At 49.9% G+C, this 57,671-nt stretch carries 50 protein-coding genes, 2 tRNA genes, 1 pseudogene and 1 riboswitch (1 of these 54 running past the window's edge); of the genes and pseudogenes, 31 read left to right on the top strand and 22 right to left on the bottom strand.

Annotated elements, in window-relative coordinates:
* From argC to ACTHTK_RS04095, 4 genes are all read right to left on the bottom strand, one after another.
* On the bottom strand, positions 1-149 hold the 5' portion of the coding sequence (gene argC / locus ACTHTK_RS04110) for an N-acetyl-gamma-glutamyl-phosphate reductase (RefSeq protein WP_107723709.1). It extends 898 nt beyond the left edge of the window; 149 of the gene's 1,047 nt are visible here — the first part of the coding sequence; the start codon lies at positions 147-149; the stop codon falls past the left edge of the window.
* A gap of 383 nt (positions 150-532) precedes the next feature.
* Entirely contained in the window at positions 533-2,236 is a 1,704-nt protein-coding gene (locus ACTHTK_RS04105; RefSeq protein ID WP_107723708.1) for an ABC transporter ATP-binding protein/permease, read from the bottom strand.
* Positions 2,237-2,373: 137 nt separating this feature from the next.
* Positions 2,374-4,581 (bottom strand): TonB-dependent siderophore receptor, encoded by a 2,208-nt coding sequence (locus tag ACTHTK_RS04100; RefSeq protein ID WP_440378400.1) that lies wholly within the window; start codon positions 4,579-4,581, stop codon positions 2,374-2,376.
* A 430-nt stretch (positions 4,582-5,011) separates the two neighbouring features.
* The gene (locus tag ACTHTK_RS04095; RefSeq protein WP_440366664.1) at positions 5,012-7,216 is read right to left on the bottom strand and encodes a TonB-dependent siderophore receptor; all 2,205 of its coding nucleotides are present in this window, start codon (positions 7,214-7,216) and stop codon (positions 5,012-5,014) included.
* Between the two features lie 321 nt (positions 7,217-7,537).
* Between ACTHTK_RS04095 and serB the strand changes: the two genes are divergently transcribed.
* A complete protein-coding gene (serB, locus tag ACTHTK_RS04090; protein ID WP_440366665.1) occupies positions 7,538-8,368 on the top strand; it encodes a phosphoserine phosphatase SerB in 831 nt (276 codons plus the stop codon).
* Positions 8,369-8,439: 71 nt separating this feature from the next.
* On the opposite strand, the gene lpxH is transcribed toward serB, so the two are convergent.
* The 6 genes from lpxH to rpsT all read right to left on the bottom strand — a co-directional run bounded on the left by lpxH (position 8,440) and on the right by rpsT (position 15,230).
* The gene (lpxH, locus tag ACTHTK_RS04085; protein ID WP_440366692.1) at positions 8,440-9,150 is read right to left on the bottom strand and encodes a UDP-2,3-diacylglucosamine diphosphatase; all 711 of its coding nucleotides are present in this window, start codon (positions 9,148-9,150) and stop codon (positions 8,440-8,442) included.
* 153 nt (positions 9,151-9,303) lie between these two features.
* Positions 9,304-10,689: a PIG-L deacetylase family protein gene (locus ACTHTK_RS04080; protein ID WP_440378399.1), complete on the bottom strand. Its 1,386-nt coding sequence runs from the start codon at positions 10,687-10,689 to the stop codon at positions 9,304-9,306.
* A gap of 239 nt (positions 10,690-10,928) precedes the next feature.
* On the bottom strand, positions 10,929-12,737 hold the full coding sequence (gene aspS, locus ACTHTK_RS04075; RefSeq protein WP_440378398.1) for an aspartate--tRNA ligase: 1,809 nt from the start codon (positions 12,735-12,737) through the stop codon (positions 10,929-10,931).
* 65 nt (positions 12,738-12,802) lie between these two features.
* Entirely contained in the window at positions 12,803-13,504 is a 702-nt protein-coding gene (locus ACTHTK_RS04070; protein WP_254324456.1) for a DUF502 domain-containing protein, read from the bottom strand.
* Positions 13,505-13,656: 152 nt separating this feature from the next.
* Positions 13,657-14,796 carry a phospholipase A gene (locus ACTHTK_RS04065; protein WP_070825617.1) on the bottom strand — a complete coding sequence of 380 codons (1,140 nt, stop codon included), beginning with the start codon at positions 14,794-14,796 and terminating at the stop codon, positions 13,657-13,659.
* Between the two features lie 170 nt (positions 14,797-14,966).
* Entirely contained in the window at positions 14,967-15,230 is a 264-nt protein-coding gene (gene rpsT, locus ACTHTK_RS04060) for a 30S ribosomal protein S20 (protein WP_002212556.1), read from the bottom strand.
* A gap of 308 nt (positions 15,231-15,538) precedes the next feature.
* Between rpsT and ACTHTK_RS04055 the strand changes: the two genes are divergently transcribed.
* Entirely contained in the window at positions 15,539-16,681 is a 1,143-nt protein-coding gene (locus ACTHTK_RS04055; protein ID WP_036492029.1) for an extracellular solute-binding protein, read from the top strand.
* Positions 16,682-16,756: 75 nt separating this feature from the next.
* Here ACTHTK_RS04055 and ACTHTK_RS04050 read toward each other — a convergent pair whose 3' ends face one another.
* A complete protein-coding gene (locus ACTHTK_RS04050; RefSeq protein WP_003680126.1) occupies positions 16,757-17,188 on the bottom strand; it encodes an EamA family transporter in 432 nt (143 codons plus the stop codon).
* 178 nt (positions 17,189-17,366) lie between these two features.
* Here ACTHTK_RS04050 and ACTHTK_RS04045 point away from each other — a divergent pair, with 178 nt between their 5' ends.
* Positions 17,367-19,043 carry a formate--tetrahydrofolate ligase gene (locus ACTHTK_RS04045; protein ID WP_107723699.1) on the top strand — a complete coding sequence of 559 codons (1,677 nt, stop codon included), beginning with the start codon at positions 17,367-17,369 and terminating at the stop codon, positions 19,041-19,043.
* 65 nt (positions 19,044-19,108) lie between these two features.
* Here ACTHTK_RS04045 and ACTHTK_RS04040 read toward each other — a convergent pair whose 3' ends face one another.
* Both ACTHTK_RS04040 and fba read right to left on the bottom strand, forming a co-directional pair.
* Positions 19,109-20,038, bottom strand: coding sequence for a glycosyltransferase family 2 protein (locus ACTHTK_RS04040; RefSeq protein ID WP_107723698.1), 930 nt, complete (start codon positions 20,036-20,038; stop codon positions 19,109-19,111).
* Positions 20,039-20,166: 128 nt separating this feature from the next.
* Complete coding sequence (gene fba / locus ACTHTK_RS04035; protein WP_070608533.1) at positions 20,167-21,231, bottom strand: class II fructose-bisphosphate aldolase; 1,065 nt, start codon at positions 21,229-21,231, stop codon at positions 20,167-20,169.
* Positions 21,232-21,381: 150 nt separating this feature from the next.
* Here fba and ACTHTK_RS04030 point away from each other — a divergent pair, with 150 nt between their 5' ends.
* The 8 genes from ACTHTK_RS04030 to ACTHTK_RS03995 all read left to right on the top strand — a co-directional run bounded on the left by ACTHTK_RS04030 (position 21,382) and on the right by ACTHTK_RS03995 (position 28,091).
* Positions 21,382-21,810 carry an acyl-CoA thioesterase gene (locus ACTHTK_RS04030; RefSeq protein WP_063069340.1) on the top strand — a complete coding sequence of 143 codons (429 nt, stop codon included), beginning with the start codon at positions 21,382-21,384 and terminating at the stop codon, positions 21,808-21,810.
* A gap of 1 nt (position 21,811) precedes the next feature.
* A complete protein-coding gene (locus ACTHTK_RS04025) occupies positions 21,812-22,708 on the top strand; it encodes a tyrosine recombinase XerC (RefSeq protein WP_063069341.1) in 897 nt (298 codons plus the stop codon).
* 351 nt (positions 22,709-23,059) lie between these two features.
* Positions 23,060-23,989: an energy transducer TonB gene (locus ACTHTK_RS04020; protein WP_440378397.1), complete on the top strand. Its 930-nt coding sequence runs from the start codon at positions 23,060-23,062 to the stop codon at positions 23,987-23,989.
* 102 nt (positions 23,990-24,091) lie between these two features.
* On the top strand, positions 24,092-24,751 hold the full coding sequence (locus ACTHTK_RS04015; protein ID WP_003748408.1) for a MotA/TolQ/ExbB proton channel family protein: 660 nt from the start codon (positions 24,092-24,094) through the stop codon (positions 24,749-24,751).
* A gap of 3 nt (positions 24,752-24,754) precedes the next feature.
* On the top strand, positions 24,755-25,192 hold the full coding sequence (locus tag ACTHTK_RS04010) for an ExbD/TolR family protein (protein WP_003748410.1): 438 nt from the start codon (positions 24,755-24,757) through the stop codon (positions 25,190-25,192).
* A gap of 132 nt (positions 25,193-25,324) precedes the next feature.
* Positions 25,325-26,986, top strand: coding sequence for an electron transfer flavoprotein-ubiquinone oxidoreductase (locus tag ACTHTK_RS04005; RefSeq protein WP_440378396.1), 1,662 nt, complete (start codon positions 25,325-25,327; stop codon positions 26,984-26,986).
* Positions 26,987-27,070: 84 nt separating this feature from the next.
* Positions 27,071-27,922, top strand: a complete 852-nt coding sequence (gene folP, locus ACTHTK_RS04000; RefSeq protein WP_440378395.1) for a dihydropteroate synthase — start codon at positions 27,071-27,073, stop codon at positions 27,920-27,922.
* 93 nt (positions 27,923-28,015) lie between these two features.
* Positions 28,016-28,091 (top strand) — tRNA-Ile (locus ACTHTK_RS03995).
* A 615-nt stretch (positions 28,092-28,706) separates the two neighbouring features.
* On the opposite strand, the gene ACTHTK_RS03990 is transcribed toward ACTHTK_RS03995, so the two are convergent.
* Complete coding sequence (locus tag ACTHTK_RS03990; protein WP_003748415.1) at positions 28,707-29,165, bottom strand: RrF2 family transcriptional regulator; 459 nt, start codon at positions 29,163-29,165, stop codon at positions 28,707-28,709.
* A gap of 146 nt (positions 29,166-29,311) precedes the next feature.
* On the opposite strand from ACTHTK_RS03990, the gene ACTHTK_RS03985 reads away from it, so the two are divergent.
* Both ACTHTK_RS03985 and ACTHTK_RS03980 read left to right on the top strand, forming a co-directional pair.
* On the top strand, positions 29,312-29,692 hold the full coding sequence (locus tag ACTHTK_RS03985) for a hypothetical protein (RefSeq protein WP_003748417.1): 381 nt from the start codon (positions 29,312-29,314) through the stop codon (positions 29,690-29,692).
* Positions 29,693-29,778: 86 nt separating this feature from the next.
* On the top strand, positions 29,779-30,936 hold the full coding sequence (locus ACTHTK_RS03980; RefSeq protein WP_440378394.1) for an NnrS family protein: 1,158 nt from the start codon (positions 29,779-29,781) through the stop codon (positions 30,934-30,936).
* Between the two features lie 101 nt (positions 30,937-31,037).
* On the opposite strand, the gene ACTHTK_RS03975 is transcribed toward ACTHTK_RS03980, so the two are convergent.
* The 3 genes from ACTHTK_RS03975 to ispB form a co-directional block, all read right to left on the bottom strand.
* Positions 31,038-31,112: transfer RNA gene (locus ACTHTK_RS03975), tRNA-Arg, on the bottom strand.
* 18 nt (positions 31,113-31,130) lie between these two features.
* Positions 31,131-31,577: a DUF441 domain-containing protein gene (locus ACTHTK_RS03970; protein ID WP_003748421.1), complete on the bottom strand. Its 447-nt coding sequence runs from the start codon at positions 31,575-31,577 to the stop codon at positions 31,131-31,133.
* A 4-nt stretch (positions 31,578-31,581) separates the two neighbouring features.
* On the bottom strand, positions 31,582-32,556 hold the full coding sequence (ispB, locus tag ACTHTK_RS03965; RefSeq protein ID WP_128581928.1) for an octaprenyl diphosphate synthase: 975 nt from the start codon (positions 32,554-32,556) through the stop codon (positions 31,582-31,584).
* 263 nt (positions 32,557-32,819) lie between these two features.
* Here ispB and rplU point away from each other — a divergent pair, with 263 nt between their 5' ends.
* The 3 genes from rplU to ubiM all read left to right on the top strand — a co-directional run bounded on the left by rplU (position 32,820) and on the right by ubiM (position 34,886).
* Positions 32,820-33,128: a 50S ribosomal protein L21 gene (gene rplU, locus ACTHTK_RS03960; protein WP_002216394.1), complete on the top strand. Its 309-nt coding sequence runs from the start codon at positions 32,820-32,822 to the stop codon at positions 33,126-33,128.
* A 27-nt stretch (positions 33,129-33,155) separates the two neighbouring features.
* Complete coding sequence (gene rpmA, locus ACTHTK_RS03955) at positions 33,156-33,428, top strand: 50S ribosomal protein L27 (RefSeq protein ID WP_002212328.1); 273 nt, start codon at positions 33,156-33,158, stop codon at positions 33,426-33,428.
* 273 nt (positions 33,429-33,701) lie between these two features.
* Positions 33,702-34,886, top strand: a complete 1,185-nt coding sequence (ubiM, locus tag ACTHTK_RS03950) for a 5-demethoxyubiquinol-8 5-hydroxylase UbiM (protein ID WP_003680095.1) — start codon at positions 33,702-33,704, stop codon at positions 34,884-34,886.
* A 67-nt stretch (positions 34,887-34,953) separates the two neighbouring features.
* Here ubiM and ACTHTK_RS03945 read toward each other — a convergent pair whose 3' ends face one another.
* Both ACTHTK_RS03945 and queF read right to left on the bottom strand, forming a co-directional pair.
* Complete coding sequence (locus ACTHTK_RS03945; protein WP_107723694.1) at positions 34,954-35,631, bottom strand: 7-cyano-7-deazaguanine/7-aminomethyl-7-deazaguanine transporter; 678 nt, start codon at positions 35,629-35,631, stop codon at positions 34,954-34,956.
* A gap of 100 nt (positions 35,632-35,731) precedes the next feature.
* Complete coding sequence (gene queF / locus ACTHTK_RS03940; RefSeq protein WP_003748427.1) at positions 35,732-36,205, bottom strand: preQ(1) synthase; 474 nt, start codon at positions 36,203-36,205, stop codon at positions 35,732-35,734.
* Positions 36,206-36,208: 3 nt separating this feature from the next.
* Positions 36,209-36,253, bottom strand: a riboswitch (PreQ1 riboswitch).
* A gap of 147 nt (positions 36,254-36,400) precedes the next feature.
* Between queF and rfaQ the strand changes: the two genes are divergently transcribed.
* Complete coding sequence (rfaQ, locus tag ACTHTK_RS03935; RefSeq protein WP_440378393.1) at positions 36,401-37,483, top strand: putative lipopolysaccharide heptosyltransferase III; 1,083 nt, start codon at positions 36,401-36,403, stop codon at positions 37,481-37,483.
* Positions 37,484-37,489: 6 nt separating this feature from the next.
* Here the strand turns inward: rfaQ and ACTHTK_RS03930 are convergent, their stop codons facing one another.
* Positions 37,490-38,470: a hypothetical protein gene (locus ACTHTK_RS03930; RefSeq protein ID WP_440378392.1), complete on the bottom strand. Its 981-nt coding sequence runs from the start codon at positions 38,468-38,470 to the stop codon at positions 37,490-37,492.
* 362 nt (positions 38,471-38,832) lie between these two features.
* On the opposite strand from ACTHTK_RS03930, the gene ACTHTK_RS03925 reads away from it, so the two are divergent.
* The gene (locus tag ACTHTK_RS03925; protein ID WP_107723691.1) at positions 38,833-40,128 is read left to right on the top strand and encodes a M23 family metallopeptidase; all 1,296 of its coding nucleotides are present in this window, start codon (positions 38,833-38,835) and stop codon (positions 40,126-40,128) included.
* A gap of 92 nt (positions 40,129-40,220) precedes the next feature.
* Positions 40,221-41,441 carry a nicotinate phosphoribosyltransferase gene (gene pncB / locus ACTHTK_RS03920; protein ID WP_107723690.1) on the top strand — a complete coding sequence of 407 codons (1,221 nt, stop codon included), beginning with the start codon at positions 40,221-40,223 and terminating at the stop codon, positions 41,439-41,441.
* Positions 41,442-41,480: 39 nt separating this feature from the next.
* Here the strand turns inward: pncB and mtgA are convergent, their stop codons facing one another.
* Both mtgA and aroE read right to left on the bottom strand, forming a co-directional pair.
* Positions 41,481-42,182 (bottom strand): monofunctional biosynthetic peptidoglycan transglycosylase, encoded by a 702-nt coding sequence (gene mtgA / locus ACTHTK_RS03915; protein ID WP_003748438.1) that lies wholly within the window; start codon positions 42,180-42,182, stop codon positions 41,481-41,483.
* Between the two features lie 2 nt (positions 42,183-42,184).
* The gene (gene aroE, locus ACTHTK_RS03910) at positions 42,185-42,994 is read right to left on the bottom strand and encodes a shikimate dehydrogenase (protein WP_440378391.1); all 810 of its coding nucleotides are present in this window, start codon (positions 42,992-42,994) and stop codon (positions 42,185-42,187) included.
* A gap of 198 nt (positions 42,995-43,192) precedes the next feature.
* Between aroE and glnA the strand changes: the two genes are divergently transcribed.
* The 12 genes and pseudogenes from glnA to ACTHTK_RS03850 all read left to right on the top strand — a co-directional run.
* Complete coding sequence (gene glnA / locus ACTHTK_RS03905) at positions 43,193-44,611, top strand: type I glutamate--ammonia ligase (protein ID WP_440378390.1); 1,419 nt, start codon at positions 43,193-43,195, stop codon at positions 44,609-44,611.
* 375 nt (positions 44,612-44,986) lie between these two features.
* Positions 44,987-45,637, top strand: coding sequence for a site-2 protease family protein (locus tag ACTHTK_RS03900; RefSeq protein ID WP_371459705.1), 651 nt, complete (start codon positions 44,987-44,989; stop codon positions 45,635-45,637).
* A 131-nt stretch (positions 45,638-45,768) separates the two neighbouring features.
* Positions 45,769-46,773: a tRNA dihydrouridine synthase DusB gene (gene dusB / locus ACTHTK_RS03895; RefSeq protein WP_371459706.1), complete on the top strand. Its 1,005-nt coding sequence runs from the start codon at positions 45,769-45,771 to the stop codon at positions 46,771-46,773.
* Positions 46,774-46,827: 54 nt separating this feature from the next.
* Positions 46,828-47,067: a Fis family transcriptional regulator gene (locus tag ACTHTK_RS03890; RefSeq protein ID WP_003684241.1), complete on the top strand. Its 240-nt coding sequence runs from the start codon at positions 46,828-46,830 to the stop codon at positions 47,065-47,067.
* A 43-nt stretch (positions 47,068-47,110) separates the two neighbouring features.
* Positions 47,111-47,845: a glutamine amidotransferase-related protein gene (locus ACTHTK_RS03885; protein ID WP_107723685.1), complete on the top strand. Its 735-nt coding sequence runs from the start codon at positions 47,111-47,113 to the stop codon at positions 47,843-47,845.
* 76 nt (positions 47,846-47,921) lie between these two features.
* The gene (locus tag ACTHTK_RS03880; protein ID WP_107723684.1) at positions 47,922-48,797 is read left to right on the top strand and encodes a DMT family transporter; all 876 of its coding nucleotides are present in this window, start codon (positions 47,922-47,924) and stop codon (positions 48,795-48,797) included.
* A 66-nt stretch (positions 48,798-48,863) separates the two neighbouring features.
* Entirely contained in the window at positions 48,864-49,682 is an 819-nt protein-coding gene (locus ACTHTK_RS03875) for a hypothetical protein (protein ID WP_440378389.1), read from the top strand.
* A 108-nt stretch (positions 49,683-49,790) separates the two neighbouring features.
* Positions 49,791-50,960 (top strand): chloride channel protein, encoded by a 1,170-nt coding sequence (locus ACTHTK_RS03870; protein WP_440378490.1) that lies wholly within the window; start codon positions 49,791-49,793, stop codon positions 50,958-50,960.
* Positions 50,961-51,122: 162 nt separating this feature from the next.
* Positions 51,123-52,703: a bifunctional phosphoribosylaminoimidazolecarboxamide formyltransferase/IMP cyclohydrolase gene (gene purH / locus ACTHTK_RS03865; protein WP_440378388.1), complete on the top strand. Its 1,581-nt coding sequence runs from the start codon at positions 51,123-51,125 to the stop codon at positions 52,701-52,703.
* A gap of 201 nt (positions 52,704-52,904) precedes the next feature.
* The gene (locus tag ACTHTK_RS03860) at positions 52,905-53,033 is read left to right on the top strand and encodes a hypothetical protein (protein WP_440378387.1); all 129 of its coding nucleotides are present in this window, start codon (positions 52,905-52,907) and stop codon (positions 53,031-53,033) included.
* 763 nt (positions 53,034-53,796) lie between these two features.
* A pseudogene (locus ACTHTK_RS03855) lies at positions 53,797-54,372 on the top strand (ESPR-type extended signal peptide-containing protein); the annotation flags it as partial.
* A 15-nt stretch (positions 54,373-54,387) separates the two neighbouring features.
* Positions 54,388-57,671 (top strand): collagen-flanked surface repeat-containing protein (locus ACTHTK_RS03850; protein ID WP_440379746.1); only part of this gene is annotated, 3,284 nt, incomplete at its 3' end.

The following is a 57,671-nucleotide window of genomic DNA, read 5'->3' as shown; positions in this document are numbered from 1 at the left end:
GGGAAGTAGTCGGCAACCGCAATACCGGCTTCGCTTCGGCTGGTGACGGCAGTGACTTCTGCGTTGGGGTGGCTGCTGAGCAGGCGCAACAATTCGACGCCTGTATATCCGGTTGCACCGACAATACCAATTTTAATTTTTGTGGTCATGGTGTGGCTCCTTTGTAGGGGTAACAATGCGTTTGATTATATAGTAATTAATTGCAGTCGGTCAGCGGTGCTTGTGCCAAGCTTTGCAATAGACAGTTAAACAGGCCGTCTGAAATATGGGATTAACGACATCATGGAGAGGATTTCAGACGGCCTGAGCGTTTGGAAAACGCAGTTTGCGGTTCGATTTGTTTGTTGATTTGTGGTGGGTGTTTCGTCTTTATCCTATTCATACAAACATAAAATAAAAACGCAAAAAAATGCCCCCGGGTTGGAGAACCGGAGGCAAGTATCCAAGGAGTAGCTCTCATCAATAAGAACTAGTTACTTGGTACTATATCTCTTGTTAGGATTGAAAGCAAGAGTTTTGCACATTTTAACATTTAAATAATTTTTTCATTCAAATTCAGTGAGCTATCAAACAGGGCTTTAATCTTGGGTTGGTGGCTGATGCCGATGACCAAAGTATCGGGCAAATGTTGCTTGAGGGTCTGCATTAACATCAGGGCTGATTCATCATCGAGATGGTTGGTGGCTTCATCTAGGAACAGGATTTGCGGTTTGTGCAGCAGTGCGCGTGCAAGGCTGAGGCGTTGCTGTTCGCCGCCGGAAAGGATGCCGTGCCATTCGTATGAAGTGTCCAAATCGGTCATCAACGTGTGCAACCTACCCGTGGGGCTGCTTAAGCCGACTTGTTCCAAAACGGTTTGAATCAAATGGTCGTCTTGGCAGGCCGCATAGGGATAGCTGACAGTTTGACGCAATGTGTCCGCAGGCAGGTAAGGGCGTTGCGGGAAGAACAGGCGGTTGCCTTCGAGGGAAAAACTGCCGTGATAATACGGCCATAAACCGGCAAGCACGCGAAGCAGCGTGGATTTGCCGATGCCGCTTCGACCTTCAAGCAATACCCATTCCGGAGAACGGGCTTGGAGGTGAATATCAGTAAGCAGGGGGCTGCCGGTTTGGGTGTGGACGGTGAGGTTTTGCAGGACGACTTTGCCGCTATGATGCGGCAAATCTGTTTGGTGTGACTGAAGGGAGGGGCTTTTTTGTTCTGCTTGTTCCAAGGCCGTCTGAAAACCGGAAAGCCGTTCGATGACTGCTGCCCATTCAATCAGGCGGCGGTATGCATCGGTAAACCAGCCGAAACTGTCTTGAACGCGGGCAAACGATGTGCGCGTCTGCATCATGTCGCCGAAGGTCATGGTTTTGGCGAGGTACATGGGCAGGGTGGCGAGGATGGGGATGAAGATGCTGATGCGCACATAGGTCGCCCAGAAGGTTTCTTGGCGGAATTCGCAGTTGGTCAGCCGTCGCCAGTTGTCGCGGATGCGGAGGTAACGTTGTTTCAGACGGCCTGTTTCCGCTTCGCCGCCGTTGTAGAAGGCGATTTGTTCGGCATGGTCGCGTACACGTAAAAGGGCTGCGCGGTAGTCGGCTTCGCGGTGCTGGCGGTCGATGTTGAGGTTTTTCAGTTTGCGGCCGACAAGATGGGCGATGACGGTGCTGAAGATGGAATAAATCAGGGCAACCCAGACGAGGTAGCCGTGTATGGTGATGTTGTGTCCGCCGATGTTGAAGGTCTGCACGCCGGAGAGTGTCCACAATACGGCAACGAACGCACTGAATTTGGCAATATTATTGATGAAGGAGCGAAAGAGGCTGATGCTTTTGTCGGCAAGGAGGTAGATGTCTTCGGCGATACGTTGGTCGGGGTTGTCCGGTTCGCCTGTCAGGCGCAGGCGGTAGTGTTTGTGGCCTTCGAGCCAGTTTTTTTGAAATTGATCGGTCAGATGGGTGCGCCAACGGAAGATGAGGCGTTTTTGCAGCCAGTCGCCGCAGACGATGCAGCCGATAATCATCGCCATGTAGCCGAGGTATTCAACGATGAGCGTGGGCATGGATGCGCCGTCAAACGCGGCCAGCGCGTCGTAGAAGCGTTTGTCCCATGCGGCAATCCAAACGCTGATGGTGATGGAGAATAGGGTAAACCCTATCAAAACGGCGAGCATCAGCCATTGGAGGCGACCGTGTGCTCCTGACCAAAAAGGGCGGGCAAGGTAAAAGAATTTTTTGAGCGTATTCATAATGAATGCTTGTGAATGTGCGTGATAGGCCGTCTGAAAACAGAATTTGGTTTTCAGACGGCCTTGTTTATAAGCAATGATTGGTTTTTATATGCTTTTGAAGAGTAGAGGAAAATCTACTTTCGGTTTGCCGCTATTTACATCTTCCACTTCAGGCTGAACACGGCGTTGCGTGGTTCGCCGTAGAAGTTGCCACTGTTTAAGCCGCGGCTGTATTGGTTTTCGTAGTAGCGTTTGTCGGTCAGGTTGTTGACTGCCAGCCCCAGTTGCAGGTTTTTGCTCGGGCGGTATTGGACGTTGGTGTTCCAAATGGTGTAGCCGCCTTGCTTGAGTGAGCCGGAAGAATTAGCGGTTTTGCTGCTGCTCTTCAAGCCAAGACCGACTGTCCATTTGCCGTCATCCACCGGCAGGATATAGCTGGTGTAGAGGCGGAACATATGCTTCGGCGTATGGCTGCTGAAGTTGTAGCCTTTTCGGCGCGATTCAACATTGCCGGTAACGCTGCTGCGGTTGGTGCTGCGGTTGAAGGTGTAGCCTGCGTAAACTTGCCAACGGTCGCTCAGGCTGCCGGAGATTTCGGCGTCCAAGCCGCGGCTGCTTTGGTTGAGCGGTTCCCAGTAGGCGTGCGGTTTGGCATTGACGCGTTGATTGTTGTTGTCTTTGTCGGTTCGGTAGAGGGCGACCGAGGTGTTCAGACGGCCTTCGTTCCATTCGCCTTTCCAGCCGAGTTCGTAGTTGCGTCCCATAATCGGCGGCAGCAGGTTGTCGTTGTAGTCGCGGTTCATTGTTTGTTTAAAGATGGACGTATAGGCGGCGTAAATACTTTGTTTAGGCGTGATATCGTAAGTGATGCCGGCATAAGGAACGAAGCGGTTGCGTTTGAGCGAGTCTGATGAACCTGCTACCCCGTCTTTGAGGTCGCGATCCCAATAGTAGTCGCGTTTCCAGCTGGTATAGCGTCCGCCTGCGATGATGTGCAGTTTGTCGGTAGGATTGATGCGCGCGCCCAAACCAAAGGCATGGGTAGTATAACGGCCGTTGCCGCCACGGGCTTTGGCTGTGGCAGAATTCCAATCGGGTTTGGCTTTCTCGCTGCCGTTAAAGGCATCTGCGTCATAGGTGCTGCTGTCGTTGAGCCAGCGGTTGCTTGAGTTCACGTTCTCTTTGGAATAGCTGTGCATGAAGAAGAGGTCGTGATTTTGGCCAAAAGCGAAGATGCGGCCGGTCAGGTTGTTTTGGAAAGTGAACTGGCGGTTGCCTGCATCGTAACGGTCGAAGCTGTATGTGGTCCCCAGTCCGTCTGTACCGATGCCGTTACCTGTGCCGCCAAGCGTGTAATATTCTTTTGAACTGGTGTTCTTACGCCAGTCCAACTTGCTGCTCAGTTTCCAGTTGTCGTTGAAATAATGTTCAAACTCGGTAAAAAGATTGTATTTTTTCAGGCGGGCTTCATTCCAATCCGCACCTAGATAGCGGCTGCGTTTCCACTCTTTGCCGTTTGCACGCATAGGCAGGCCGTCAGGATCGGGTGTTTCGGTTTGGTTGAGATAGCTTACGCCCCAAGTAAGTTTGCTGTTGTCGCCGATGTCTTTGTCCATTACGCCATACAGAAGGATGTCGCGGCCGCCGGATTGGTCTTTGAAAGTTTTGTTGCTGCCTACTGAGCCGACAAAGCGTCCGCGCAGGCCGTGTTCTTGGCTTAAGGTACCGGATGCATCAAAGACGCTGTTTACTTTGCCCCATGAGTTTGCCATCAAATCGGCGGAAAGCTGGCGTTTTGCAGTCGGCTTTTTGCGGACGGCGTTTACTGTGCCGCCGGGTTCGTTGTTTGCCTGTGTCAAACCTGCCGCACCGCGTACCACTTCAATGTGGTCGTACATTGCCATATTGGTTGCGCTGGTCGGGTCGCCGGCCGGGCCGCCTAAGCCGAATCCGCCGGGTGAGCCAAGTTGCGTGGCAATGCCGTCTTCTTCAAACTGTTCGATAAAATAGCCGCGCGACATGAAATGCGTGCGTCCGCCGCTTTTGAAAACATTGATGCCCGTAGCGTTTTGCAACGCACCTTCTAAGTCGGTGATGCCTTGGTCTTCAATTTGTTTTTTAGTAATGACACTGACAGATTGAGGGATTTCCCGCGGAGAGAGCACTAATCCCGTAGTCGAACGCAGGGCGGATACTGTGTAGCTGTTTTGACTTTCAGTGCGCAGGCTTTTGTTTTTACCCACTACGGTAACTTGTTCCACTTCAGCCTGCCGTACCTCTTCGGCAGCTTGTGCGGCTTGGGGCAATGCGGCAAGGCAGAGGGCAAGAGTGCTCAGTTTGAATAGTTTCTCAGAATGATGCATTTGATGAGGTCCTTGATAAAGAAAGATCTGTTTGTTTTTAAATATTGGCGGCAATATCTGTTTAAATTGAGCAGTTATTTTTTATAATCCGTTTTGTTTTAAAAATTAAATTTAAATCTCCGAATCATTTTATTTGATTCAATTTCGATTTTGCCAAACCATCGGGTCAAAAAAAGGTTGCCGCCGGAAAGGGAGCCGTTGGCAACGAATGGAGGTGGTAATGCAATGAAAGCTAGATACAAAGGGTAGTATCAAACTAGCTATAAATAACTATATCGAAACGGTGAAAAAAATCAACAGGAATTTTTTTCGGTTGAGAAAATTTTTTAGACTGTTTGCTTTATATCAAGATTTAAAAAAAGGTTTGATTGGAAAAGGCCGTCTGAAAACGGAAAGAATCGGTTTCAGACGGCCTTTGAATCAAGTGGGATTAGAACTTGTAATCGACTTTGAACATGACGTTGCGCGGTTGGCCATAAATATTGTTAATGCCCATTGTGCGAATACGGTGGTTTTCATAGTAGCGGCGGTTGCCCAAATTGCTGCCGATCAAACTGAGGTTGAGATTTTTGGTCGGTGTGTAATGAACATCGGCATTCCAAAGCAGGTAGCCGCCTTGGCCTACATTCCACAAACTGTTGGTTTTGCTTTGTACGGTCATGCCGCCGCCGATGGTCCATTTACGGTCGGTAAAGGGGAGGCGGTAGCTGGTGTACAGGCGGAACATATGTTTGGGCGTATGTTTGCTGAAGTTTGTGCCGATGGGGTAACGCGCCCCTTCACTTTCTTTATATTTGCTCATATTGAAAGCGTAGTTTGCCGATATTTTCCAATCTTCGGTGAGGTCGCCGGAGAGTTCGGCTTCAAAGCCGCGGCTTTGAACTTTGCCAATGGCCTGATATGCCCATTCGCCCATAGCGTTGCGTTTATCTAAATCATACGGACGGTTTTTTTGAATGATTTGGTAGAGGGCAAACGAGCTGTTGAGCCTGCCGTTGCCGAACCAGTCGGATTTGAAGCCGATTTCGGTATTGGTACCGGTAATCGGGTTCAGGAGGTTGTTGTCCATATCGCGGTTGGTCTGCGGTTTTTTGATTTGGGTGTAGTTGGCATAGATGCTGTGGTTTTTGTCGACATCGAATGTAATGCCCAAGTAAGGGACAAGGCTGGATTTTCGGTATTCGGACAGTTTGCCTGTTTTGCGGTTGTCGAAGTCGTATGCCCAGTGTGTATAACGCAATGCGCCCAAAATGTGGAGTTTGTTCCAAGGGGTAAAGAGAACGCCTGTCGATACGGCATGGTTGGTGATAGTACGTTCGGTATCGGTATAGTTGGCGTTGCCGCTTGTCCAATCGGTGCGCGCCACGCTCTTCCAGTCGTAATCGAAAATATTGTATTCGTTAGAGGTACGGGCTTTCCATAGGTTGTAGGAGCTGTTGTTTTCCCGTGAATAAGTGTAGTTGGCAAATGCCTGCTGTTCGTTGCCTAAGGCTTGGAATTTGCCGGATACGCCGGTTTGGAAAGCAAATTGTTTGCCGGTATTGTCGTATTTTTGGATGTTGTCGGTTGCACCGGTAAAGATGCCGTTCTGTCCGATGCCGGCGAACCTGCCGCCTGTATTGGCTGCGGTGGCGAAGTTTTGGGCGGATGAAGAACGGTTGTAGTTGAGCTTGCTGCTCCATTTCCAATTGTCGTTGATTTGATGGTCGAATTCGGCAAAGACATTGCGTTTGTACCAGCGAATTTGATTCCATTCCGCGCCCAGATAGGTATCTCTCGGAAGGTTAAGGTCAAAGCCATTGCCCATCGGTACGCCGTAAAAATCGGGTGTTTCTTCGGTGCGTTGGTACAGGCCGCCAAGTGTGGCTTTGCTGTTCTCGCCTATATCGGCCTCTAAAATCCCGTACAGCATTTGACCTTTGGTTGGGTTTTTGTCTTGGAAAGTTTTATTGCGTGTCAGGCTGGAAACCAAACGGCCGCGGACGCTGTGACTGCTGTTTAAACTGCCCGATACGTCGCCGATCAGGCCTGCTGCGCCGAAACGGTCGGCCATAAAACTTAAGGTTGCCTGCGTATTGGCGGTCGGACGTTTGCGTACGGCATTGATTGTGCCGCCGGGTTCGCTGTTGGATTGGGTCAGGCCGGTCGGGCCGCGGACAACTTCGATATGGTCGTAGATGGCCAAATTGCTCATGCTTTGAGGGTCGTTGTACGGGTTGCCGGACGAACCTGCAACGGTAGTGGATAAGCCGTCTTCTTCAATTTGATCGATGTAAAAGCCGCGCGACTGATAACGCCAACGGCCGGAATCGGGAATCACGTTGATGCCGGTTGTGGTTTTTAAGGCTTGTTCCATATTGGTCATGCCTTGGTTATCCAGCTGCGTTTTGGTAATTACGCTTACCGACTGCGGCGTTTCTTTCGGAGACAAGGCAAGCCCGGTGGTGGTACGCATGGCTGAAGTTGTGTAGGAGTCGCGGTTTTCGGTGCGGGTGGAACGGTTTTTGCCGGTTACGTTGACGGTTTGCAGCTCGGCAGTTTGTTCGGGCCGGGGTGTTGCCGTGTTTTCTGCTAAGGCTGCATAAGGCAGAGTGGCAATAATGAGTGCTAATGTTTTAAGGGTTGGGGCGTTCATGAACGTCTTTCTATAATTGAAATTTAATTGAACTAAAATAAGAATAATTATATTTTACGATAATTTTGTTGTTTTGTAATTTAAGAACAAGATTTTGAGGGTTTTTAGCGGATTTATGTTGTTTTTATGGTTTTTGAAGGTGTTTTTGAAATTAAACTAGCTAAGGGAATCAAGCGACAGGCCGTCTGAAAATTTTCGGGGTTGTTCGGCTATAATGCTGTTTTGGTTTTTTAAGGCTTTTGCAAAAATACGGTTTCGGGGTTTTAGGCTGAATGTGTACCCGATATGTTTGCAAAGGTTTTGGGGCATGAGGAGAATGAGATGAAGAAAGTTTTGGTGTTGCAACATGGGGATTTGGGCGCTTGCGACTGGTCGGCATTTGGCGGTTTGGTGTCTGCACCATTAGGAAAGTCGGTATTGCGTCTGCCGGTTGATGATGATTTTGAATTGACGGACGAGATGCGGGCTGCGTTGATTGCGCAGCAGATAGATGGCGCGGTGTTACCGGATGTGGCTTTTGCTGATTTGGGACTGATTGTCAGCGATATGGATTCGACGCTGATTACGATTGAGTGCGTGGATGAGATTGCGGCCGGTGTTGGGCTGAAGGATGAGGTGGCTGCAATTACGGAGCAGTCGATGCGTGGCGAGCTGGACTTTGAGCAGTCTTTGCGTAAGCGTGTGGCTTTGCTGTCCGGTTTGGACGAACGCGTGTTGGAAGAGGTGTACGAGAATGTGTTGCAGCTCTCGCCGGGCGCGGAATTTTTGTTGGAAGAGTGCAAACGGAATGATGTGAAGTTTATGCTGGTGTCAGGCGGATTTACGTTCTTTACGGAACGTCTGCAACGGCGTTTGGGCTTGGATTTCCATTTTGCGAATGTGTTGGAAGTGGAAAACGGCAAGCTGACAGGCCGTCTGAAAGGGCGGATTATCGATGCGCAGGCTAAGGCGGATTTGTTGCGCGAATACCGTAAGCGTCTGGCTTTGGTTCCGTGGCAGGTGGTGGCGATGGGTGATGGTGCGAATGATATTCCAATGATACGGGAAGCTGGATTCGGCATTGCCTATCGGGCAAAACCGAAAACTGAAGCGAATGCGGATGCGTGTGTGCGCTTTGGTGGTTTGGAGCGGATACGCGGTTGGTTTGCGTAAACTGTTTGAGGATGTTTGTCAGTCAGGCCGTCTGAACAATCGGGAAACCGGTTTTCAGACGGCCTGATGTTTTATAAGGCGATAAAACGGTAGCCTTCGGCATCGACTTCGAGAATGGAGGCGTAATTGTCGCGCCAGTCTCCGAGTACGATGCGGGTGTAATCGGCATTGCGGTGGATATTTTCGCGGTGGGTATGGCCGTGGATGAGCAGGGGCGTGTGGAAGCGTTGGACGGTTTCGTGGGTAAAGGTTGGATTGACGTCCATGATGTCGGCGGTTTTGTGTTGTTTGTCCTGTTTGCTCTGCTTACGGATTTTGGTGGCGATGTTCAGTCGGAGTGTGAGTGGCAGGAGCAGGAACAGGCGTTGCAGCCATTTTTGATGGACGGTACGGCGGAATTTTTGATAAGAATGGTCGTCGGTGCAGAGAGTGTCGCCGTGACAGAGCAGGGTGGGTGTGCCGAACAGGTCGATAACGGCGTACTCGGGTAGTAAGGTCATGCCGGTGTCGCGGGCAAAGGTTTTGCCGATGAGGAAGTCGCGGTTGCCGTGGATAAAATAGCAGGCAATGCCGCGCTCGGTCAGGCTGCGGATGGTTTGTTTGATGGTTTGAACCAAAGGGCTGTTTTCGTCATCGCCGATCCAAAAATCGAAAAGGTCGCCAAGAATGTATACGGCTTGGGCATGAATGGCTTTTTCTTGCATAAATTTCTGGAAGAGTGCGGTCAGTTGAGGATGGGATTCGCTCAGGTGTAAATCGGCGATGAAGTAAATCGGCATGATGATGTGGGACGTGTGGGAAGGGTTTTATTATAACTTGGGTTGTCGCGTTTGGATTTGGGCTTGGTGTTTTTCGTTTGTAATGCGGTGATTTTATTGTTTTGATTTGGTGTGATAAAGGCCGTCTGAAATATTTTTTCAGACGGCCTTTGTGGTTTATTGGGTTTTGCCCTGATAGGTAATTTGTTTCAGCGTATCTTCTTGGTACAAGTCACTGATGGGGACGGTATAGAAGAATTCGTTGCTGCGGACAAAACGGTTGACCAAGTCTTTGTCGAGATGAAGGATGTGGTGCCGCAGTTTGTTTAGGCCTTTGAATATCATGGTACTCCAACGCATATAGCCGTCTGAATTAGGACGGATGTCGTTCATGGCATCAAGGGCGAGAAGTTTGCGGTTTTGCTCTTCTTTATCCAAAGGATGGGAATAGATGCTTTGGAAGTAAAACGGTTGCTCGGAGGATGGCGGCAGGCTGATGGAAGAACCTACTTTGCCGATAGGGAAGTCGTCGCTCAGATAATGTATGGTGTGCAAAAACAGATTGCCGCGACGGTAATCGATTTTACGCAGGGCTTCGATGGCGGCCAGCGCTGTATGTTGGTGGTCGGGATGCGCATCAATATTGGGGGACGGCGTCACGATAATATCCGGCTGGAACGTTTCTATCAGATAGCCAAGGTTGTCCACCAAACTGGTCCAAGTTGAGCCTGGCTTGAGGTGCTTCGCCAATGAGGAGGTGTTCGCACGGCGGAAAATATCGACATCGATCGTATCGATTTTGGTCGATTTAATCTCTTTTTCCGGATTTTGGCGCATGGCGGTCAAAGTGCTGTCGAAGTAGCCCAGTTGCAGGATGTTTTCAGACGGCACACCGGCCAAAAGGGGAACGGCTAGGCTGTTCCAAACGCGCATTCTGCCTTTTTGCAGATATTGTGCCTGAGTGTCGCAGTCGCACGTGCTATAAAGGTTGCCATAGTGGAAGCTGCCGCCTTCGCTGGCGGTTAAGGTGCAGATCATTGAATTGGCGGCGTGTTTTTCATACAAACCGTATGCGCTTAATTCGGCATCGTCAGCATGAGGCGCGAGAACAAGGATTTTTTTTCCGTCTAGGTTTTCACGCGGATAAACAGAGAGTTCGATTTCTTGATCGGACAAGGTTAGGTATTTGCCTTCCAAGCGGATGGTTTTGTCGCTGTCGGAGAAGGTGTCGCTCAGATTGATATAGCGCACGCCTTTTGCGCCATATTCGAAATATTGCTTCCATTTGCCCTTAGATGAAATGGTTTCAACAAAAGGCAATACCAGCAATCCTGCCCAAGTGGATTTGATACGGATTTTGGCAATAACGGTATCTTGCCCGCTGATAGTGGCAGGTAAAGTCAGGCTGCCACCCTTGAGGGTAGCATGCGCGGTAGAGGGGAGGGAGGGATAGTTATAGTCTTGGTGTGTGTTATAGGCAAACTGTTTTTTGTGAATAATTGAAGTAATAATAAACAACAAAATAAAAAAAGTCAGTATCAGCCCCGTCAGTATCAGAAACATTGTTTGGTTCCTTTATTGTTGTAACAGTCATGATAGTGCTTGTGGAGCTTATTTGTTTGTTTTTCTTACAAACGGTTGTTTTTTATACTCTAACGTCATTAAAGTGAACGTTTAAAATAAAACAGTTTATGAGTTGATTATATATAAACGACTAAAATACAGAAAGGCCGTCTGAAAAATTTGAAAGAAATTTCAAAAATTTCAGACGGCCTTGATATTTTAAAGGTTAAGCCGATAAATTACGCTTCTTTTGTTTCAACTGCTTTCTGACGCAGACGCAGGCTCAATTCGCGAAGTTGTTTGTCGTCGACCACATTAGGTGCATTGGTCAGCAGACATTGTGCACGTTGTGTTTTCGGGAAGGCAATCACGTCGCGGATAGATTCGGCACCGGTCATCAGGGTAATCAGACGGTCGAGGCCGAATGCAAGGCCGCCGTGAGGAGGCGCGCCGAATTTCAGGTTGTCCAAGAGGAAGCCGAATTTCTCTTGTTGCTCTTCAGGGCTGATTTTCAGCGCGGCAAACACTTTCTCTTGTACGTCTGCACGGTGGATACGGATAGAGCCGCCGCCGATTTCCCAGCCGTTCAATACCATGTCGTAGGCACGGGCCAGGCAGTTTGCAGGGTCGGAAACCATCAGGTCTTCATGACCTTCTTTAGGCGCGGTAAACGGATGGTGTACGGCAACGTAGCGGTCGGCTTCTTCATCGTATTCGAACATTGGGAAATCGACAATCCACAAAGGCTTCCATTCGTCTACGAAGTAGCCGTTGTCTTTGCCGTGTTCCAAGCCGACTTTAATGCGCAATGCGCCGATGGCTTCGTTCACGACTTTGGTTTTGTCTGCACCGAAGAAAATGATGTCGCCGTTTTGTGCGCCGGTACGTTCGATGATTTCTTTCAGGGCGTTTTCGGACAGGAATTTCACGATTGGAGATTGCAGGCCGCTGTCTTCGCCATTGGAAAGGTTGCTGACATCGTTTACTTTGATGTATGCCAGACCTTTCGCGCCGTAGATGCCGACAAATTTGGTGTATTCGTCAATTTCTTTGCGGCTGAATTTCGCGCCGTTAGGCACGCGCAGAGCGACTACGCGGCCGCCTTTCATGTCGGCGGCGCCACGGAAGACTTTGAATTCCTCCGTTTTCATCAAGTCGGTCAACTCGGTAAATTTCAAGTTGATGCGCATATCCGGTTTGTCAGAGCCGTAGTAGAACATGGCTTCAGAGTAAGGCATGCGTGGGAAGTCGCCCAAATCTACGTTCAAAGCATCTTTGAAGACTTGTTTGGCCATGCCTTCAGTGATGTCCATGATTTCATCCTCGTTCAAAAACGAGGTTTCCAAGTCGATTTGAGTGAATTCAGGTTGACGGTCGGCACGCAAATCTTCGTCACGGAAACATTTGGTGATTTGGTAGTAACGGTCGAAACCGGCAACCATCAACAGTTGTTTAAACAATTGTGGAGATTGCGGCAGAGCGAAGAATTCGCCTGGATGAACGCGGCTTGGTACGAGGTAGTCGCGCGCGCCTTCGGGAGTGGAGCGGGTCAGCATTGGGGTTTCGATGTCGATGAAGCCTTGTGCGTCCAAGTAGCGGCGAACGCCCATGGCCACTTGGTAACGCAGACGCAGGTTGCGTTGCATGGCAGGACGGCGCAAGTCGATAACGCGGTTGGTCAGGCGAACGTTTTCGCTGATGTTTTCATCGTCAATTTGGAACGGAGGCGTAGCGGCAGCGTTCAAGACTTCGATTTCTTTGGCAAGGATTTCGATTTTGCCGGAAATCATTTTGTCGTTGGTCGTACCTTCTGGACGGTTGCGTACGCGGCCGGTAATGCTCAAAACGTATTCGTTGCGGGAAGAGTCGGCAGCGGCAAATGCTTCCGGAGTATCAGGGTCGATAACGACTTGAACGATGCCTTCGCGGTCGCGCAGGTCGATAAAAATCACACCGCCGTGGTCGCGTCGGCGGTGTACCCAGCCTTTGACGGTAACGGTTTGGTCTAAGTATTGCTCGCTGATAAGGCCGCAATAGTTGGTACGCATAAAATCACCTTTTTATATTGTTCAATTTGAAAAGAAGGAAAGGCCGTCTGAAAAAAAAGAAGACCTTAATTGTTGTGTTCGGTATCACCGTCTTCAGACGGCTTTTGGGCAGGTAGGGCTTTAACCGGTAAGTCGTCCGGCATCACCATGCCCAGTGAAATTACATATTTCAATGCCTGATCCACACTCATGTCCAGCTCGCGAACGTCGCTTTTTTTAACCATGATGTAATAGCCGCCAGTCGGGTTGGGCGTGGTTGGGACGTAAACGGAAATATAGTCGTCATCTTGCGGCAGGCTGCCTTTGAGTTTGTCGGGGATATGGCCGGAAACAAAGGCTATCGTCCAAATGCCCGGTTGTGGAAAGGGAACCAGTACGGGGGTTTTGAACGAGCGGCTGCTGTCGGAGAGCAGGGATTCGGAAACTTTTTTAACGCTGGAGTAGATAGATTTGACGACGGGAATGCGTCCCAAAAGGCTGTCCCACGCGCCGAGAATCCGTCTGCCCAATACGTTGGCGGCGAATACGCCGGTAACGAACAAGACGACTGTGGCGGCGACGATGCCCAAGCCGGGAATGTTGAACCCCCAGAAATGCTGGGGCTGCCAGCTTTCCGGTAATAGGTTGATCAGTCTGTCGGCGGCGGAGATGATGTAGCTCATCGCCCAGATGGTTACGGCAATCGGCAACCAAACCAGCACGCCTGTAATTAGGTATTTCTTTAAAGCCTTGGCGATTTTTCCGCTTTCGGCTGCGGCTTCTGTCATCTTTGTTTCATTCCGGCAAGTTTTGCCCAAACTTTGCATTATACGCGTTTGGACGCTAGGAAACGAGTATTTTAAACGAATGGCTTGTTTTGTTTCATTGTTTCAGACGGCTGCCTTGATTGCAAAGGCCGTCTGAAACAATATGAGGAGAATCAGATACCGTCCCAGTCGTTGAACATCAGGCCGAAGCCGATGCCGTTTTGTTTGTGGTTGTAATCAATCAGGCTTTCGCCGTAGCCGTGGAAGCCGCGGACAACGCCTTTGAGTTTGCCTTTGATGGGGAAAGTATAGGCCGCTTCAACGGCACCGCGTCCGCTTTTCGGGTTGTAACGCAGGACGGAATAAACATTTTGTTTGTCATTGAGGCGGTATTGGACTTTCAAGTCGCCGTAGCCCATGTATTTATTGATGTCCGGATTGTCATCGTCATCCCCTTTTTGGTCGAAGGCACGCATCCAAACTCTAGGGATGACGGTCAGCTTGCCCCATTCCATGCCGGCCATGGCGTAAACCCGATTCCATGAGCGTGATTCGGGGCGGCTTTGACCATTGGATTGGTGAACAAAACCTGCGCCAACCATACGCAGTTTGCCGCCAAAAGGCAGGTCTGCTTTAACGGGTTGGGTAATGAAGATTTCGGGCTCGTAGTCGGTGTTGCGGAACGGAGCGGATTTGCGGCCTTGGTTGAAGATTTGCCAGTCGGATTTTTGGGTGTAGCCAAACCATACGTCGGCACGGGTTTTGAATAAATCTTCGGCAATCTTGCTTTTGAAGGAAACCTGCATTTTGGTTTCGAGGCGTTTTTGCTCGCTGAATTTTTCCTGTGTGGTTACGCCGCGGCTGGGGGATTCCGGGTAATAGTTGGGGCTGCTGTTGTACCAAACGGGCATGAGGTACATAGGGTTGTGTTCGCGTACGCTCAACAGGCCGCGTGTGTCGTTTTTATCCAAATCGTACATCAGGCTTAAAGGCGTGTAGCTGTCAGCAGTTTCGCTTAATACGTCGTCTGAAATATTCGGATGGGTAGGGTTGTCGAATACGATGGCCGCTTCTTTTTTCTCAATGCTCTTGCGCACGCTTTTTTCGAGGTCAACTGGTGTTTTGGCGGTTTCGGTTTGCGCTTGCGGCAGTGGGGATTGAGGGGGAAGTTGCGCCGAGTAGATGTTGTCGTAACACGCCAAACGGGTGGCATTGTCTTGAATGGTGGTGCAGTGTAGGGCGGTGTCGGCGGCGGCCAGTGGGGCGGCGGCAATGAATCCGATACTTAGGGAATGTTTCAACATCTTGTTCATGAGAGTTTCCGTTGTTTTTCAGACGGCCTGATGAGAGGGTAAATGGTTTTATTTAGTCGGTTTGGGCTGTGAATATGGCAATGCCCCTGAAAGGCAGGACCTCAGGGGCATCGTATCAGCTCGATTCATCCTGTTTTGATTGTCAGGATTTTCGGCATCTTGCGTCAGTATTAAGCCAAAGCTTTTACTTTAGCAGACAGACGGCTTTTATGACGGGCTGCTTTGTTTTTGTGGAATACGCCTTTGTCAGCGATGCGGTCGATGACTTTAACGGATTCTTGGTAAACTGCTTGAGCAGCAGCTTTGTCGCCGGCTTCAACTGCTTTCAACACTTTTTTCACAGCGGTACGGAATGCAGTACGCAGGCTGGCGTTGTGGGCGCGTTGTTTAACCGACTGGCGGGCACGTTTGCGGGCTTGTGCGCTGTTTGCCATATTGAATATCTCCTGAAAAATAAATTCTGTAAACGCGCAATTTTAAAGACAGATTTCCTTGTATGCAAGCTTTTTCTCTATAAACGCGCGCAAATCAGCCGTATTTTGCCCAAAAACGACAGCCGGTGCAACGCTTTTGGTAAAAAGATGGTGTTGCTTTGCCTTATTTCAATAAAAATCAGATGGATATTGCTTTGCGTTTGCTTACGTTTCTATTACAATAGCCTAACTCTGCGCCGGGGTGTTTATGGGGTGCAGGGTTTCTTATTTATTGACATTAACCACTCTTTCATCAGGAATCTGCCCGTATGAAAAAATCCGTATTAGCCGTATTGGCCGCATTGTCTTTGGCCGCGTGCGGCGGTGGCGAGAAAAAAGCCGAGCAACCTCAAGCAGGCAGCGCGCCTGCTGCCAATGCCGAAGCAGCCGCTACCGATACTTTGAATATCTACAACTGGTCAAACTACGTTGACGAAAGTACAGTCGAAGACTTCAAAAAAGCCAACAATTTGAAGCTGACTTACGATTTGTATGAAAACAACGAAACGCTGGAAGCCAAAATGCTGACCGGTAAATCCGGCTACGACTTGGTTGTGCCCGGTATTGCCTTCCTGCCGCGTCAAATTGAGGCGGGTGCATACCAAAAAATCAATAAGGATCTGATTCCGAACTACAAAAACATCGACCCTGAATTGCTGAAGATGTTGGAAACCGCCGATCCGGGCAATCAATACGCCGTTCCATACTTCTCAGGTGTGAATACGATTGCGATTACGGCGAAGGGCAAGGAGCTTTTGGGTGGCAAGCTGCCTGAAAACGGCTGGGATTTGTTGTTCAAACCTGAATACACCAATAAGCTGAAATCTTGCGGCATCGCTTTGTGGGATACCCCGAGCGAAATGTTCCCAATTTTGTTGAACTACTTGGGTAAAGATCCTAAAGGCTCGAATCCTGAAGATTTGAAAGCGGCGGCGGAAGTGTTGAAGTCTATCCGTCCTGACGTGAAACGTTTCAGCCCTTCCATCATTGACGAATTGGCGCGCGGCGATATCTGCTTGGCGGCAGGTAACGGCGGCGATTTGAACTTGGCCAAAGCGCGTTCCGAAGAAGTGAAAAACAACGTCGGCATTGAAGTGTTGACGCCGAAAGGCATGGGCTTCTGGATTGAATCTTGGTTGATTCCGGCCGATGCGAAAAACATCGCCAATGCCCACAAATACATCAACTACACGCTTGATCCCGAAGTGGCTGCGAAAAACGGTATTGCTGTAACCTTCGCACCGGCCAGCAAACCTGCACGCGAAAAAATGCCTGCCGAGCTGGTGAACACACGTTCTATTTTCCCGAACGAGCAAGATATGAAAGACGGTTTCGTCATGCCTCAAATGAGCGCAGATGCGAAAAAACTGTCTGTCAACTTGTGGCAAAAAATCAAAGTCGGTTCAAATTAATTTTGAGCTGATTGTTTGAAGCAAAGCAAAGGCCGTCTGAAATTTTTCAGACGGCCTTTTTTGATGTCCCAATCTTTATCGTTTCAAAGCCAAAGTCAACACACCTGCGGTTACCAAGCCTAAGCCTATCCATTCCTGCGTGCTCGGGCGTTCGTCTAAGAAAACAACGGCCATTAGGGCGACTAGGACCAGGCTGAATTTGTCGACGGGCGCGACTTGTGAGGCGTTGCCCAGTTGCAGGGCTTTGAAGTAGGCAAGCCAAGATGCGCCGGTAGCGAGGCCGGATAGGATGAGGAATGTCCAGTTGCGGCCGGTAAAGCCGTTCACGCCCTGCCATTTGCCGGTGTAGGTTAAAAACAATACCAAAGCGGCGAGGATGACCAAGGTGCGGATAAAGGTGGCGAAATCTGAATCTATGCCCTGTAAACCCATTTTGGCGAAAATGGCGGTCAATGAGGCGAAGCCTGCCGATGCCAATGCCCAAAACAGCCATGCGTTGCTGCTCATGTTTTATTCCTTTGTTTTAAATTGTTGACAATATGAATCCGCTTGTTGATGAAATATCGAAATTTTCACTGCGGTTTGTCTTTGGAAAACGCTATAATAGAACGAATATTCTTTTTCTTCCAGCCGTCTTTATTATATTGTTTCAGACGGCCTTTCCCTCTCTCAATAAAGGAAAATCATGAGCTTCAAAACCGATGCTGAAATTGCCCAGTCTTCCACCATGCGCCCGATTGGTGAAATTGCCGCCAAGCTGGGTTTGAACGTTGACAACATCGAGCCCTATGGTCATTACAAAGCCAAAATCAATCCTGCCGAGGCATTCAAGCTGCCGCAAAAACAAGGCCGTCTGATTTTGGTGACCGCCATTAATCCGACTCCTGCGGGTGAGGGTAAAACCACTGTAACCATTGGTTTGGCGGACGCATTACGCCACATCGGCAAAGACTCGGTTATCGCCCTGCGCGAGCCTTCTTTGGGACCGGTGTTCGGTGTTAAAGGCGGCGCGGCAGGCGGCGGCTATGCCCAAGTGTTGCCGATGGAAGACATCAACCTGCACTTCACCGGCGACTTTCACGCCATCGGCGCGGCGAATAACTTGCTCGCTGCCATGCTTGATAACCATATCTACCAAGGCAACGAGTTGAACATCGATCCGAAACGCGTCCTGTGGCGTCGCGTGGTCGATATGAACGACCGTCAGTTGCGCAACATCATCGACGGCATGGGCAAACCTGTTGACGGCGTGATGCGTCCTGACGGTTTCGACATTACCGTTGCTTCCGAAGTGATGGCGGTATTCTGTCTTGCCAAAGACATCAGCGATTTGAAAGAGCGTTTGGGTAACATCCTTGTCGCTTACGCTAAAGACGGCAGCCCTGTTTACGCCAAAGATTTGAAAGCAAATGGCGCGATGGCGGCATTGCTCAAAGATGCGATTAAGCCTAACTTGGTACAAACCATCGAAGGCACGCCGGCCTTTGTACACGGCGGCCCATTCGCCAACATCGCCCACGGCTGTAACTCCGTTACCGCCACCCGACTGGCGAAACACCTTGCCGATTACGCAGTAACCGAAGCAGGCTTCGGTGCGGATTTGGGCGCGGAAAAATTCTGCGACATCAAATGCCGTCTAGCTGATTTGAGACCTGATGCGGCTGTTGTCGTCGCCACCGTCCGTGCTTTGAAATACAACGGCGGCGTAGAACGTGCCAACCTCGGCGAAGAAAACCTCGACGCTTTGGCAAAAGGTCTGCCTAATCTCTTGAAACATATTTCCAACCTGAAAAACGTATTCGGCCTGCCCGTCGTCGTCGCCATCAACCGCTTCGTGTCCGACTCCGATGCCGAGTTGGCCATGATTGAAAAAGCCTGCGCGGAACACGGCGTTGAAGTTTCCCTGACCGAAGTATGGGGCAAAGGCGGCGCGGGTGGTGCAGACTTGGCGCACAAAGTCGTCAACGCCATCGAAAACCAACCGAATAACTTCAAGTTTGCCTACGATGTTGAGTTGAGCATTAAAGACAAAATCCGTGCGATTGCCCAAAAAGTGTACGGCGCGGAAGATGTTGATTTCAGCGCGGAAGCGTCTGCCGAAATCGCTTCACTGGAAAAACTGGGTTTGGACAAAATGCCGATCTGCATGGCGAAAACCCAATATTCTTTGAGCGACAACGCCAAACTTTTGGGCTGCCCCGAAGGCTTCCGCATTACCGTGCGCGGTATCACTGTTTCCGCAGGCGCAGGTTTCATCGTTGCGTTGTGCGGCAATATGATGAAGATGCCGGGCCTGCCGAAAGTTCCGGCTGCCGAGAAAATTGATGTGGACGCAGAAGGCGTGATTCATGGCTTGTTCTGATTTAGATTGCTCTTGAAATAGACAAAGGCCGTCTGAAACTTAGGTTTCAGACGGCCTTTTATGATTTAAGTGAATTTCAACTGGCTTTTTAAGAAATTGAAGAACTTGTCTATCATGTCGAACATGGTATTGCGGTCTTCGCCAAACAATGAAATGCTGCGGTCTTTGCTGATTCTGTCATAGGCGGCAAAAATGGTTTTCAGCTCTTCAGTGGTCAAGCGCAGTTGCTTTTCGTACAAGATGCGGCTTAAGAGCGTTACTTCCGTCGCATTCAAATCAGGGAAGAGATGACTGATCCACAACTCCATGGTGTATTGGACGGATCTGTTGATTTTGTCTCTTTTTTTGCTTTCTTGAGTTGTGTGTATCCTGTATGACAACAAAGGCTCGGGCAGGTTGGCAAAGGTTTTGCCATGTAGGGCGCATTGCACCCACATATGGAAATCGGGTGCGGTTTCCGTCGCGGTGTAGTTTATTCCGAGGTTTTTAATGCTGTCGTGCCGCCACATGGTGGTGGGGTTGAACATGTTTTGGGCGGCAAAGGAGAGAAAGGCTTTAATGTCTTTGTCGAGCAGGGGGAGGTCGCTTAAAACGGGTTCTCTTCCGGTTTGGTCATCAAAAAAGATGGTGGCTTGGCTGCCGACAATATCGATTTCGGGATGGCTGTCTAAGAATTGAATCTGTTTTTCAAAACGATCCAAGGCGCAAATATCGTCCGCGTCCATTCGTGCCACATATTCGACTTCTACGTCTTTGAGCATATCCATGGCAAATTGGCAGGCAAACGGCTCGCCCCTGTTTTCCGGAAGGTGGAAAACCTGCAAACGTGAATCTTTGGCTGCGTAAGCCTCGAGGATTTCGCCGGTTTTGTCTGTTGAAGCATCGTTGATGGCGATGACGAAAAAGTCGCGGAATGTTTGATTCAATACCGAGTCCAAGCATTCGGGCAAATAAGCTTCGGCGCAATAGGCCGGCAAAATAACGGCGAGTTTCATGTTTGCTTTCGATGTGTTTTGATGTGTAGTCGGTGGAAGATTTTACTATAAATTTCCCAAAAGCTAAGGCCGTCTGAAACCTTATTGCCAAGTTTTCAGACGGCCTTAGTGTTAATCCGATCTACGGATTATTTAACGATTTGGTTCAATTCGCCTTTGGCGTATTTGGTTGCCATTTTTTCCAAAGAAATCGGTTTGATTTTGTCGGCTTGGCCTTCGCAACCGAATGCGAGGTAGCGGTCAAGACAGATTTGTTTCATGGCTTCGACGGTTTTGCTCAAGTATTTGCGCGGGTCGAATTCGGCTGGGTTTTCTGCCATGAAGCGGCGGATGGCGCCGGTAGAGGCGAGGCGCAAGTCGGTGTCGATGTTGACTTTGCGCACGCCGTGTTTGATGCCTTCGACGATTTCTTCAACCGGTACGCCGTAGGTTTCACCGATTTTGCCGCCGTGTTCGTTGATGACTTTCAGCCATTCTTGCGGAACGGAGCTGGAGCCGTGCATTACGATGTGGGTGTTGGGCAGGGCTTGGTGGATTTCTTTGATGCGGTCGATACGCAATACGTCGCCTGTGGGCGGACGGGTGAATTTGTATGCGCCGTGGCTGGTACCAACGGCAATAGCCAATGCGTCAACGCCGGTATCTTTAACGAAACGTACGGCATCTTCAACGCTGGTCAGCATTTGGTCGTGGGAAAGTTTGCCCACTGCGCCGACGCCGTCTTCTTCGCCGGCTTCGCCAGTTTCGAGGTTGCCCAATACGCCGATTTCGCCTTCAACGGACACGCCGCAAGCGTGGGAGAAGTTGACCACGGTACGGGTGGCGTTGACGTTGTATTCGTAAGAAGAAGGGGTTTTGCCATCTTCCATCAGCGAGCCGTCCATCATCACGGAGGAGAAGCCCAGTTGAATGGAGCGTTGGCATACATCAGGAGATGCGCCGTGGTCTTGGTGCATCACGACAGGGATATGCGGGAATTCTTCGACTGCGGCCAAAATCAGATGGCGCAGGAATGGGGCACCTGCGTATTTGCGTGCGCCTGCGGATGCTTGAACGATAACGGGGGCGTTGACTTGGTCGGCCGCCTCCATGATGGCGCGCATCTGTTCGAGGTTGTTAACGTTGAATGCGGGCAGACCGTAGCTGTTTTCGGCAGCATGGTCCAACAGTTGGCGCATGGATACGAGTGCCATGAGAAGCTCCTGAAGTAGTGAAGGGTAAATTTATCCGATAAATTATAATGTTTTTTGCTATGAAAAACTACAAGCTGCTACATTGTTTTTATATATTAACGAACAGGGTCTCGGTTTATAATGGCAGAGTATTGAAAACGGGTGTGTAAAATGGATAGGATTTCGGTGGCCGAGTGTGATAAGCCTTTGTTTCAGACGGACTTGATGGTGCAGGTGGGCGATGTGAACTATGGCGGCCATCTGGCGAACGATGCGGTGTTGCGTTTGTGCCATGAAGTGAGGATGCGTTGGCTGGCGAAGCTGGGTTGGAGTGAAATGGATGCCGGAGGGGCTGGCCTGATTATGGCGGATGCGGCGGTGCAGTATTTGGCGCAAGGTCATCATGGCGATGAGCTGTCGGTGGAAATGGGGGCGGCGGGTGTGGCCGGAGTGGGCTTTTCTTTGTTGTACCGTATCCGCAGGATTTCAGATGGCCTTGTGCTGGCGAAAGTGCAGACAGGTATGGTGTGTTTCGATTATGGCAAGCAGCGTGTCTGCCGTTTGCCTTCGGCATTGAAAACAGCATTGGAGGCCGTCTGAAATGGCGGAATCAAACAATTTTGCGCCCCATTTTGAACGCTATCTGAAAACCTTGCTGCAACAAGGCAAGTCGGAGCATACCGTTTCCGCTTATCGGCGCGATTTGAGTGAGTTGATGCGCCTGTTGCCCGATAATCTGGAAAACGGCCTGCCAACGCGCCGTGATTTTGTGGCGGTATTGAAAAAGCTGTCGCAAAAGGGCTTGAGCGAAAGTAGCTTGGCGCGGAAATTGTCGGTGTGGCGGCAGTATTGCAGTTGGCTGGTGCAGATAGAAGTCATGGAAAGCGACCCGACATTTAATATGAAAGCGCCGCACCTGCCCGAACGCCTGCCCAAAGCGCTGCCGCAAGAGCCTTTAAACCATATCCTTGACCATGCGCCGGTTGATGATGAGTTGGATGTACGCGATAAGGCCATGTTTGAATTGATGTATGGCAGCGGCTTGCGCCTGAGCGAGATACAAGGTTTGAATCTGGACGGTATCGTTTTGGACGAAGGTTGGGTCAGTGTGAATGGTAAAGGCGGCAAGCAACGGCAAGTGCCGTTGGTAGCTAAAAGCATTGCAGCATTGCATGATTATTTGGCAGTGCGTATTGCCAAAGAGGGCGAGCAGGCCTTGTTCACCAATAAGAACGGCGGCAGGCTGGGGCAACGTCAAATCCAAAAACGCCTGCAGGCGTGGGCAGTGCGCGTGGGCAGTGCCAGCCATATCTCACCGCACATGATGCGCCACAGCTATGCAACCCATCTTTTGCAGGCATCGGGCGATATCCGTGCTGTGCAGGAATTGTTGGGACACAGCAACCTTTCCGCTACGCAAGTTTATACAAAGCTGGATTTTGATCACTTAGCGCGCGTTTATGATGAGGCGCACCCAAGGGCGAAACGGAAAAAATGATTTTGTTTGAATCAGGCCGTCTGAAAGAATGTTTTCAGACGGCCTGATGTTTTATGGATAAAAAATACAGATTATTTGAAACCATTTGAATTTTTATCGGTCTGATGAGGTTTCGATATTGATTTAATGTGCGGATAGCATAAACGCCGGAAGAATAGGCTGTTTTGTCTTACCGCTTATCTTTTAAAACGACCTTTTGTTTGATAATATTAGTAATGAGAGCTAATATCATATTATGATATGCAGCCTTTAAAACAGCAGGTCTATAAACTTTCTCTATAAGCATTAATGCTTATTTTGACTGTAAAACGACTTGCAAACGGGAATTGTTGCTATTAACATAACGGAATTATGGATAAAAAACGAATTTTAACTCCAGCCGTCGTGACTTCCGTTGCGTTGATTCACGTCGGCTTGGTTGCACTTTTATGGCACGCGCACAAACCGCCTCCTGTCGAAATGGCGAATATTGAATTTGTCGATTTGGGCGATTTCGGCGGAGGCGACGGCAGCCCTGAGGGCGAAGGCGCACCTGCCGCACCCGAGCCAACCCCCGAACAACCGAAACCCAAGCCGAAACCCAAACCTAAGCCTGTCGAGCCGCCCAAACCTGTTATCAAACCTGTGGTAACGAAAAAAGAAAAAGCGGATATCGTACAGCAAAAGGAAAAACCGAAACCTATCGAGAAACCTAAGCCCGAGCCTAAGCCGGAACCTAAACCTGAGCCGAAGCCCGAGCCAAAACCTGAACCAAAACCAGAGCCGAAGGCAGAACCTAAACCGTCTCCAAAAGCATCGGAATACTCAGGCAGCAAAACCGGGCCGAATACTGCTGAAAACGGTAAAGGCAGCGGCGAAGGCAAAGCCTTGAACGGAGAAGGTAAAGGCAACGGCGGCGGTACGAAAGGTACTGGCAGCGGACGCGGCGAAGGCAGCGGCTCCGGCAGCGGCGGTGCAAAAGGCGAACATGGCTCCGGCACCGGCGGTAGCGGAGGTGGCAGCGGTACAGGTGCCGGCAGCAGTAAAGGCAATCCTGCAAAAGGAACGTGCCATATTCCGAGACCCCCATATCCGACAATGTCAACTGAAAATGGCGAAGAGGGCTTGGTCGTGCTGAAAGTCTTGGTTGGTCCCGGCGGTAAAGTGGATTCAATTAGTGTGAATAAATCAAGTGGTTATAGTCGTCTGGATAATGCAGCGCGTAAAGCCGTTAAAGATGGTAGCTGTCATGCAAGTGTTTGGACTGAATTTAAAGTACCTGTCAAATTCACGCTCGAATAAGTATCTAGGCCTAAGCTGATTGATTAGAAAATATATGCTGTTGGGAAATGGTTTTAAATGACCCGATAGAAATTTTAATTTTATTTTTAACTTGGAAAAATTATGGATTTAAGTTTAGTTTTCAAATCAGGTGATGTGGTACTGATTGGTGTATTTGTCCTGATGTTGTTGATGAGCGTGGTAACGTGGAGCGTTATCGTGATCCGTTGCATCAAATACTGCAAAGCGAAAAAAGGCAATACACAGGTAAAAGAGCTGATGTTGAATGCGTTTACGCTGGCCGATGCCGTACAGAAAGCCAAAGCGGTAGAAGCACCGATGAGCCGAGTCGCCGATGAATCTCTGCGCGCATACCAAAACTACCGTCAAACAACAAGCAAATCGCTGATTGACGAATTGCCTTTAAACGAATACTTGGTTGTTCACATCCGTAACAGCATGTCCCAAACCATGCGTCAGTTCGACTACGGCATGACCGCGTTGGCCTCTATCGGCGCAACTGCTCCTTTTATCGGCCTGCTGGGTACTGTTTGGGGTATTTACCATGCCCTGATCGGCATCAGCGAAAGCGGTCAAATGAGCATTGCCGCGGTGGCCGGTCCGATTGGCGAGGCTTTGGTATCGACTGCTGTCGGCTTGTTTGTAGCGATTCCAGCTGTATTGGCGTACAACTTCCTCAATCGCGGTACAAAAACCATCGCGCAAGATATGGACGCATTTGCACATGACCTGCATGTTCGCCTGCTGAACCAAAAGGATTAAACCATGGCTTTCGGATCAATGAATTCCGGCGATGATGCGCCGATGTCGGATATCAACGTTACACCTTTGGTGGACGTGATGCTGGTGTTGCTGATTGTATTTATGATTACCATGCCGGTGCTGACCCACTCGATTCCTTTGGAGTTGCCGACTGCTTCGGAAAAAGCGGCGAAAGAGGATAAGCAGCAGCCTAAAGATCCTTTGCGTTTGAGCATTGATGCCAGTGGTGCTTATGTTGTTGGCGGCGATTCTGATGCCAAAGTGGATTTGGCAACGGTAACTGCCAAGCTGAAAGAAGCCAAAGCGAAAAACGAAGATGTGATTGTGGCGATTGCGGCGGATAAGGCGGTTGAATACGATTACGTCAACCAAGCTCTGCAAGCGGCGCGCGAAGCCGGTATCAGCAAAATCGGTTTTGTAACGGAAACCAAAGCGCAATAATCTTTTGAACACAGTCAAGGCCGTCTGAAATTTGAGTAAAGTTTCAGACGGCCTTTTGTTGTATTTGGTAACTATATGTCCAGGCTGTATAATTAGCGGATTAAATTGAATAATGACAATACAGGAACCACTATGACAGAAACCATCGAGCGCGACAGTATGCAATACGATGTCGTGATTGTCGGCGCAGGCCCGTCGGGTTTGTCTGCCGCCATCAAACTCAAGCAGCTTGCCGAAAAGAATGGACGCGAAATCAGCGTTTGCGTGGTGGAGAAGGGTTCGGAGACCGGCGCGCACTCGCTGGCCGGTGCCATCATCGATCCGATTTCTTTGAATGAGCTGATTCCTGATTGGAAAGAAAAAGGCGCACCGCTGACGCGTACAGTGACGAAGGACAGGGTTTTGTTCCTGACCGAGAAAAAAGCCTTCAACTTGCCGGTTACCCCGAATTTCGACAACCATGCGAACTATATTGCCAGCTTGGGCGAAGTCGTGCGCTGGCTGGCGGAGCAGGCGGAAAATTTGGGTGTGGAAATCTATCCGGGCTTTGCCGCTGCCGAAGTGCTGTATCACGAAGACGGTTCGGTCAAAGGCATTGCGACCGGCAATATGGGTGTGGGCAAAGACGGCGAACCGACCGATTCATTCCAGCCCGGCATGGAGCTTTGGGCGCAGCAAACCCTGTTTGCTGAAGGCTGCCGCGGTTCGCTTTCCAAGCAAATCATCGAACGCTTCCAGCTCGACCAAAACAGCGAGCCGCAAACTTACGGCTTGGGCATCAAAGAAATTTGGGAAGTGCCGTCTGAAAAACATCAGCCCGGTTTGGTCATGCACAGCGCAGGCTGGCCGTTGGACAGCAAAACCTACGGCGGCTCGTTTATTTATCATTTTGACGAAAACAAAGTCGCTGTCGGCTTTGTGGTCGGTTTGGATTATCAAAACCCTTATCTGTCGCCGTTTGAAGAGTTCCAACGTTTCAAAACTCATCCCGAAATCCGCAAAACCTTCGAAGGCGGCCGCCGTATCGCGTATGGTGCACGTTCGCTGATTGAAGGCGGTTTGCAAAGCCTGCCGAAACTCTCGTTTAAAGGCGGCGTTTTGGTCGGCGATGCGGCGGGTTTCCTCAATATGCCGCGCATCAAAGGCATTCATACCGCGATGAAATCCGCCATGCTCGCCGCAGAAGCCGTGTTTCCTATGTTGGAAAATCTCGAAGAAGTGGAAAGCTTTGACAGCGGCAAAGAGGCGGCGGATTATCAGCAACGCTTTGAACAAAGCTGGTTGTATCAAGAGCTTTACGCCGCGCGCAATGTCCGTCCGTCATTCAAATGGGGCGTTTACCTCGGCTCAATCTATACCGGTATCGACCAAATGATTTTCAGAGGCAAAGCCCCGTGGACTTTGAAACATCACGGCAAAGACAACGAGCAGCTCAAAAAAGCAGCCGAATGCAAGCCGATTGATTATCCGAAGCCCGACGGCGTGTTGACCTTCGACCGCTTAAGCAGCGTTTTCCTCGCCAACCTTGCGCACGAAGAAAACCAGCCCGACCATTTGGTGCTGAAAAATCCGCAGGTCATGATAGACGTAAACTACAAAGAATACGCCTCGCCCGAAACCCGCTATTGTCCGGCCGGCGTATATGAAATCGTCGAAGAAAACGGCAGTCCGCGCCTGCAAATCAACGCTGCCAACTGCGTCCACTGCAAAACGTGCGACATCAAAGACCCGACGCAAAACATCACTTGGATTTGCCCCGAAGGCGCAAGCGGGCCGAATTACGGCGGAATGTAATTGACTGTTTTAAAGTCAAAACCTAAAGGCCGTCTGAAAAGTTTCAGACGGCCTCTATCCTATTATTTCATCAATGGAAGCATTATGAACACGCACATTTGGCAGGCAGGCCGATTTGAAATCGCCTTAGACAAACCGAAAATCATGGGCATCGTCAATCTGACCCCCGATTCATTTTCCGATGGCGGCACCTATTCGCAAAATGTCCAAATAGCATTGGCACATGCCGAGCAGCTGCTGAAAGACGGTGCGGATATTCTCGATATCGGCGGTGAATCTACCCGTCCGGGTTCGGATGATGTTTCTCTCGAAGAAGAATGGGCCAGGGTGCAGCCGGTTTTGGCGGAAGTGACCAAGTGGAATGTTCCCGTCAGCTTGGATACGCGCCGCACGGCAATTATGGAAAAAGCCTTGGCACAAGGCGGCGTCGATATTATCAACGATGTTGCCGCATTGAGAGATGAAGGCGCAGTCGCCTTGCTGGCGCAACAGCCGACGACAGGCGTGTGTCTTATGCACATGCAGGGTTTGCCCAAAACCATGCAGCTTAATCCGCAATATCAAGATGTTGTCGAAGAAGTCGCGCGTTATTTAAAAGCACGCGCGGCAGAATGCGTTCAAGCAGGCATTGCCCCCGAGCGCATCACGCTCGACCCCGGCTTCGGTTTCGGCAAAAACCTGCAACACAACATTACCCTGATACAACATTTGCCTGAATTGATGGAAGCAACCGGATTCCCACTCCTGATCGGCATATCGCGCAAACGTATGATTGGCGAGCTGACAGGCGAACAAGATGCCGCCAAACGCGTACACGGCAGCGTTGCAGCCGCTTTGGCCACTGTCGCCCGAGGCGCGCAAATCATCCGTGTTCACGATGTCAAAGCAACATCGGACGCTTTGAAAGTTTGGGAAGCATTGGGCATATCGGCATAATGCCCGGATAGAAAACCGACAGGCCGTCTGAAACATTTGCCCGGCATCTTGAACAAGCAACAAGTTATGCTATAATCCGCTTCTACTCTTGACGGGTCTGTAGCTCAGGGGTTAGAGCAGGGGACTCATAATCCCTTGGTCGTGGGTTCGAAACCCACCGGACCCACCAAATATTAAAAATGCCCGAGGCTTTTGGCTTCGGGCATTTTTGTATTTCATTTTTGTATTTATTGGTTTGCGAAAGATTGGAATATAATGTCGGCAATAGCAATTGGTTATGTCGTCCAATATGTTTTTTAGGGAAAATTCTTTTTAAAAAAGAAGGAGTAGTTTGGTGGAGTTATTGCCTTATTTTCTGTTTTTTTTTTTTAGTATTTGTGTATTTTATTGCAATTATCATTAATCTAGTAATGCTATATAAAATATTAAAATCAGAAGGGATGGATATAGGGTTTTTTGAATATCTATTTACTCATAGAAGTATGGAATTAAAATTTTACAAGATACTGTTTGGAATACAAAAAATATCCAATAAATTTTATCTGAAAATATTAAGAATAAATTTTACGGTTGCTATGATTATTCTTATTTTATGTTTTTCTGTTGTCTTATATTCGACATATTTAGTATAAAAATTAACCTATCGAATGAAAGTCAGCTATTTAAGCTGTAGAGTGTTTTATAAAAAAATGCCGTCTGAAAATCTCCATTTCAGACGGCATTTTTTATTATTTCAGTAATACCATTTCAGTATGGCTGGATTGTTTTCAGACGACCTGAAGATTTAGTCGGCCGTTCCGCGTATTTCGTTGATCGGGATGCGCGGTGTATAAAGTATGTCGTAAGTCGGCTTGTCCAGCAGATCTTGCAGTGAGTATTGATCTAAATGATTGAAGAAGGCTTTGATGGCGCCGGTGATGATACCGGTCAGTCGGCATGAAGGGGTGATGAGGCATTCGTTGTTATCGCCCATGCATTCGACAACCTGCATCGGCTCAAGATGGCGGACGACTGCGCCGATGTTGATTTTTTCAGGAACATCCGCCAAGCGCAAACCGCCGCCTTTGCCGCGCACGCTGACCAGAAAACCACCTTTGACTAATGAGGTAACCACTTTCATCAAATGGCTTTTGGAAATATTGTAAGTCTCGGCAATGGTGCCGATATTGACGAGGGTGTCGTCGTTGATGGCGGTATAAACCAATACGCGCAATCCGTAATCGGTATGTTGGGTCAGATACATGGCTGGCTCTTTAGATATTTTTATTATATGTCAAAAGCGTAGTGCTTGGAGAGGGGCTGTTTGACTTTATGTGGGATTGGGTTTCATAATATCTGAAACATTTGAATTAATCCAGTTTGACAAACTGTTACCATTATAACGAACTTATGAAGCCCTTGAAACGCCATCCTGCCTTAATAGAACTTTCCCGCGAACATCATGGCTCGCTGTCGTTGTGCGTCCGTCTTCTGCGTACGCCCGATCAAAGCCATCAGGCGGAGCTGGAGCCTCATTTTGTTGAGCTTGAGCCACATTTTTTGGAAGAGGAAACCATGTTTGCGCCGTATTGGGATAAAATTGACCCTGCGTTGCGGCAGCGTTTTGAAGGCGATCATGCCAAATTACGCGCGATGATGGTGCATCCTGAATATATGAATGAATCATGGAATAAGGAGTTTGCGGTAACTTTGCGCGATCATGCGCGTTTTGAGGAACGCGAGCTTTTTCCTGCGATTGAACCTTTTTTGCCTTTGCCTGAAAATGTGTAACAGGGAAAGGAGTCGATGGCCGTCTGAAAAGTTTCAGACGGCCTCTGTTGCTGTTTTATGATGATATAAAAATTGAAGGAACCACCATGACCGATTTGTTCAAACACCCGGTTTGGGCAATGGCCTTCCGCCCGTTTTATTCGTTGGCGGCTTTGTATGGCGCATTGTCTATACTGCTTTGGGGCTTCGGCTTTCAGGGAACGCCTGAGTTGTCGGGTTTTTATTGGCATGCCCATGAAATGATTTGGGGCTATGCCGGATTGGTTGTCATTGCATTTTTATTGACGGCCGTGGCGACTTGGACAGGCCAGCCGCCGACACGCGGTAAGGCGTTGGCCGGTTTGACCGCATTTTGGCTGTTGGCCCGCATTTGTATGTTTATCCCCGGTTGGGGGGTAACGGCAAGCGGCATATTCGGTACGATCTTTTTCTGGTATGGCGCGGTATGCATGGCTTTGCCGGTAATCCGTTCTCAAAACAAGCGCAACTATGTTGCCGTGTTCGCTATTTTTGTTTTGGGCGGCACCCATTTCGCCTTCCATCTGAAAGTGCAGCCGTTTGATGCCATTGCGCTGATGACCGGTTTGCAATCCGGTTTGATTATGGTGGCCGGGTTTATCGGTTTGATCGGTATGCGGATTATCTCGTTCTTTACGTCCAAACGCCTGAACGTGCCGCAAATTCCCAGCCCTCAATGGGTGGCGCACGCTTCACTTTGGCTGCCTATGCTGACCGCCATGCTGATGGCGCATAACATTTTGCCGGGATTGGCCGCGTTGTTTGCTCTGGCTGCCGGTGTGATTTTTACCGTGCAGGTGTACCGCTGGTGGTATAAAGCCGTACTGAAAGAGCCTATGCTTTGGATTTTGTTTGCCGGCTATCTGTTTACAGGCTTGGGCTTGATTGCGGTCGGTATTTCTTATTGGATTTCAAACTTCCTGAATTTGGGCGTACACCTTATCGGCGTTGGCGGTATCGGCGTGCTGACTTTGGGCATGATGGCACGAACCGCGCTTGGCCATACCGGCAACTCCATTTATCCGCCGCCTAAAGTGGTTCCTGTTGCCTTTTGGTTGATGATAGCCGCAACGGTTGTCCGTGTTCTGGCAACCTTTGTGAGCGGTACAGCATATACGCACAGTATCCGTTGCTCCGCCGCTTTGTTTGCCGCTTCTTTGTTGTTGTACGCATGGAAATATATTCCTTGGCTGATCCGTCCGCGTTCGGATGGTCGTCCGGGTTAACGGTTTGGCGAAATGAGAAGGCCGTCTGAAAAGTTTCAGACGGCCTTTATTATTGATAATAAAAAAGCCTTTCAAAGTATGAAAGGCTTTTATTGAAATTATGGCCTCGCCAACAGGAATCGAACCTGTATTTTACGCTTAGGAGGCATACGTTCTATCCGTTGAACTATGGCGAGGCGTTAAAGGAGGGGATTTTAAACCTTTCCGGCAAAAAAAGACAATAAGCCGGCGGCAATTAAAGGGCCGACCGGAATGCCGCCGACAAAGGCAACGCCGATGACCGTGCCGATTAATAATCCGGTTACCAAAACAGGCTGTTCGCTCATCAATGGAACACCGCGTCCGGCAAGCCAGGCAACCAAAATGCCGATAAAGATGGCGGCAATCATTTTGAAATTGATAAACTCGGAAACCGGCGGAATCTGGATTTTACCGGAAACCAGCGGGCTCAATACGCCGATGGTCAGCAGGATGATGCCCAGATGCAAACCGTGTTTTTCCACCAAGGGAAGATATTGCGACAAGGCCGTCTGCTGCATGAGCAGCAAGACCGCCGCCGAAATCGTAATCGAGTTGTTGTTGCTGACGACGCCCAAAAAAATCAGCGTAACCAGAAACAATGGGACAAAGCTGAAATTCATCGGATTAAGATACTCGGGCCAAAGATTCTTTTGCCAGTTGGATCATGGCTTCTTTGACTTCGCTGTCAGGCAACACGTCCAATGAAGCGATGGCTTTGTCGACGGCTTTTTTCGCTTCGGAAATCGAATACGGTAAAGCGTCGGAGTTGACGACATAGTCGTGGATTTTTTCAAAATAGTTGCGGTCGGCATTTTCCAAAGCATGGCGCACATCGTTGGCGGCCTGTTCGGAGCCGTTTCGCATCAGGTAAATCAATGGCAGGGTGGGTTTGCCTTCTGCCAAATCGTCGCCGACGTTTTTGCCAATTTCTTCGGTTTCGCCAGAATAGTCCAATACATCGTCAATGATTTGGAAAGCCGTGCCGACGTACATGCCGTAGTCTTTTAGGGCTTGCTCGTGTTCGGGGGAAGCCTTGCCCAAAATTGCGCCGACTTGTGCGGCCGCTTCAAATAGTTTTGCTGTTTTGTATTGGATAACTTGGACGTATTGCTCTTCGGTAATATCCGTATTGCCGATGTTCATCAGCTGCATGACTTCGCCTTCGGCGATGATGTTGGTCGCATCTGCCATCACTTCCAAGATACGCATGCTGCCCGAACCGACCATCAGTTGGAAGGCGCGTGTATAGAGGAAGTCGCCGACCAAAACAGCCGCCGCGTTGCCGAAGAGGTTGTTTGCGGTTTTACGGCCGCGGCGCAAATCGCTTTCATCGACGACATCGTCGTGCAGGAGGGTGGAGGTGTGGATGAATTCCACCATCGCTGCCAGCGAGTACAGTTTTTCATCGTCATGCCCGACTGCTTTGCCTGCCAAAATGGTAATAATCGGACGCAGGCGCTTACCGCCCGCGCTGATGATGTATGTGCCGATTTGCGAAATCAGCGCAACATCGGATTGAACAGCTTGGTTGATGACCGCATTAACTTTGGCAAGGTCATCGGGCAGGTGGCGTTGGAAGTAAGGCAGGTTTTCGAGCATAAAACATTCTCTGTTGATAAAACGGAGCGGTGGCTCCAATGAATCTGTTTAAACCCGTACATTCGGTCGGGGTAATAACGTTGCATAAAGATATCAGCAATCCAGCGCGTGATTATATCAGTTAAAAAGCATGCAACATATCTTTCAGACGGCATTTTCACTTGTAAATAAAATAAATTTTGACAAAACAGGCAAATAGAAATAGAATAGCTCGTTTCGCACATGGTGTGCGGAATGTTAACCTAATTCTCATGGAGTTGAGTATGTACGCGGTCGTAAAAACCGGCGGTAAACAATACAAAGTTTCCGTTGGCGAAAAATTGAAAGTAGAACAGATACCAGCCGAACTCGACAGCCAAATCGAACTGACTGAAGTTTTGATGATTGCTGACGGCGAATCTGTAAAAGTAGGCGCACCTTTTATCGAAGGCGCAAAAGTAACAGCTAAAGTCGTTGCTCATGGTCGTGGCGAGAAAGTACGCATTTTCAAAATGCGTCGTCGCAAACACTACCAAAAACGCCAAGGCCATCGCCAAAATTTCACCCAAATCGAAATCGTGGCAATCGCCTAATTTCAAGTAAGTTCAGGAGTATTACAAATGGCAAGTAAAAAAGCAGGCGGTAGCACCCGCAACGGTCGCGATTCAGAAGCCAAACGCTTGGGCGTTAAAGCCTACGGCAACGAGCTGATTCCGGCAGGCTCTATCATCGTTCGTCAACGTGGTACTAAATTCCACGCAGGTGACAACGTAGGCATGGGCAAAGACCACACTTTGTTTGCTAAAGTCGACGGTTACGTTGAATTCAAAACCAAAGGCGCGCTGAACCGTAAAACTGTCAGCATCCGTCCTTACACCGGTTCTGAAGAATAATCGTTTTACGATTGAAACCGCATTCCTTTTCGGAATGCGGTTTTTGTTTGTCAGACTGTTTTGTCTGTTTGATAAAATCCGTATGTCGTGAAGCTTGATTTATATTAAGGCCAAAGTAAAAACGTGCTTACAATCGATGGCCTTTGTTTTATTCTATCGACTCTTTCTATATAATCTATCAAATGCCTTTGATTTACCCTCATGTAGCTAAACACAGTAAACTTAAGGCCGTCTGAAAAAATCCGTATCAGTTGAATACAAGGAATTCCTCCCATGAGCTTACACAGTGATATTCTCGTCGTCGGCGCAGGCCCTGCCGGATTAAGTTTTGCCGCAGAGTTGGCCGGAAGTGGTTTGAACATAACCCTGATTGAAAGAAGTCCTTTAGAAGTGTTGCAAAATCCGCCGTATGACGGCCGTGAAATCGCATTGACGCACTTGTCGCGTGAAATCATGCAGCGATTGGGTATGTGGGATTTGATTCCAAAAGACGAAATTTATCCTTTGCGCGATGCCAAAGTGTTGAATGGCCATTCCGATTACCAGCTCCACTTCCCGCAACCTACTCAGGCGCGCGGCGAGCCTGCGGACTGCTTGGGCTATTTGATTTCCAATCACAATATCCGTAAAGCCGCTTATGAAGTCGTGTCCAAATTGGACAACGTCAAAATTCTGACCGGCACCAATGTTAAAGAAGTCAAAACTTCTGACGATGAGGCGCAAGTCATTTTGGAAAGCGGCGAAGTATTGACCGGCCGTCTGTTGTTGGCCGCCGATAGCCGCTTCTCGCAAACGCGCCGCCAATTGGGCATTTCTTCCGATATGCACGATTACAGCCGCACCATGTTTGTGTGCCGCATGAAGCATACTCTGTCCAACCTGCATACCGCATATGAATGCTTCCACTACGGCCGTACCATTGCGTTGCTGCCTTTGGAAGAACACTTGACCAATACAGTGATTACGGTGGATAGCGATAAAGCCGAAACAATTAAAAACATGTCGCCGGAAGAATTGGCAGCCAGCGTGAAAGAGCAACTCAAAGGCCGTTTGGGCGATATGGAATTGGTCAGCACCATTCACAATTATCCTTTGGTCGGTATGATTGCCCAACGTTTCTACGGCAAACGCAGTGCGTTGATCGGCGATGCCGCAGTCGGTATGCATCCGGTTACTGCGCACGGTTTCAACTTGGGTTTGGCAAGTGCTGATCTTTTGGCTAAATTGGTGCTTGAAGCCGAGCAACGCGGTCAGGATATTGGTGCGAAGAGCCTGCTGGAAAAATACAGCACCAAGCATATGCTCCACGCCCATCCGATTTACCACGGTACCAATATGCTGCTGAAACTCTTTACCAATGAAACTGCTCCGGCAAAACTGCTGCGCGGTTTGGTATTGCGTGCAAGCAATAACTTTCCGCCACTGAAAAAACTGATTACCAAACAATTGACCGGTTAATTGTTTAAAACATAAAAGGCCGTCTGAACGATTAAAGTTTCAGACGGCCTTGTTTTTTATCTACTGCTTATTCGGCTAAAACCGATTCGGGCATTTCTTGACAGACGTTTAAGGAAGTCAGTTTTTTGGTCAAGATGCTCAATACTATGCCGTAGGCAGGCAGGAAGAAGAGGGTGCAGATGGCAAGTTTGAACAGATAATCGACAAATGCGATGCCCTGCCAGTTTGCCGCCATAAATTCATCGTTGCTCGCATAAAAGGCAACGGCAAAAAATACCAGCGTGTCCAAAGCGTTGCCAACAACGGTGGAAGCTGTGGGGGCAATCCACCATGATTTCAGACGGCGTAATCTGTTGAACACGAAAATATCGAGGATTTGCCCGAGCGCATAGGCGGAAAAGCTGGCCAATGCGATACGGCCGACGAAGGTGTTAAATTCGGCTAAAGATGCCCAGCCTGTCCAGTTGCCGTCATGAAAGAGGACGGAGAAGACGTAAGAGAGCAGCAGGGCCGGGAGCATAACCCAAAAAATAATCCGTCTCGCCAACGGCGCGCCAAAAATGCGCACGGTCAGGTCGGTAGCGAGGAAGATAAAGGGAAAGGAAAATGCGCCCCAAGTGGTAAAGATACCGAAAATTTGAAAGGGGAACTGCACCAGATAGTTGCTGGCGGCAATAATAAAAATATGGAACAGCACCAGCCAGAAGAGCGCTTTCTTCTGCTGTGCGGCGGTAAATTCGTACATGGAAATCTTTCGGAAGTTTTTCAGACGGCATGAAGCCTTGCGAGACTGTGCAATAGAGAAAGTCTTACAATGAAAAGGGCGTTAGACCGTCTGAATAGGATTATTGTGCATCGTGCTCAAACAGGCGTTTGCGCGCCAAAGCTTCAAACTCTGTACCTGCTTTGCCGTAGTTGGCAAACGGATGAATGGCGATGCCGCCGCGCGGTGTGAATTCGCCGAATACTTCGATGTATTTCGGATCCATCAGGGCGATGAGGTCTTTCATGATGATGTTGACGCAGTCTTCATGGAAGTCGCCGTGGTTGCGGAAGCTGAAGAGATAGAGTTTCAGTGATTTGCTTTCCACCATTTTGATATGGGGGATGTAGCGGATGTAGATGGTGGCAAAGTCGGGCTGGCCGGTCATCGGGCAGAGGCTGGTGAACTCGGGGCAGACGAATTTGACGAAATAGTCGTTGTCGGGATGTTTGTTGTCGAACGCTTCCAAAATTTCAGGCGCGTATTCGCTCGGGTATTGGGTTTTCTGGTTGCCCAAAAGGGAGATGCCTTGCAGCTCTTCGTTGTTGCGGGACATGAGGTTTCCTTAGTTTTTTAATGTGGGAGGTTTTCGAACCACGGGGTGCGGATTGTAATATAAATTGAATGGCTTGTGCGGATTTTATAGCGATGAATCAGCAGGATAGGTTTCAGACGGCCTGTTTTGTATTTTATGAAACCTGTTTTCCGCTTTACAATAGCAGCCAATCAACAGGCCGTCTGAAAGTTTTGTATGTCTTTAGCCCAACCCAAACGTATTCTGATCATCAAATTGCGCCATCATGGCGATGTGCTTTTGAGCACGCCGGTAGTCGATGCGCTGAAAACCCGTTTCCCCGATTGCGAAATCGATATGCTGGTATACGCCGGTACGGAGCAGCTGATTGCCGATAATCCGCAGATTGCGCAGATTTTTACCATTGATCGAAATTGGAAGAAGCTGGGCGTATTCAAGCAGTTGGCGTGTGAGAAAAATCTTTTTTCAAAGCTGAAGGCGCGCGATTATGACTGGGCTTTCAACCTGTCCGACCAATGGCGCGCAGCGGTAATTGCCAAACTGTGCGCCCGTTGCAGCGTGGGTTTGGACTGCATCAAGCGCGACGGTTTTTGGTGGCGTTTTTGTCATGATTTTATCAACCATGAGCTGGATCCCAGCCATCATATCGTTGAAAACCAGTTGAATATCCTTGCGCCGCTTATCCAGCCGGAAGACGTAGCCGATGCGAAGGTACGCCTTTGGGTGGCGCAAGATGCAAGGGAAAGCATGCAACAGAAATTGCGTGAGCAGGGTTGGAACGGCGAAGATTATGTGTTGATGCACCCGGGTGCGCGTTGGCATTTCAAATGTTGGGAAGACGGCAAAAACGCCGCCATCGTACAGCTTCTGCTCAACAGCGGACAGAATGTCGTATTGACTGCTTCTCCCGACACTGTCGAGCAATACATGCTTCAGGAAATTATAGGCCGTCTGAATATTCCAGAGGGCAGAAAAGTATATGTGTTGTCCGGATGCTTGAGTCTGCGTGAATTGGCGGCGGCCATTGAGGGAGCGAAGCTGTTTGTCGGTGTCGATTCTGCACCGATGCACATCGCCGCTGCTTTGGATAAACCGCAAATTGCTTTGTTTGGCGCGTCATGGGTGGATAAATGGCGTCCGTATTCCGAACAGGCGGAAGTCATTTATGCCGGCGATTATGCCGAATTGCCGCATCCTGACAGTATCGACACCAACGATCCGACACGTTTGTTGAAAGCGATTCCGTTGCAGGATGTGTGGGATAGAATTTCTGCCAAATTGGAAGCGTTGGAGGCTTAAAACCGCTTACCACGATCCGTTAAACGTTTTAGCTTTGCGCCAAAATGCCCATTTGGAACGGCGGCCGATTTCCAGCGTGCCGCCGTTTTCGCCGTCTGTGGTAATGCATACGGTTTTCAGACGGCCTGAAGCGAGTGCGTCCCATAAAGGCGCAAACCAACGGGTTTCCCAGCTTTCCAAAATATCTTTGTATGCCCAAACATCGCCTGTCTGTAAGGTGGAAACTAAGTCGTCCAAAAAGATAAGGCCGTCTGAAACCGTGTTGCCTGTTTCTTGAAGCATCTCAAACCAAGCCTTCAAATCGTATGGTGCATTGATTTTGGGCGTATCTGAAAAACGCGCCCATGCGCTGTCTGAAGCGACAATATCTGCAGACTGTGTACCGTCCGCATCATTCCACAGCCACAAACCGTTGATTTCCGGCAGTCCTTGTTGTTCACGCGCTTGGTTAATCGGATGCGTGTGGAGAAACATTTGAATTTCCGTCTGCATGGCCAACCAAGACACCGCATCTTTGCCGTGCGCCTGACCGTCCATTTCCGGCTGCCCGCACACATCCAAAACACATTCCGCTCCCCAATCTTCAGTCATCGGCATACTGAGCAGCCACATGCTTTCGCAAAGCGGCTCGAATTGCCAATCTTTATCTTGATAAAACGCCGACAAATCCGCACATAACCGCTGAGCCTCCTCTTTTTGGATGCCGATAAACTCGCCGCTGATAATGTTGACATGGTGCATGCCCATCTGTTGCCAAACCGGAGAGGCAAAAGCGGCCGCGCGTTTTTGGCTTGTGTGGCGTAAACGTTGCACTTGGGCAATGAGGCTGCCGCTCCACAAATGGCGTCCGTAAAATTCAGACGGCCTGAGTGTTTCTTTGCGTAATGTGCCGTAACGCAAAAGACGGTTAAAAGCAGGTAAGGCAAGCTCAGGGACGGATTCGTCGGCAAAGCGGTTGAGCGAGGGGAGGGCGAGGGTCAGCTTCATAAGCGCAAATAGATAGGAAAACCGTTATTTTACGCGACAAATGATGCGTTTCGGAACCTTGCCCTCACGCCCTGAAAAAGAGCCGTTCAGACGGCCGGTTTGGAAAAAACGGGCTGTCATGTTAAAATGCGTGGCGTAAATTTCAGAAAAACAGGGTGTAAATCAACACAATAGCCCTGATAATAACGTCAATCTCAAATACGACCTCATTCATTCCGAATGAAAACCTGATTTTCAGATCGGAAAAAAGACTCAAAGTCCTTTATCCCCAAAACTGTTTAAACCAGCAGGCGGTCGCGGCAGGCCGGATGTGCCGGCATTCTGCAAACCTCAAAAACAGACCGCCCCATTAAGGATAACGCGTGATTAAAAACAAATATTCCACTCGATTCAAAGCAACCCTCTTAGCGTTTCTGCTGCCGGCTTCAGGCATCATGACTGCATACGCCATTACCGACCCTCAACCTGCACAAACCGATTTCAAAGTCGAGCGTATTTCCGAAGAGTTGCCTGCCGTTTATGTGGAAACCAATACCTATCAATCCAGCTATTGGGTGCAAGAAGCCGTCCAAGCCGGCGACTCTTTGGCAGACGTTTTGACGCGCATGGGTGTCAACCAAGAAGACATCAAGCAAATCATGGCGAAAAACAATGCCAACCTCGATATGAAAAACCTGCGGACCAACCAATCCGTCAACATCCGCATCGACTCTTCAGGCCAAGTAACCGATGTTCAATTCTTTACCGATGAAGAATTGGAACGCAACTTGGTGGCTTTGGAAAAAGTCAAAGGAAAATGGCGCATCTCTAATGCCGAAATTGACATGAAAACCATGCCAACCCTGCGCTCCGTACAAATCCGCACTTCCGCCATCGGCGATATGCTCCGTGCCGAAATACCTTCCGAAGTGTATATCCAGCTCAAAGAAATCTTTGCCGACTCGTTCAATATGAGCGATTTGAAAGAAGGCGATACCGTACGCCTTTTGTACAACAGCATGTATTTCCGCGGCCAGCAAATGGCGGTTGGCGATATTTTGGCGGCTGAAGTGGTTAAAGACGGTAAAACCTACCAAGCCTATTATTACAGTCAAGGTAAAGGCGACGAAGAAAGCGGCAGCTACTACGACCAAAACGGTAAGTCCCTGCAACAAAAAGAAGGCTTTAATACCGAGCCTGTTGCATACACGCGCATTTCTTCCCCATTCGGCTACCGTGTCCACCCGGTTTTGCATACCGTCCGTATGCACACCGGTATCGACTATGCCGCTCCGACCGGTACGCCGATTAAGGCCGCTGCCGACGGCGAAGTGATTTTCAAAGGTTGGAAAGGTGGTTACGGCAATACCGTTATGATTCGCCATGCCAACGGTGTGGAAACCCTGTACGGCCACATGAGCGCGTTCAGCCCTGCCGACGGTAGAGTCCGCGCCGGCGAAGTGATTGGTTTTGTGGGTACAACCGGCCGTTCTACCGGTCCGCACCTGCACTACGAAGCACGCGTCAACGGCCAGCCGGTCAACCCGACTACCGTCGCTCTGCCGACGCCGAAATTGACCCCGACCAATATGGCCGCGTTCCGCAAACAGCAAAAAGATGCCAGCACGATGTTGTCTACCATCCGCTCTTTGCCGGTTTCCGTAGCGCAGTTGGATTAATAAGATAAAGGCCGTCTGAATAAGGTTTCTTTCAGACGGCCTTTTCCATTAAAATCGATACCTCAACGCCCACGTTTACTCAGAGAAAGCTTATGTCTGCTCATCAGCCCATTATCCAATCCCTGCTTGATACCGACCTGTACAAATTCACCATGCTGCAAGTCGTGTTGCACCAATTCCCGCAAACCCACAGCCTCTACGAATTCCGCTGCCGCAACAAAGAGATGGTGTATCCGCTGGCCGATATTCAAGAAGACTTGGAACGCGAGCTCGACGCCCTGTGCCAGCTGCGCTTTACCCATGACGAACTCGACTATCTGCGCAGCCTGCGTTTTATCAAAAGCGATTTTGTCGATTATCTCGAACTTTTCCAACTCCAACGCCGCTTCGTCCGAGTCAGCCCCGACGACCAAGGCCGTCTGAATATCCGCATCGAAGGCCCGATGGTACAGGCGATGTTCTTCGAGATTTTCATTCTTGCCATCGTCAACGAACTCTATTTCCGCCGCTTGGAAACGCCTGCCGTCATCGAAGAGGGTGAGCGCCGTTTGCAGGCCAAAGCGCAACAGCTGAAAGAAATTGCGGCCACTCAAAATCCGAATGATCCGCCGTTCCTGATTTCCGATTTCGGTACGCGCCGCCGCTATACCCTTGCATGGCAGGAACACGTTATCCGTACCTTGCTGGAAGCCGCTCCTGATATCGTGCGCGGTACCAGCAACGTTTATCTGGCCAAAAAACTCGGTATCACACCCATCGGCACCATGGCGCACGAGTTCCTCCAAGCCTTCCAAGCCTTGGACGTACGTTTGCGCAATTTCCAAAAAGCCGCGCTGGAAAGCTGGGTACACGAATACCGCGGCGACCTCGGTATCGCCCTGACCGATGTGGTCGGCATGGATGCCTTCTTGCGCGATTTCGATCTTTACTTCGCCAAACTCTTCGACGGCCTGCGTCATGACAGCGGCGATCCTTATATTTGGGGCGACAAAGCCTACGAGCATTACAAAAAACTCAAAATCGACAGCCGCACCAAAATGCTGACCTTTTCAGACGGCCTCGATATTGAGCGTTCATGGGCGTTGCACCAATACTTCAAAGACCGTTTCAAAACCAGTTTCGGTATCGGTACCAATCTGACCAACGACTTGGGACACACACCTTTGAACATTGTCTTGAAGCTCGTCGAGTGTAACGGCCAATCCGTCGCCAAGCTCTCCGACTCCCCGGGCAAAACCATGACCACCAACAACACCTTCCTCGCTTACCTGCGCCAAGTGTTTGACGTACCGGATCCGGAAGAGAAAGCCTAAAAATAAAGGCCGTCTGAAATGTTCAGACGGCCTTCTTCATTAATCCATATCGCTTTCAGGTAATTCTGCCGAACCCATCCTGCGCAGGATGATATTGGTTTTGTTGTGCATCCGTTTGCTCTTAGGGTGGTCTGCGTAAAACAGCGGAGCCGGAACGCGTGCCGTGAGCTTGGCGGCTTGTTGGCGGGTGAGGGCGGAGGCAGGTTTCTTGTAGAAATACTGGGATGCCGCTTCCGCGCCGAATACGCCGTAGTGCCATTCAATTGAGTTTAAATACAGCTCAAAAATGCGGTCTTTGTCGGTAACAGCTTCCATCATCGCGGTAATCGCCGCTTCTTCGCCTTTGCGGATGTAGCTGCGGCTTTCGTTGAGAAACAGGTTTTTCGCCAGCTGTTGGCTGATGGTCGAACCGCCGGCTTTGACTTCGCCGCTTTGTTTATTGCGTTTCATGGCGTATTTGATGCCGTTCCAGTCAAAGCCACTGTGTTCGGCAAAGTTGGCGTCTTCGGAAGCAATCAGGGCTTTTTTGAGGTTGACGGAGATTTGGTCGTAAGGCACCCAGCGGTAGTCCAGCTCGACATCGCGCCCTTCGCTTGCAAACTGGCTCATGCGCATCGACATGAAGGCGGTTTTGCTGGGCGCGACGGCGCGGTAGGTAATGATGTTGCCGTACACATAAGCGTTGAAGAAAATGAAGATGCCGATGGGCAGGGCAATCAGCCATTTGATGATGCGGAACATGGTTACAGGGCTTTCATGTATTCGATAACAGGGCGGATATCGGGAGTAAATCCTCGCCAAATATGGTAGGAGGCGGCAGCCTGACCGACCAGCATGCCCAGGCCGTCTGAAACTTCGGCCGCGCTGCTGCTTCGGGCAAAGTTCAAAAACGCCTGCGCCGCGTCGCCGTAAACCATATCGTAGGCAAGGCTGCAGTCGCGGAAAATTTCAGGATTGACGGCAGGAAGCTGACCGCTCAAGCCGCCGGACGTGCCGTTGATGATGATATCAAAGCCGCCGTTCAAATCCGCCATCGGGACGGCTTCAATGCCGAAAAGCTGCGCCAATTCCTCGGCTTTTGCGTGGGTACGGTTGGCAATGACGATACGGGCAGGGCGGTGTTCTTTCAACACCGGAATCACGCCGCGCACCGCGCCACCTGCGCCCAAAAGCAAAATGGTTTTGCCTTCGATGGCAATGTTTTTGACCTGCGTGATGTCGTTGGCCAAACCGATACCGTCGGTGTTGTCGCCGCGTATCCTGCCGTCTTCCAACCACACTAGCGTATTGACTGCACCGGCAGCCAACGCGCGTTCGGAATGCTCGTCCGCCAGCGCAAAAGCTTCCTGCTTGAACGGAACAGTTACATTCGCACCTTGCCCGCCCTCGGCACGAAACGCCGCAACAGCCTCGGCAAAACCGCCGATTTCGGCACAAATGCGCCCATATTCGATGTCTGCGCCTTCCTGCAGCGCAAATTGTTGATGGATTTGCGGCGATTTACTGTGTGCAACGGGATTGCCGAAAACGGCGTAACGCGGGGTATTGTTCATAAAACAGGTTCTGCGGAAACAAAAGAAAAGAGTGCTTATTATAGCGGTCTTTATGTTAAGAAAGCGTAATGTAAAATTGTTGACAATTAAACAGTCTGAAACTATATTTCATTGCGTAAAAACGGGTGCCCTGATGTATTTCAGACGGCCTTACCGTGGTAGAATAACAACTTAAACCCATTCCCTCAGGAGCTGAAGATGTCCATCAAAGACGCTGTAAAACTGATTGAAGAAAGCGAAGCCCGCTTCGTAGATTTGCGCTTTACCGATACCAAAGGCAAGCAGCACCACTTTACCATCCCCGCCCGCATCGTTCTCGACGATCCCGAAGAATGGTTCGAAAACGGTCAGGCGTTTGACGGTTCGTCCATCGGCGGTTGGAAAGGTATTCAGGCTTCCGATATGCAGTTGCGTCCCGATGCGTCTACGGCCTTCGTCGATCCTTTCTACGACGATACCACCGTTGTCTTTACCTGCGACGTTATCGATCCGGCCGACGGCCAAGGCTATGACCGCGACCCCCGCTCTATCGCACGCCGCGCCGAAGCTTACTTGAAATCTTCCGGTATCGGCGATACCGCCTATTTCGGCCCCGAGCCTGAATTCTTCGTTTTTGACGGCGTAGAATTTGAAACCGATATGCACAAAACCCGTTACGAAATCACTTCCGAAAGTGGCGCATGGTCAAGCGGCCTGCACATGGACGGTCAAAATACCGGCCACCGTCCGACCGTCAAAGGCGGTTACGCACCTGTTGCGCCGATTGATTGCGGCCAAGACCTGCGTTCTGCCATGGTCAATGTTTTGGAAGAACTCGGCATCGAAGTGGAAGTCCATCACGCCGAAGTCGGCACCGGCAGCCAAATGGAAATCGGCACCCGTTTTGCCACTTTGGTTAAACGCGCCGACCAAACCCAAGACATGAAATACGTGATTCAAAACGTTGCCCACAACTTCGGCAAAACCGCTACATTTATGCCTAAACCGATTATGGGCGATAACGGCAGCGGTATGCACGTTCACCAATCCATTTGGAAAGACGGTCAAAACCTGTTCTCAGGTGATGGCTATGCCGGTTTGTCCGATACCGCCCTTTATTACATCGGCGGCATCATCAAACACGCCAAAGCCTTGAACGCGATTACCAATCCATCCACCAACTCCTACAAACGCCTCGTGCCGCACTTTGAAGCGCCGACCAAACTGGCATATTCCGCCAAAAACCGTTCTGCTTCCATCCGCATTCCGTCTGTGAACAGCAGCAAAGCACGCCGCATCGAAGCGCGTTTCCCTGATCCGACCGCCAACCCATACTTGGCATTTGCCGCTTTGTTGATGGCCGGTTTGGACGGTATTCAAAACAAAATCCATCCGGGCGACCCAGCCGATAAAAACCTGTACGACCTGCCTCCGGAAGAAGATGCATTGGTGCCAACCGTTTGCGCTTCTTTGGAAGAAGCACTGGCCGCCCTCAAAGCCGACCACGAATTCCTCCTGTGCGGCGGCGTGTTCAGCAAAGACTGGATCGACAGCTACATCGCCTTTAAAGAGGAAGATGTCCGCCGTATCCGTATGGCACCTCATCCGCTGGAATTTGAAATGTATTACAGCCTGTAAAACAGCTGAGGCATTTTAAATAAGAAATTAAAGGCCGTCTGAAACTGGATTTGAAGTTTCAGACGGCCTTTAGGCTTGAAATAAATGGGGTGCTCGAATTGGGTATGATAGCGAGAAGCAATGAATCATGCTGTTTGAAAACCTTTATGGAATTAGTACTGCGTGTTAAATTTCAGCATGACAGGCCTTTTATTAAAGATATTCGCCATTACTTTATAGTGAAGCAGTCTTCAAGCTAAATCCGCAAGGTAAAGGCATTACTTGGCGAGAGCTGAAAGAGTCTTTCGATTCGGATAAGACAGAAGAAGATTAAAGCCTCAGGCCGTCTGAAAGGATATTTTCTGTTTTCAGACGGCATGTTTGATAAGGAAAACCATGTTTGCAAATTTTGATTTAGGCGTATTTCTGCTGGCAGTATTGCCCGTGTTGTTGGCCATTACCGTGCGCGAAGTAGCACGCGGTTATACGGCGCGTTATTGGGGCGACCATACCGGCGAGCAGCTTGGGCGTTTGACGCTCAATCCGCTGCCGCACATCGACCCTGTCGGTACGATTGTCGTGCCGTTGGTGTGTCTGATGATAGGCAGTTTTCTGTTCGGCTGGGCGCGTCCTATGCCCATCGATTCGCGCAATTTCCGCGATCCGCGCCGCGCGTGGCGTTGGGTGTCGATTTCAGGTCCGATTGCCAATCTGATTTTGGCGTTCTTTTGGGGCTTTGTCGTCGTATTTTCCGCGTATGTCCCTGAGTCTTATCAAGCGCCGTTGGTGCAGATGGCAGGTTACGGCGTGATGGTGAACTCGATTTGGGTCGCATTTAGCCTGATTCCGATATTGCCTTGGGACGGCGGTATTTTTATCGATACCTTCCTCAATGCCAAACAGTCCATGCAGTTCCGTAAAATCGAGCCATACGGCACATGGATTATCCTGATTCTGTTGTTTACCGGCCTGCTGGCCAAACTGATTTGGCCGATTATTGCTATGATTCAGGACGCAGTGGGGATGGTTGTCATGTTGTTTATTTGAATGTTGTGGCTGAAAAGGCCGTCTGAAACTCAGTTTCAGACGGCCTTTTTCATTGTGTAACATGTAAATACGATTGGAAAAGTTGCTTAAAAATTGTACAATTTCAGCCCTTTCAATTTGGCGCAAACATCATGCACATCGGCGGCTATTTCATTGACAATCCTATCGCACTTGCCCCCATGGCAGGCATTACGGACAAACCGTTCCGCCGGATTTGCCGCGAGTTTGGCGCAGGGTGGGCGGTATGCGAAATGCTGACCAGCGATCCGAGCTTGCGCCATACCAAAAAAACCTTGCGCCGTAGCGATTTTGAAGGCGAGGGCGGAGTGGTGGCCGTGCAGATTGCCGGCAGCGATCCGCAGCAGATGGCGGAAGCCGCGCGTTACAATGTCGGCTTGGGCGCGCAGGTCATTGATATAAACATGGGCTGTCCGGCCAAAAAAGTCTGCAATGTTCAGGCAGGCAGCGCATTGATGCAAAACGAGCCGTTGGTTGCCGAAATCTTGGCAGCCGTTGTCAACGCGGTGGACGTACCCGTTACCCTCAAAACCCGTTTGGGCTGGCATGACGAACATCAAAACTTGCCGACCATCGCCAAAATTGCCGAAGAATCAGGCATCGCAGCCCTTGCCATCCACGGACGTACACGCACGCAAATGTACAAAGGCGAAGCGCGTTACGAACTGATTGCCGAAACCAAAGGCCGTCTGAACATTCCCGTTTGGGTTAACGGCGATATTACTTCGCCGCAAAAAGCCGCCGCCGTCCTCAAACAAACCGCCGCCGACGGCATCATGATAGGGCGCGGCGCACAAGGCAGGCCGTGGCTTTTCCGTGATTTAAAACATTACGCCGAACACGGCGTTTTGCCGCCGGCCTTGAGCTTGGCAGAATGCAACGCCACCATTTTGAACCACATCCGCGCCATGCATGAATTTTATGGCGAAATTGCCGGCGTACGCATCGCCCGCAAACACATCGGCTGGTACATCGATGAAATGCCCGACGGAGAGCAAACACGCCGGGAAATCAACCGCTTGGATAGTGCTGCGGCACAATACGATACCCTTGCCGCCTATCTTGAAATACTTTCAGAAAAAACCAACCGTTGGGTATGCCATTATCGGGAAGGCTGAAGAGTTTCAGACGGCCTCATCATTTAAAAACAAATCTAAAGAAAGACAATCACGATGAATCAAACGACGACTGACATTGCGCAATGTATTGAACAAAACTTACGACAATACTTCAAAGACTTGGATGGTACGGAACCTTGCGGCGTGTATGATATGGTATTGCATCAAGTGGAAAAGCCGATGCTTGCCTGCGTGATGGAGCAATGCGGCGGCAACCAGTCTAAAGCGGCGGTTATTTTGGGTTTGAACCGCAATACCCTGCGTAAAAAATTACAACAGCACGGTATGCTGTAATGCGGCAGGGCAATCCGTCCTGACGGTCGAAGGAGAAATAACAATGCAAAATCCGAATAAGTTAAATATCCATTTCATCTTGCACGAGGCATTTGAAGTGCCGGGAGCATATTTGAAATGGGCGCAATGGCGCGGACATAACATCAGTACAACCAAAGTGTACGAAAGGGAAACCCTGCCTGACAATGTGGATGATATAGATTTTTTGATTGTGATGGGCGGGCCGCAATCGCCTGATGAAGACAGGCAGGCATTCCCGTATTACGACCCCGAATCAGAGCTGTGCCTGATGCGTCAGGCGATGGTGGCGGATAAATATATTGTCGGCGTGTGTTTGGGTGCGCAGCTTTTATCCGTTGCCTACGGCGCGCGCCACACACGCAGCCCTGAGCGTGAAATCGGCATTTATCCGATTGAGCTGACGGCGGAAGGTTTGGCGGATGCCCATGTTTCCCTGTTGGGCAAAACCCTGAATACCGGCCATTGGCACGGTGATATGCCCGGTTTGACGGATAAGGCGGTTGTGTTGGCAACCAGCAAAGGCTGTCCGCGCCAGATTATCCGTTTTGCGCCCAAACATTATGCCTTCCAGGCCCATTTGGAGTTTGACCATGAAGCCGTCGGGCTGCTGATTGCGGTGGACGGACGCGAAAATGTGGCCGAACAAAGCCAAGCCCAAACTTATGTCCAGCATCCGGATAAAATCGAAGCGGCGGATTTCAGTGAAATGAATGCCAAACTCTTTGACTTTTTGGATTCGCTGACGCAGACAAAATAAAAAAGGCTAACTCTCCAGGCCGTCTGAATAATAAATATAGAGAAGAAACGATTAATCCTTTTTAAAAGGTCGGACCATGTTCTATCAAATACTTGCCCTGCTGATTTGGGGCAGCTCTTTTATCGCTGCCAAGTATTCTTACGAGATGATCGACCCTGCGCTGATGGTTGAGGCACGGTTGTTGATTGCCGCGTTGATGGTACTGCCGTCGTGCCGCCGTCATTTGGGTAGGATTCCGCGGAGCGAGTGGAAGCCGTTGTTGTGGATTTCCTTTGTCAACTACGTTGTCGTTTTGATGCTCCAGTTTATCGGTTTGAAATACACGTCTGCCGCCAGCGCGGTTACCATGGTGGGGTTGGAGCCTTTGCTGGTGGTTTTTGTCGGTCATTTCTTTTTCAACGACAAAGCGAAAATTTACCACTGGATTTGCGGTACGGCGGCGTTTGTCGGCGTGGGCATGATGGTAATGGGCGGCGCGGAAGAGGGCGGTACGATTGACTGGTTCGGCTGTCTGTTGATTTTGCTTGCGGGATTGGGTTTTGCAGGCGTGATACGTCCGAGCCAGCAGATGGTTGCCCGTATCGGTGCGCCTGCATTTACCGTGGCTTCCATGGCGGTGGCGGCGGTGTTGTGTCTGCCGTTTTCGCTGGTGTTGGCAGACAGTTATCAAATCAACTGGTCATGGGGCGGTACGCTGTCGATTTTATATATGGGGATCGGTTGCAGCTGGCTTGCCTATCTGTTGTGGAACAAAGGCATGAACAAAGTCCCTGCCAACGTATCCGGCCTACTGATTTCGCTTGAGCCGGTCATCGGCGTTATCATGGCGGTGTTAATTTTGGGCGAACATTTAAGCGCTATGTCTGCGATGGGCATTACCGTCGTTATTGCGTCCACTTTTGTCGCCGGTATGTTGGCGCGTGTCAGCAACAAACACAAAAAAGCCGTCTGAAAACGGTTTCAGACGGCCTGAAGTAAGCAGTATCTTTTTTCAATAAAACATTTTGGGAAAATTTCTATGAAACACATTATCTCCCTGCTTTTGCTTGCCTGCCCTATCTTGGCGTCGGCTGCACCCGATAACGATAAAGCCGCCGTACAAGCCGTCATTGCCAAGTATTACAACCGACCGCTTGCCGCGCACAAATGCCAGCTCGCCAAGCCGCCGAAAGACAGTGAGACAGTATCTGACAATATTATGTATTGCATGAAACCCGTTGCCGACCATACCGTAACGCGCAACGGCAAAGCCGCGCGCTATGTGTTGTACACAGGTTTTGCCTACGATTTAGAAGAGAAAGAAAAAAATGACGCGCACGCCTCTTCGGGTTTGGCAGAATTGTTTGTTTTGGAAAAAACAGACGGCAAGTGGGCAATCAAACAGCACGGAAGAGATGAAATCGGCGCATGGGGGGATGTGCCGGAGAATAAGGCGTGGAAGTTTGTTCAGGTGGGCGCGCAAAACTGGGGCTACACTGTCGAGTCAAGTTATACAGGCCAAGGCGACACGACGACTTCGCAAAACTTCCTGTTTACCGATGATAGCAACCGCATCCGTAAAAGCTTTATTATCAGCGGTAACGATAACGGCGCATATTTTGGAGATTGCGATGAATGGAAAGGGCGTGAAAAGCGAGACTGCAAAGACAGATATACCAGCCTGGAAGCCAAAATTGCTTTTGACAAAAGCCGTCCTGCCGTATCCGGCGTATGGGCGTTGACTGCAAAACTCAGCGGCGTATCAGGAAAGAAAAATTATAAAAATCAGAAATATATTTTTCCTTATAACGGCAAAACCCACGTTGCCCCCAAAAACTATCCCTTGGGCGGACAATAGTTCCCCCGAAAAACGCTTTGATCAAACCATTACTACCTCAAGTCAAAACCCGTGAAAGACACTCATAAACTCTGGGCCGCCCTCATCATTACCGGCATCATCGGCGGCATGGTCGGCATTGTATTAACCGAAATCATGCATACAATTCAACATCTTGCCTATGGTTACGGTTCAGACGGCCTATACGTTTCATTCCGAGAGGGCGTAGCGCAGGCAAGTCCTGCGCGGCGTATCGTGGTCGTGGCCTGTTGCGGCGTGGTGGTCGGCTTGGGGTGGTGGTTGCTCAAACGCTACGGCAGGCCGCAACCGGGTATCAAAGCCGTGGTTAAAAATCCGCTTGCCGGTTTTCCGTTTTTGGAAACCGTCAGCCATGCCCTGTTGCAAATCATTACTGTCGGGCTGGGTTCGCCGCTCGGCCGCGAAGTTGCGCCGCGCGAAATGACCGCCGCTTTCGCCTCAGTCGGCGTCAACCGTTTCGGGTTGAGCGAAGACGATGCAAGACTGGTCATTGCTTGCGCCTCGGGTGCAGGTTTGGCGGCCGTGTATAACGTGCCGCTCGCCTCCACACTTTTCATCCTCGAAGCCATGCTGGGCGTATGGACGCAGCAAGCCGTCGCCGCCGCATTGCTGACTTCCGTCATCGCCACCGCCGTCGCACGCATCGGCTTGGGCGACGTGCAGCAATATCATCCGGCCAACCTTTCCATTAACACCTCATTACTTTGGTTTTCCGCCATCATCGGCCCGATACTGGGCGCAACCGCCGTCTTTTTCCAGCGCACCGCCCAAAAATTCCCCTTCATCAAGCGCGACAACATCAAAATCATTCCCTTGGCCGTCTGCATGTTTGCACTCATCGGCGCGATTGCCGTTTGGTTTCCCGAAATTTTGGGCAACGGCAAAGCAGGCAACCAATTGACCTTTGGCGGCATGACCGACTGGCAACACAGCCTTGAGCTGACCGCCGTCAAATGGCTGGTCGTCTTAATGGCGCTGGCGGCAGGCGCATACGGCGGCCTGATTACCCCGTCCATGATGCTCGGCAGTACCATCGCTTTTGCCGCCGCAGCCGCGTGGAATACTTTCTTTCCTGCCATGTCCTCCGAAAGCGCGGCCGTTGTCGGTGCCGCCGTTTTCCTCGGCGTTTCCCTCAAAATGCCCCTGACGGCCATCGTCTTTGTTTTAGAACTCACCTACGCCCCCGTTGCCTTGCTCATGCCATTATGCGCAGGCATGGCAGGCGCAGTATGCATGGCGAAGAAAATGGGATTTAAATAGTCAAAAACATCAGGCCGTCTGAAACCGAGTTTCAGACGGCCTTTTACAATAAAATTGTCAACAATATCTATAAAAACCTACTGCCAAAAAGGCGAAAATAGCGGATAATACCGCCCTGAAAATTCATCCCATATCGATTAAACCTTCAAAAAAGGAATCCCCATGTCTTCCATCAAACGCGCCCTGATCAGCCTGTCCGACAAGACAGGCGCAGTCGAATTTGCCCAAATCCTGACCAAGCTCGGTGTAGAAATCCTCTCTACCGGCGGTACAGCAAAGCTCTTGGCTGATGCAGGCGTTCCCGTTATCGAAGTTGCCGACTATACCGGTTTTCCCGAAATGCTCGACGGCCGCGTGAAAACCCTGCATCCGAAAATCCACGGCGGCATCCTCGGCCGTCGCGATTTGGACGAACACGTCGCCAAGATGGAAGAACACGGCATCGGCAATATCGACCTCGTGTGCGTCAACCTCTACCCCTTCGCCGCCACCATCGCCAAACCAAATTGCACACTGGAAGACGCGATTGAAAACATCGACATCGGCGGCCCGACCATGGTGCGCTCTGCCGCGAAAAACTGGAAACACGTCGCCATCGTTACCGATACCGCCGATTTCCCTGCCATCGCCGCCGAACTCGAAGCCAACAACGGCGCATTGAGCGACAAAACCCGTTTCAACCTTTCACGCAAAGCATTCAGCCATACCGCCCAATACGACGGCATGATTTCCAACTACCTGACCTCGCTTTCAGACGACGTCTTGAGCGGTCAGCCCCAAATCGGCGAATTCCCAAGTCAGTTCAACCAAAGCTGGATTAAAGTGCAAGACATGCGCTACGGCGAAAATCCGCACCAACGCGCCGCGTTCTACCGCGATATTTACCCTGCCGCAGGCAGCCTTTCCGCCTACAAACAGCTCCAAGGCAAAGAATTGTCGTACAACAACATCGCCGATGCCGATGCCGCCTGGGAAGCCGTCAAATCCTTCGATGCGCCGGCCTGCGTGATCGTGAAACACGCCAATCCGTGCGGCGTAGCCGTTGCAGCCGATACCTTGACCGCCTACAAACTCGCCTACGCTACCGACACCACCAGCGCATTCGGCGGTATCATCGCCTTCAACCGCGAAGTGGACGGCGAAACCGTCAAACAAATTACCGACAACCAATTTATGGAAGTCCTCATGGCGCCGAAGTTTACCGCCGAAGCCCTCGAAATCGCCGCCGCCAAGAAAAACGTGCGCGTATTGGAAGTGCCGCTCGAAGCAGGTGCCAACCGCTTTGAACTCAAACGCGTCGGCGGCGGACTGTTGGTACAAACCCCCGACATCCATCGCATCAGCCGCGCCGATTTGAAAGTCGTCTCCAAACGCCAACCGACCGAACAAGAATGGAACGACCTGATGTTCGTTTGGAATGTCGCAAAATACGTTAAATCCAACGCTATCGTCTTCGGCAAAGGCGGTCAAACCTACGGCATCGGTGCAGGCCAAATGAGCCGCGTGGACAGCACCCGCATCGCCGCCCGCAAAGCGCAAGATGCCAATTTCGACCTCAACGGCGCATGTGCCGCTTCCGATGCCTTCTTCCCCTTCCGCGACGGCGTAGATGTCATTGCCGAGCAGGGCATCAAAGCCATCATCCATCCCGCAGGCTCCATGCGCGACCAAGAAGTCTTTGACGCAGCGGACGAACACGGCATCGCCATGGTCGTCACCGGCATCCGCCATTTCCGCCACTGATAAGCTGATATAAAATAAAGGCCGTCTGAAAACAAAGTTTCAATATCATGAAACCAGTTTTCAGACGGCCTTCTTCAATCATCAAATAATTTAGCGGCCTAACTGTAAATCAGGACAAAGCAACCAAGCCCCAGCCCGTCCGATTCATGCAGCAACACAACGCCACACAAGCCTAAAACCAACCCACTCAGAGAAAGAAACATGAGACACATCCTCCTCATCCTTACCCTCGCCACACTCACCGCCTGCGCCTCCAGCCATACCGGCGGCTACGGCTATGCCGGCAACAACGGCGCATCCGCAGGCGTGACCCAAACATTCCGGTGGTAAGGCCGTCTGAAAAATAACACAGTTTTCTACAATAGAGAACAAACAAATCCCAAACGTAAAGGCAAGTTTTACACTTGCCTTTTTAACGCTGTCCATCGGCTCAATAGCGCATAAATTCGTGTCATTTGCCCGCTGTTTGCTATGTTAGAAAACGTTAAAGGCCATCTGAAAACAGGCGATATAAACCCATCACACGGTTTAAACCGATCCTCGATACAAATCTCATTAATTCTCTAAATAAAAGCTGACATCTAAATCTATCACTAAAATAACTATCCTGTTAACATATTATTTAATAATCATTATTATTTAAAATTTCAATAAAAATCATATAGTTAGAAAAGGCGTTTAAAAAAACAACAAGTAAATCTAACTAGCATGACCGTTGAGGGCGAAAAAATAACACTTTATCGGAAGAGTTGATTTGTAAAACCAAACGCATATAAAATTTGGACAAGGATTCCGAATGCATTGAAAGAAGCTGACAAAAAGTGACTTGTTAAGAAACAAGCTGACAAAAAACGGCACATCGTTTCCCAAACTTCACAAGCTTCCCAAAATGTATCAGCATAAAATCCCATAAAACAGGAATTTAGCTGCCATTCGGCCGAGTGGAAACTTTTGGCACGGGAATTGCATACAAGAGATTACGACGTAAAACCGCATAAAGGGGAGACTCTGAAGTGCGGCATATGTATGGGCAAGCGGTTTATGGCCGAGCAAACGTCCCAAAAGAAATCAAACCCCTTACAGGAAAATCGATATGAATAAAGTCTTTAAAGTCATTTGGAACCACGCGACCCAGACATGGACCGCGGTTTCCGAAATCAGCCATGCGCACGGCAAAAAATCCGCTTCTGACAAGCGTAAAGCCGTAGCTGTTGCAGTTGCAGCGGCAGGTGCCTTGATGGCTTCCGGTGCTGCTCAAGCAGGTGTGGAGACATCTGCTAGTACAATTACCATTAAATCAGATAATCCAAATAATGTGGTAGGTACTAATCAAGGTACACGCAATATTAATATTGGTACTGGTGCAAATACCTATAGATCTGAGCCTGGTAATGTGCTGTCTCATGACTCAATTGCGATTGGTTCTGAGGCAACTGGTACTGGAGATAAGGCAGTAGCTATTGGTAATGCAGCTAATGCAACTAAAGAAAACAGTGTTGCGCTTGGTCATGGTACAGTAGCTTCTGATACTAATGCTATTGCAATTGGTCAAAATGGTCAGGCAACTGGAAATCAAGCGCTTGCAATAGCTGCAGACTCAAAAGCGACAGGTGTTCAGTCTATTGCGGTTGGTTCCACATCTCAATCTACTGGGGAAGCATCAATTGCTGTTGGTAAAACAGCATTGGCTACTGCAAATGCAGCAGTTGCAGTTGGTTCGGATGCTCAAGCGACTGCTCAAAATACAGTAGCAGTAGGTATTCACTCTAAAGCTACCAACCAACGTGGTGTTGCTGTTGGTACATACTCAGAAGCGACTGCAGACAACACAGTAGCAGTTGGTGGTTTCTCCAAAGCTACTAGTGAAAGAGCGACAGCAGTTGGTGTGTTGGCAAAAGCATCTGGCGAATCTTCGTTTGCAGGTGGTGCGGCAGCTAATGCTTCAGGCACTAACTCTATTGCTATCGGTGGTGCAAAAGATGGTTCTTCTGCTGATAGTAAATCTGCTGCTAAAGCAGCTGGGGCACAAGCTATCGCTGTAGGTTATAAATCCCAAGCCCTTGCTGACAACACTATCGCTCAAGGTAACGGCGCTACTGCAAACCAAGCTGCTGACGTTGCTGTAGGTTACAACTCTCAAGCCAATGGTACTTCAACTGGTTCTGATGGTGACGGCGTGGTGAATAATGCCGGTTCTGCAATGGCGATTGGTACCGACTCTCAAGCAACCGGTATCGTGGCAACTGCTATCGGCCAACGTTCTCAAGCTCTGGCAAACGGCGCAGTAGCATTGGGTGGCGACGCTAAAGCTAAAAAAGGTTCTGCTGTAGCAATCGGTCGCGGTTCTGTAGCGGACGGTATTTCTGCCGCTGCATTCGGTCCTGCTGCTCAAGCAACTGGTAAATACGCAGTAGCTTTGGGTGTACAAAGCCAAGCTACCTCCGAACAAGCCATCGCATTGGGCCGTGGTGCTCAAGCCAATGGTGGCCAATTTGCAACTGCCCTGGGTAACGGTGCTCAAGCAACAGCCAAAAACACTCTGGCTTTGGGTACAGAAGCTAAATCTACTATCGAAAACAGCGTAGCCCTGGGTAACGGCTCTACAACCAACGCATTCGCACCTACTAACAGCGCTACTGTTGGCAACTACACTTACGGCGGCTTCGCAGGCGCAACCAGCGCTTTAAATAACGGCGCAGTATTGTCTGTAGGCTCTGCAGGTAACGAACGTCAAATTCAAAACGTTGCTGCAGGTCGTATCTCTGCAACTTCTACCGATGCAATCAACGGCTCTCAATTGTACGCTGTTGCAAACCGCATCGAAAACCTGAATCCGTTTGTATTCTCAGGCCATAATGGTAGCGGTAGCTCACCAGCTGAAGGTACATACAAATACGATCCTAAATCAAATGCCAATAACACTCTGAAACTGATCGCCGGTAACGGTTTGACAATGACCTCAAACGGCACTAACGAATACACCCTGAGCGTAATTGGTGGTGGTTCTACTGGTGCTTCCGGTGCAACTGGTGCGGCTGGCCCTAAAGGCGATACTGGTGCAACTGGTGCTAAAGGCGAAAAAGGTGATACCGGTCCTGCAGGTCCTAAAGGCGATACCGGCGATACCGGTGCAAAAGGCGGCAGCATCACTGGTGAAGTTGTAGATAATAAAGACGGTACCCATACAATCACTATTACTGATCTTGAGACCGGTACAGTTACTACTACTATCGTAAAAGATGGTAAGAATGGTAAAGACGGTAAAGACGGCGCTACTGGTGCAGCCGGCGCTAAAGGCGACAAAGGTGATACTGGTGCAGCCGGCGCTAAAGGCGACAAAGGTGACACTGGTGCAGCCGGCGCTAAAGGCGACAAAGGTGACACTGGTGCAGCCGGCGCTAAAGGCGACAAAGGCGATAAAGGTGATACTGGTGCAGCCGGCGCTAAAGGCGACAAAGGTGATACTGGTGCAGCCGGCGCTAAAGGCGACAAAGGCGATAAAGGTGACACTGGTGCAGCCGGCGCTAAAGGCGACAAAGGCGATAAAGGTGACACTGGCGCAGCCGGCGCTAAAGGCGACAAAGGCGATAAAGGTGACACTGGCGCAGCCGGTGCTAAAGGCGACAAAGGTGACACTGGTGCAGCCGGCGCTAAAGGCGACAAAGGTGATACTGGTGCAGCCGGCGCTAAAGGCGACAAAGGCGATAAAGGTGACACTGGCGCAGCCGGTGCTAAAGGCGACAAAGGTGACACTGGTGCAGCCGGCGCTAAAGGCGACAAAGGTGATACTGGTGCAGCCGGCGCTAAAGGCGACAAAGGCGATAAAGGTGACACTGGCGCAGCCGGTGCTAAAGGCGACAAAGGTGACACTGGTGCAGCCGGCGCTAAAGGCGACAAAGGCGACAAAGGTGATACTGGTGCAGCCGGCGCTAAAGGCGACAAAGGCGATAAAGGTGACACTGGTGCAGCCGGCGCTAAAGGCGACAAAGGTGATAAAGGTGACACTGGCGCAGCCGGTGCTAAAGGCGACAAAGGTGACACTGGTGCAGCCGGCGCTAAAGGCGACAAAGGCGACAAAGGTGATACTGGTGCAGCCGGCGCTAAAGGCGACAAAGGCGATAAAGGTGACACTGGTGCAGCCGGCGCTAAAGGCGACAAAGGTGATACTGGTGCAGCTGGTGCTAAAGGCGACAAAGGCGACAGCATCACAGGTGAAGTTGTAGATAATGGTGACGGTACCCATACCATCACTATTACTAATCTAGGTGATGGCTCAGTCACTACTACCATCGTTAAAGACGGTAAAAACGGTAAAGATGGTAAAGACGGTGCTACTGGCGCAGCCGGCGCTAAAGGCGACAAAGGTGACACTGGCGCAGCCGGCGCTAAAGGCGATAAAGGTGACACTGGTGCAGCCGGCGCTAAAGGCGACAAAGGCGATAAAGGTGACACTGGTGAAAAAGGTGGCAGCATCACAGGTGAAGTTGTAGATAATGGTGACGGTACCCATACAATCACTATTACTGATCTTGAGACCGGTTCAGTCACTACTACCATCGTTAAAGACGGTAAAGACGGTGTAGATGGTAAGAATGCTAAAGCCGACGTTAAAGACAACGGCGATGGTACTCACACTGTAACTATCACTGATGGCGAAGGTAATACCACTACTACTATCATTAAAGACGGTAAGAACGCTGAAGCCGATGTTAAAGACAACGGCAACGGTACTCACACTGTAACCATCAAAGACGGTAACGGTAACACCACTACTACCATCATTAAAGACGGTGCAACTGGTGCCAAAGGCGATACCGGCGCAACTGGTGCAACCGGTGCTGACGGTAAGAACGCTGAAGCCGATGTTAAAGACAACGGCAACGGTACTCATACTGTAACCATCAAAGACGGTAACGGTAACACCACTACTACCATCATTAAAGACGGTGCAACTGGTGCCAAAGGCGA

This window comes from Neisseria sp. P0006.S009 (genome assembly GCF_051962915.1).
Taxonomy (GTDB): domain Bacteria; phylum Pseudomonadota; class Gammaproteobacteria; order Burkholderiales; family Neisseriaceae; genus Neisseria; species Neisseria subflava_E.
This window is presented reverse-complemented; position numbering and strand designations above follow the sequence as displayed.

Bases quoted from the DNA above. Each gene is read 5' to 3' on its own strand.
- ACTHTK_RS04105 (WP_107723708.1), bottom strand. From the start codon at position 2,236: ATGAATACGCTCAAAAAATTCTTTTACCTTGCCCGCCCTTTTTGGTCA.
- ACTHTK_RS04100 (WP_440378400.1), bottom strand. From the start codon at position 4,581: ATGCATCATTCTGAGAAACTATTCAAACTGAGCACTCTTGCCCTCTGC.
- ACTHTK_RS04095 (WP_440366664.1), bottom strand. From the start codon at position 7,216: ATGAACGCCCCAACCCTTAAAACATTAGCACTCATTATTGCCACTCTG.
- serB (WP_440366665.1), top strand. From the start codon at position 7,538: ATGAAGAAAGTTTTGGTGTTGCAACATGGGGATTTGGGCGCTTGCGAC.
- ACTHTK_RS04080 (WP_440378399.1), bottom strand. From the start codon at position 10,689: ATGTTTCTGATACTGACGGGGCTGATACTGACTTTTTTTATTTTGTTG.
- aspS (WP_440378398.1), bottom strand. From the start codon at position 12,737: ATGCGTACCAACTATTGCGGCCTTATCAGCGAGCAATACTTAGACCAA.
- ACTHTK_RS04070 (WP_254324456.1), bottom strand. From the start codon at position 13,504: ATGACAGAAGCCGCAGCCGAAAGCGGAAAAATCGCCAAGGCTTTAAAG.
- ACTHTK_RS04065 (WP_070825617.1), bottom strand. From the start codon at position 14,796: ATGAACAAGATGTTGAAACATTCCCTAAGTATCGGATTCATTGCCGCC.
- rpsT (WP_002212556.1), bottom strand. From the start codon at position 15,230: ATGGCAAACAGCGCACAAGCCCGCAAACGTGCCCGCCAGTCGGTTAAA.
- ACTHTK_RS04055 (WP_036492029.1), top strand. From the start codon at position 15,539: ATGAAAAAATCCGTATTAGCCGTATTGGCCGCATTGTCTTTGGCCGCG.
- ACTHTK_RS04050 (WP_003680126.1), bottom strand. From the start codon at position 17,188: ATGAGCAGCAACGCATGGCTGTTTTGGGCATTGGCATCGGCAGGCTTC.
- ACTHTK_RS04045 (WP_107723699.1), top strand. From the start codon at position 17,367: ATGAGCTTCAAAACCGATGCTGAAATTGCCCAGTCTTCCACCATGCGC.
- ACTHTK_RS04040 (WP_107723698.1), bottom strand. From the start codon at position 20,038: ATGAAACTCGCCGTTATTTTGCCGGCCTATTGCGCCGAAGCTTATTTG.
- fba (WP_070608533.1), bottom strand. From the start codon at position 21,231: ATGGCACTCGTATCCATGCGCCAACTGTTGGACCATGCTGCCGAAAAC.
- ACTHTK_RS04030 (WP_063069340.1), top strand. From the start codon at position 21,382: ATGGATAGGATTTCGGTGGCCGAGTGTGATAAGCCTTTGTTTCAGACG.
- ACTHTK_RS04025 (WP_063069341.1), top strand. From the start codon at position 21,812: ATGGCGGAATCAAACAATTTTGCGCCCCATTTTGAACGCTATCTGAAA.
- ACTHTK_RS04020 (WP_440378397.1), top strand. From the start codon at position 23,060: ATGGATAAAAAACGAATTTTAACTCCAGCCGTCGTGACTTCCGTTGCG.
- ACTHTK_RS04015 (WP_003748408.1), top strand. From the start codon at position 24,092: ATGGATTTAAGTTTAGTTTTCAAATCAGGTGATGTGGTACTGATTGGT.
- ACTHTK_RS04010 (WP_003748410.1), top strand. From the start codon at position 24,755: ATGGCTTTCGGATCAATGAATTCCGGCGATGATGCGCCGATGTCGGAT.
- ACTHTK_RS04005 (WP_440378396.1), top strand. From the start codon at position 25,325: ATGACAGAAACCATCGAGCGCGACAGTATGCAATACGATGTCGTGATT.
- folP (WP_440378395.1), top strand. From the start codon at position 27,071: ATGAACACGCACATTTGGCAGGCAGGCCGATTTGAAATCGCCTTAGAC.
- ACTHTK_RS03990 (WP_003748415.1), bottom strand. From the start codon at position 29,165: ATGTATCTGACCCAACATACCGATTACGGATTGCGCGTATTGGTTTAT.
- ACTHTK_RS03985 (WP_003748417.1), top strand. From the start codon at position 29,312: ATGAAGCCCTTGAAACGCCATCCTGCCTTAATAGAACTTTCCCGCGAA.
- ACTHTK_RS03980 (WP_440378394.1), top strand. From the start codon at position 29,779: ATGACCGATTTGTTCAAACACCCGGTTTGGGCAATGGCCTTCCGCCCG.
- ACTHTK_RS03970 (WP_003748421.1), bottom strand. From the start codon at position 31,577: ATGAATTTCAGCTTTGTCCCATTGTTTCTGGTTACGCTGATTTTTTTG.
- ispB (WP_128581928.1), bottom strand. From the start codon at position 32,556: ATGCTCGAAAACCTGCCTTACTTCCAACGCCACCTGCCCGATGACCTT.
- rplU (WP_002216394.1), top strand. From the start codon at position 32,820: ATGTACGCGGTCGTAAAAACCGGCGGTAAACAATACAAAGTTTCCGTT.
- rpmA (WP_002212328.1), top strand. From the start codon at position 33,156: ATGGCAAGTAAAAAAGCAGGCGGTAGCACCCGCAACGGTCGCGATTCA.
- ubiM (WP_003680095.1), top strand. From the start codon at position 33,702: ATGAGCTTACACAGTGATATTCTCGTCGTCGGCGCAGGCCCTGCCGGA.
- ACTHTK_RS03945 (WP_107723694.1), bottom strand. From the start codon at position 35,631: ATGTACGAATTTACCGCCGCACAGCAGAAGAAAGCGCTCTTCTGGCTG.
- queF (WP_003748427.1), bottom strand. From the start codon at position 36,205: ATGTCCCGCAACAACGAAGAGCTGCAAGGCATCTCCCTTTTGGGCAAC.
- rfaQ (WP_440378393.1), top strand. From the start codon at position 36,401: ATGTCTTTAGCCCAACCCAAACGTATTCTGATCATCAAATTGCGCCAT.
- ACTHTK_RS03930 (WP_440378392.1), bottom strand. From the start codon at position 38,470: ATGAAGCTGACCCTCGCCCTCCCCTCGCTCAACCGCTTTGCCGACGAA.
- pncB (WP_107723690.1), top strand. From the start codon at position 40,221: ATGTCTGCTCATCAGCCCATTATCCAATCCCTGCTTGATACCGACCTG.
- mtgA (WP_003748438.1), bottom strand. From the start codon at position 42,182: ATGTTCCGCATCATCAAATGGCTGATTGCCCTGCCCATCGGCATCTTC.
- aroE (WP_440378391.1), bottom strand. From the start codon at position 42,994: ATGAACAATACCCCGCGTTACGCCGTTTTCGGCAATCCCGTTGCACAC.
- glnA (WP_440378390.1), top strand. From the start codon at position 43,193: ATGTCCATCAAAGACGCTGTAAAACTGATTGAAGAAAGCGAAGCCCGC.
- ACTHTK_RS03900 (WP_371459705.1), top strand. From the start codon at position 44,987: ATGTTTGCAAATTTTGATTTAGGCGTATTTCTGCTGGCAGTATTGCCC.
- dusB (WP_371459706.1), top strand. From the start codon at position 45,769: ATGCACATCGGCGGCTATTTCATTGACAATCCTATCGCACTTGCCCCC.
- ACTHTK_RS03890 (WP_003684241.1), top strand. From the start codon at position 46,828: ATGAATCAAACGACGACTGACATTGCGCAATGTATTGAACAAAACTTA.
- ACTHTK_RS03885 (WP_107723685.1), top strand. From the start codon at position 47,111: ATGCAAAATCCGAATAAGTTAAATATCCATTTCATCTTGCACGAGGCA.
- ACTHTK_RS03880 (WP_107723684.1), top strand. From the start codon at position 47,922: ATGTTCTATCAAATACTTGCCCTGCTGATTTGGGGCAGCTCTTTTATC.
- ACTHTK_RS03875 (WP_440378389.1), top strand. From the start codon at position 48,864: ATGAAACACATTATCTCCCTGCTTTTGCTTGCCTGCCCTATCTTGGCG.
- ACTHTK_RS03870 (WP_440378490.1), top strand. From the start codon at position 49,791: ATGGTCGGCATTGTATTAACCGAAATCATGCATACAATTCAACATCTT.
- purH (WP_440378388.1), top strand. From the start codon at position 51,123: ATGTCTTCCATCAAACGCGCCCTGATCAGCCTGTCCGACAAGACAGGC.
- ACTHTK_RS03860 (WP_440378387.1), top strand. From the start codon at position 52,905: ATGAGACACATCCTCCTCATCCTTACCCTCGCCACACTCACCGCCTGC.